The sequence below is a fragment of the Shewanella septentrionalis genome (assembly GCF_025370265.1).
Classification (GTDB): Bacteria; Pseudomonadota; Gammaproteobacteria; order Enterobacterales; family Shewanellaceae; genus Shewanella; species Shewanella hafniensis.
Genome location: NZ_JAMTCC010000015.1, coordinates 1 through 57,671, shown reverse-complemented (window position 1 = coordinate 57,671; position 57,671 = coordinate 1). Strand labels below are relative to the sequence as shown.

50 protein-coding genes and 4 tRNA genes (1 of these 54 running past the window's edge) are annotated in these 57,671 nt (G+C 45.7%); 39 read left to right on the top strand and 15 right to left on the bottom strand.

What is annotated here, in order from left to right; genetic code table 11:
* Together NE536_RS10505 and NE536_RS10500 are read right to left on the bottom strand one after the other, a co-directional pair.
* A protein-coding gene (locus NE536_RS10505; RefSeq protein WP_261272655.1) for a DUF748 domain-containing protein crosses the window boundary here: on the bottom strand, window positions 1-2,353 show its 5' portion. Its footprint begins 944 nt before the window's first position; only the first 2,353 of its 3,297 coding nucleotides appear in the window; the start codon lies at window positions 2,351-2,353; its stop codon lies off the left edge, out of view.
* Between the two features lie 253 nt (window positions 2,354-2,606).
* On the bottom strand, window positions 2,607-2,987 hold the full coding sequence (locus tag NE536_RS10500) for a VOC family protein (RefSeq protein ID WP_006087440.1): 381 nt from the start codon (window positions 2,985-2,987) through the stop codon (window positions 2,607-2,609).
* Window positions 2,988-3,456: 469 nt separating this feature from the next.
* Between NE536_RS10500 and NE536_RS10495 the strand changes: the two genes are divergently transcribed.
* The 3 genes from NE536_RS10495 (at window position 3,457) to NE536_RS10485 (ending at window position 4,802) form a co-directional block, all read left to right on the top strand.
* Window positions 3,457-4,161 carry a DUF445 domain-containing protein gene (locus NE536_RS10495; RefSeq protein WP_037391578.1) on the top strand — a complete coding sequence of 235 codons (705 nt, stop codon included), beginning with the start codon at window positions 3,457-3,459 and terminating at the stop codon, window positions 4,159-4,161.
* A gap of 103 nt (window positions 4,162-4,264) precedes the next feature.
* Window positions 4,265-4,615, top strand: coding sequence for a VOC family protein (locus NE536_RS10490; RefSeq protein WP_011846518.1), 351 nt, complete (start codon window positions 4,265-4,267; stop codon window positions 4,613-4,615).
* The gene (locus NE536_RS10485; protein WP_261272654.1) at window positions 4,590-4,802 is read left to right on the top strand and encodes a DUF1289 domain-containing protein; all 213 of its coding nucleotides are present in this window, start codon (window positions 4,590-4,592) and stop codon (window positions 4,800-4,802) included. Before NE536_RS10490 ends, NE536_RS10485 begins: the two co-directional genes overlap by 26 nt.
* A 104-nt stretch (window positions 4,803-4,906) precedes the next feature.
* On the opposite strand, the gene cdd is transcribed toward NE536_RS10485, so the two are convergent.
* Together cdd and sbcB are read right to left on the bottom strand one after the other, a co-directional pair.
* Entirely contained in the window at window positions 4,907-5,797 is an 891-nt protein-coding gene (gene cdd / locus NE536_RS10480) for a cytidine deaminase (protein ID WP_006087443.1), read from the bottom strand.
* Between the two features lie 210 nt (window positions 5,798-6,007).
* Window positions 6,008-7,420: an exodeoxyribonuclease I gene (sbcB, locus tag NE536_RS10475; RefSeq protein WP_259566653.1), complete on the bottom strand. Its 1,413-nt coding sequence runs from the start codon at window positions 7,418-7,420 to the stop codon at window positions 6,008-6,010.
* A 177-nt stretch (window positions 7,421-7,597) separates the two neighbouring features.
* On the opposite strand from sbcB, the gene NE536_RS10470 reads away from it, so the two are divergent.
* From NE536_RS10470 to NE536_RS10460, 3 genes are all read left to right on the top strand, one after another.
* The gene (locus NE536_RS10470) at window positions 7,598-8,425 is read left to right on the top strand and encodes a hypothetical protein (RefSeq protein WP_259581559.1); all 828 of its coding nucleotides are present in this window, start codon (window positions 7,598-7,600) and stop codon (window positions 8,423-8,425) included.
* 41 nt (window positions 8,426-8,466) lie between these two features.
* Window positions 8,467-9,282, top strand: coding sequence for a 23S rRNA (guanine(745)-N(1))-methyltransferase (gene rlmA / locus NE536_RS10465; RefSeq protein ID WP_261272653.1), 816 nt, complete (start codon window positions 8,467-8,469; stop codon window positions 9,280-9,282).
* A gap of 306 nt (window positions 9,283-9,588) precedes the next feature.
* The gene (locus tag NE536_RS10460; protein ID WP_011789734.1) at window positions 9,589-9,798 is read left to right on the top strand and encodes a cold-shock protein; all 210 of its coding nucleotides are present in this window, start codon (window positions 9,589-9,591) and stop codon (window positions 9,796-9,798) included.
* A 712-nt stretch (window positions 9,799-10,510) separates the two neighbouring features.
* On the opposite strand, the gene NE536_RS10455 is transcribed toward NE536_RS10460, so the two are convergent.
* Both NE536_RS10455 and rne read right to left on the bottom strand, forming a co-directional pair.
* Window positions 10,511-12,070: a SulP family inorganic anion transporter gene (locus tag NE536_RS10455; protein ID WP_261272652.1), complete on the bottom strand. Its 1,560-nt coding sequence runs from the start codon at window positions 12,068-12,070 to the stop codon at window positions 10,511-10,513.
* Window positions 12,071-12,223: 153 nt separating this feature from the next.
* Entirely contained in the window at window positions 12,224-15,670 is a 3,447-nt protein-coding gene (gene rne / locus NE536_RS10450; RefSeq protein WP_261272651.1) for a ribonuclease E, read from the bottom strand.
* Between the two features lie 542 nt (window positions 15,671-16,212).
* Between rne and rluC the strand changes: the two genes are divergently transcribed.
* Both rluC and NE536_RS10440 read left to right on the top strand, forming a co-directional pair.
* Window positions 16,213-17,172 carry a 23S rRNA pseudouridine(955/2504/2580) synthase RluC gene (gene rluC / locus NE536_RS10445; RefSeq protein WP_261272650.1) on the top strand — a complete coding sequence of 320 codons (960 nt, stop codon included), beginning with the start codon at window positions 16,213-16,215 and terminating at the stop codon, window positions 17,170-17,172.
* 22 nt (window positions 17,173-17,194) lie between these two features.
* Window positions 17,195-17,914 carry an HAD family hydrolase gene (locus NE536_RS10440; RefSeq protein ID WP_259482463.1) on the top strand — a complete coding sequence of 240 codons (720 nt, stop codon included), beginning with the start codon at window positions 17,195-17,197 and terminating at the stop codon, window positions 17,912-17,914.
* 196 nt (window positions 17,915-18,110) lie between these two features.
* Here the strand turns inward: NE536_RS10440 and NE536_RS10435 are convergent, their stop codons facing one another.
* Window positions 18,111-18,695 carry a Maf family protein gene (locus NE536_RS10435; RefSeq protein WP_261272649.1) on the bottom strand — a complete coding sequence of 195 codons (585 nt, stop codon included), beginning with the start codon at window positions 18,693-18,695 and terminating at the stop codon, window positions 18,111-18,113.
* A 262-nt stretch (window positions 18,696-18,957) separates the two neighbouring features.
* Between NE536_RS10435 and yceD the strand changes: the two genes are divergently transcribed.
* From yceD to NE536_RS10380, 11 genes are all read left to right on the top strand, one after another.
* Window positions 18,958-19,482, top strand: coding sequence for a 23S rRNA accumulation protein YceD (gene yceD, locus NE536_RS10430; RefSeq protein WP_261272648.1), 525 nt, complete (start codon window positions 18,958-18,960; stop codon window positions 19,480-19,482).
* A gap of 16 nt (window positions 19,483-19,498) precedes the next feature.
* The gene (gene rpmF, locus NE536_RS10425) at window positions 19,499-19,669 is read left to right on the top strand and encodes a 50S ribosomal protein L32 (protein WP_006081226.1); all 171 of its coding nucleotides are present in this window, start codon (window positions 19,499-19,501) and stop codon (window positions 19,667-19,669) included.
* Between the two features lie 15 nt (window positions 19,670-19,684).
* Window positions 19,685-20,713, top strand: coding sequence for a phosphate acyltransferase PlsX (gene plsX / locus NE536_RS10420; protein ID WP_261272647.1), 1,029 nt, complete (start codon window positions 19,685-19,687; stop codon window positions 20,711-20,713).
* Window positions 20,714-20,722: 9 nt separating this feature from the next.
* Window positions 20,723-21,682, top strand: a complete 960-nt coding sequence (locus tag NE536_RS10415) for a beta-ketoacyl-ACP synthase III (protein WP_261272646.1) — start codon at window positions 20,723-20,725, stop codon at window positions 21,680-21,682.
* A 60-nt stretch (window positions 21,683-21,742) separates the two neighbouring features.
* Window positions 21,743-22,669: an ACP S-malonyltransferase gene (gene fabD / locus NE536_RS10410; RefSeq protein WP_261272645.1), complete on the top strand. Its 927-nt coding sequence runs from the start codon at window positions 21,743-21,745 to the stop codon at window positions 22,667-22,669.
* A 9-nt stretch (window positions 22,670-22,678) separates the two neighbouring features.
* On the top strand, window positions 22,679-23,425 hold the full coding sequence (fabG, locus tag NE536_RS10405; protein WP_006081230.1) for a 3-oxoacyl-ACP reductase FabG: 747 nt from the start codon (window positions 22,679-22,681) through the stop codon (window positions 23,423-23,425).
* Window positions 23,426-23,589: 164 nt separating this feature from the next.
* Complete coding sequence (acpP, locus tag NE536_RS10400; protein WP_006081231.1) at window positions 23,590-23,823, top strand: acyl carrier protein; 234 nt, start codon at window positions 23,590-23,592, stop codon at window positions 23,821-23,823.
* 237 nt (window positions 23,824-24,060) lie between these two features.
* A complete protein-coding gene (fabF, locus tag NE536_RS10395; RefSeq protein ID WP_261272644.1) occupies window positions 24,061-25,299 on the top strand; it encodes a beta-ketoacyl-ACP synthase II in 1,239 nt (412 codons plus the stop codon).
* A 234-nt stretch (window positions 25,300-25,533) separates the two neighbouring features.
* The gene (locus NE536_RS10390; RefSeq protein ID WP_259521461.1) at window positions 25,534-25,902 is read left to right on the top strand and encodes a hypothetical protein; all 369 of its coding nucleotides are present in this window, start codon (window positions 25,534-25,536) and stop codon (window positions 25,900-25,902) included.
* Between the two features lie 118 nt (window positions 25,903-26,020).
* Entirely contained in the window at window positions 26,021-26,500 is a 480-nt protein-coding gene (locus NE536_RS10385) for an acyl-CoA thioesterase (RefSeq protein WP_106650221.1), read from the top strand.
* 307 nt (window positions 26,501-26,807) lie between these two features.
* Complete coding sequence (locus tag NE536_RS10380; protein ID WP_012088891.1) at window positions 26,808-27,683, top strand: NAD(P)-dependent oxidoreductase; 876 nt, start codon at window positions 26,808-26,810, stop codon at window positions 27,681-27,683.
* Window positions 27,684-27,847: 164 nt separating this feature from the next.
* Here NE536_RS10380 and NE536_RS10375 read toward each other — a convergent pair whose 3' ends face one another.
* Window positions 27,848-28,696, bottom strand: coding sequence for a D-hexose-6-phosphate mutarotase (locus tag NE536_RS10375; protein ID WP_261272643.1), 849 nt, complete (start codon window positions 28,694-28,696; stop codon window positions 27,848-27,850).
* 246 nt (window positions 28,697-28,942) lie between these two features.
* On the opposite strand from NE536_RS10375, the gene NE536_RS10370 reads away from it, so the two are divergent.
* The 3 genes from NE536_RS10370 (at window position 28,943) to NE536_RS10360 (ending at window position 34,739) form a co-directional block, all read left to right on the top strand.
* Entirely contained in the window at window positions 28,943-30,733 is a 1,791-nt protein-coding gene (locus NE536_RS10370; RefSeq protein WP_261272642.1) for an acyl-CoA dehydrogenase C-terminal domain-containing protein, read from the top strand.
* A 393-nt stretch (window positions 30,734-31,126) separates the two neighbouring features.
* Window positions 31,127-33,373, top strand: a complete 2,247-nt coding sequence (locus NE536_RS10365) for a TonB-dependent siderophore receptor (RefSeq protein ID WP_261272682.1) — start codon at window positions 31,127-31,129, stop codon at window positions 33,371-33,373.
* 235 nt (window positions 33,374-33,608) lie between these two features.
* Entirely contained in the window at window positions 33,609-34,739 is a 1,131-nt protein-coding gene (locus NE536_RS10360) for a patatin-like phospholipase family protein (RefSeq protein WP_261272641.1), read from the top strand.
* A gap of 169 nt (window positions 34,740-34,908) precedes the next feature.
* Here the strand turns inward: NE536_RS10360 and asnB are convergent, their stop codons facing one another.
* Window positions 34,909-36,573: an asparagine synthase B gene (asnB, locus tag NE536_RS10355; RefSeq protein WP_261272640.1), complete on the bottom strand. Its 1,665-nt coding sequence runs from the start codon at window positions 36,571-36,573 to the stop codon at window positions 34,909-34,911.
* A gap of 237 nt (window positions 36,574-36,810) precedes the next feature.
* On the opposite strand from asnB, the gene NE536_RS10350 reads away from it, so the two are divergent.
* Complete coding sequence (locus tag NE536_RS10350) at window positions 36,811-37,023, top strand: hypothetical protein (protein WP_259482556.1); 213 nt, start codon at window positions 36,811-36,813, stop codon at window positions 37,021-37,023.
* Between the two features lie 138 nt (window positions 37,024-37,161).
* Here the strand turns inward: NE536_RS10350 and NE536_RS10345 are convergent, their stop codons facing one another.
* From NE536_RS10345 to purM, 4 genes are all read right to left on the bottom strand, one after another.
* Window positions 37,162-38,838, bottom strand: coding sequence for a M28 family metallopeptidase (locus tag NE536_RS10345; RefSeq protein WP_261272639.1), 1,677 nt, complete (start codon window positions 38,836-38,838; stop codon window positions 37,162-37,164).
* Window positions 38,839-39,084: 246 nt separating this feature from the next.
* On the bottom strand, window positions 39,085-39,831 hold the full coding sequence (locus NE536_RS10340) for an HAD-IIA family hydrolase (protein WP_006081242.1): 747 nt from the start codon (window positions 39,829-39,831) through the stop codon (window positions 39,085-39,087).
* 157 nt (window positions 39,832-39,988) lie between these two features.
* Window positions 39,989-40,633, bottom strand: a complete 645-nt coding sequence (gene purN / locus NE536_RS10335) for a phosphoribosylglycinamide formyltransferase (protein WP_012088897.1) — start codon at window positions 40,631-40,633, stop codon at window positions 39,989-39,991.
* The gene (gene purM / locus NE536_RS10330) at window positions 40,633-41,670 is read right to left on the bottom strand and encodes a phosphoribosylformylglycinamidine cyclo-ligase (RefSeq protein ID WP_261272638.1); all 1,038 of its coding nucleotides are present in this window, start codon (window positions 41,668-41,670) and stop codon (window positions 40,633-40,635) included. The genes purN and purM overlap by 1 nt, the downstream gene beginning before the upstream one ends.
* Window positions 41,671-42,001: 331 nt before the next feature.
* Between purM and upp the strand changes: the two genes are divergently transcribed.
* Window positions 42,002-42,628, top strand: coding sequence for a uracil phosphoribosyltransferase (gene upp, locus NE536_RS10325; RefSeq protein ID WP_006081245.1), 627 nt, complete (start codon window positions 42,002-42,004; stop codon window positions 42,626-42,628).
* A 270-nt stretch (window positions 42,629-42,898) separates the two neighbouring features.
* On the top strand, window positions 42,899-44,305 hold the full coding sequence (locus NE536_RS10320) for a GGDEF domain-containing protein (protein WP_261272637.1): 1,407 nt from the start codon (window positions 42,899-42,901) through the stop codon (window positions 44,303-44,305).
* 189 nt (window positions 44,306-44,494) lie between these two features.
* On the opposite strand, the gene NE536_RS10315 is transcribed toward NE536_RS10320, so the two are convergent.
* Window positions 44,495-45,814 (bottom strand): Na+/H+ antiporter family protein, encoded by a 1,320-nt coding sequence (locus NE536_RS10315; RefSeq protein WP_259543212.1) that lies wholly within the window; start codon window positions 45,812-45,814, stop codon window positions 44,495-44,497.
* Between the two features lie 388 nt (window positions 45,815-46,202).
* Here NE536_RS10315 and NE536_RS10310 point away from each other — a divergent pair, with 388 nt between their 5' ends.
* The gene (locus NE536_RS10310; protein WP_006081247.1) at window positions 46,203-46,808 is read left to right on the top strand and encodes a peroxiredoxin C; all 606 of its coding nucleotides are present in this window, start codon (window positions 46,203-46,205) and stop codon (window positions 46,806-46,808) included.
* Window positions 46,809-46,908: 100 nt separating this feature from the next.
* Here the strand turns inward: NE536_RS10310 and rnt are convergent, their stop codons facing one another.
* A complete protein-coding gene (gene rnt / locus NE536_RS10305) occupies window positions 46,909-47,580 on the bottom strand; it encodes a ribonuclease T (protein WP_261272636.1) in 672 nt (223 codons plus the stop codon).
* A gap of 141 nt (window positions 47,581-47,721) precedes the next feature.
* Here rnt and motY point away from each other — a divergent pair, with 141 nt between their 5' ends.
* The 13 genes from motY (at window position 47,722) to NE536_RS10240 (ending at window position 57,619) form a co-directional block, all read left to right on the top strand.
* A complete protein-coding gene (gene motY / locus NE536_RS10300) occupies window positions 47,722-48,591 on the top strand; it encodes a flagellar protein MotY (protein WP_063883092.1) in 870 nt (289 codons plus the stop codon).
* A gap of 813 nt (window positions 48,592-49,404) precedes the next feature.
* The gene (locus tag NE536_RS10295; protein WP_261272635.1) at window positions 49,405-51,588 is read left to right on the top strand and encodes a prolyl oligopeptidase family serine peptidase; all 2,184 of its coding nucleotides are present in this window, start codon (window positions 49,405-49,407) and stop codon (window positions 51,586-51,588) included.
* Between the two features lie 171 nt (window positions 51,589-51,759).
* Window positions 51,760-52,161, top strand: coding sequence for a tol-pal system-associated acyl-CoA thioesterase (gene ybgC, locus NE536_RS10290; RefSeq protein WP_006081251.1), 402 nt, complete (start codon window positions 51,760-51,762; stop codon window positions 52,159-52,161).
* Window positions 52,151-52,837 (top strand): protein TolQ, encoded by a 687-nt coding sequence (tolQ, locus tag NE536_RS10285; protein WP_006081252.1) that lies wholly within the window; start codon window positions 52,151-52,153, stop codon window positions 52,835-52,837. Before ybgC ends, tolQ begins: the two co-directional genes overlap by 11 nt.
* Window positions 52,837-53,271 carry a protein TolR gene (gene tolR, locus NE536_RS10280; RefSeq protein WP_261272634.1) on the top strand — a complete coding sequence of 145 codons (435 nt, stop codon included), beginning with the start codon at window positions 52,837-52,839 and terminating at the stop codon, window positions 53,269-53,271. Before tolQ ends, tolR begins: the two co-directional genes overlap by 1 nt.
* Window positions 53,272-54,282, top strand: coding sequence for a cell envelope integrity protein TolA (tolA, locus tag NE536_RS10275; protein ID WP_261272633.1), 1,011 nt, complete (start codon window positions 53,272-53,274; stop codon window positions 54,280-54,282).
* Window positions 54,283-54,295: 13 nt separating this feature from the next.
* A complete protein-coding gene (tolB, locus tag NE536_RS10270) occupies window positions 54,296-55,624 on the top strand; it encodes a Tol-Pal system beta propeller repeat protein TolB (protein WP_261272632.1) in 1,329 nt (442 codons plus the stop codon).
* A gap of 46 nt (window positions 55,625-55,670) precedes the next feature.
* On the top strand, window positions 55,671-56,207 hold the full coding sequence (pal, locus tag NE536_RS10265) for a peptidoglycan-associated lipoprotein Pal (protein ID WP_220592695.1): 537 nt from the start codon (window positions 55,671-55,673) through the stop codon (window positions 56,205-56,207).
* 24 nt (window positions 56,208-56,231) lie between these two features.
* Window positions 56,232-56,981: a tol-pal system protein YbgF gene (gene ybgF, locus NE536_RS10260; RefSeq protein WP_106650236.1), complete on the top strand. Its 750-nt coding sequence runs from the start codon at window positions 56,232-56,234 to the stop codon at window positions 56,979-56,981.
* Window positions 56,982-57,123: 142 nt separating this feature from the next.
* Window positions 57,124-57,199 (top strand) — tRNA-Lys (locus NE536_RS10255).
* 58 nt (window positions 57,200-57,257) lie between these two features.
* A tRNA-Lys gene (locus NE536_RS10250) sits at window positions 57,258-57,333 on the top strand.
* A 59-nt stretch (window positions 57,334-57,392) separates the two neighbouring features.
* Window positions 57,393-57,468: transfer RNA gene (locus tag NE536_RS10245), tRNA-Lys, on the top strand.
* A 61-nt stretch (window positions 57,469-57,529) separates the two neighbouring features.
* A tRNA-Lys gene (locus tag NE536_RS10240) sits at window positions 57,530-57,619 on the top strand.
* Window positions 57,620-57,671 lie beyond the last annotated feature (52 nt).

The window sequence follows — 57,671 nt, the reverse complement described above, 5'->3', positions numbered from 1 at the left end:
GATTGACTGAGGTGAGCTCAACACTTTTGAAGATCAAATCGAGATCTAAATATGGCATGTCTAACAAAGGGTTAATATCGCCTTTTAGGGTTACAGGCGCGTACTTGTCAATCTTACCTTTGATATCGACCGAGGCTTTAGTGCCTGGCGTGGATGACAGGTGAGTGATATTGCCTTCAAGCAGCTCAATTCCCGAAGCAAAATTCGGAGTCAGTGAGTTATCGGCAAAGTAAGCCGAGCCTTGGCTAAAGCTAATTTTTTGAATATCGAGGCTCAGCTCAGGCGTTGCTGACTTACTTGCCGTTTGTGACTCAGTTGCGGTTTGCTTAGCAGGGGGCGTGCTGTTTGTAGTCGTACTATTCGTCGCAGTTGCTGCAATAGGCGTTTCGACGATAAGGTCGCTGATATTAGTGCTTCTATCTTTAGCAATCACCACTTTGGCGTAGGGTTGATTAAAGGCTAAGTGATCGATTTTGATTTGATTTTTTTGTTGGTCAAAATCCAGCTGATTGATATTCATCTTTTGCCATTTGACCAGCGGGGCATTACGCAATTTGTCATGAATGGCTAAATCATCGAGCTCAACACTGCCGCCGTAAATGGCTTTGCCCTTGGCATCAGCCGTGAGCTTGCCTGCAGAGCTTAATAAACCACTCTTGAGCTGGATATTCACGTAGGGCGCGATATACGGTTGGAATTGGATTAATGCGAGCTTATCGAGTTGAATATCGGCATCTATCGCTTCGCCTGTCACATCGACCTGGCCTTTAGAGCTTAAAGTACCTTTGTCATTAATGCTGAGTTGCAGCGCATAATCAATCGGCTCGGCCAAGGTGCTGGTGATAGTTTTTGTTGAAAAGTTAAGCGGATACACACGCCATTGCTGCGGTGTCTCAGTTAACTTTTGCTCCGACAGATTAAGATCGTAGTTTTCAATATTGAGCGCATCGAGTTGCACGAACCAAGTGTCAGTTGACTTCGTTACTGGCGTTTGCTTGATTGGCTGTTGAGGCTTTTCTTCCACTTGCGCTACTTGTACGCTCTCAACATTTTTGGCCTCTAGTGGCTTAGCATCTGCCTGCTTAGCTTCTATCGAATTAGCATCTATCGGCTTAGCATCGATGGAATTAGCAACTGGCGGCGCTGCACTTGTAGACGCACTGGCGGATTTAGGCATGAACAAGCTCGCGAGATCGAGCCCGTCTTGACTCAAAATGGCGTTTACAGTGAGGCCATCACTGTGAAGCTTATTGATGTGCACTTGCTGCTGTTTCAGATCCATCGAAATACCGTCGAGGGCAAAGATTGGCAGCTTGACCACTGAGCGCTCTTGGTCGTTAAAGTTCAGTTTTTCAACAATAAACTGGCCATAGTTGCTGGTGATTTGCAACTCGCCATTCTCGGCAAGATCCACTTGATACTGAGTCTTGGCAGTGATCTCGCCATCGGTAAGTGCTGGCTTAAATTGATCGTCGATAAATCGCCACAGTGGTGTCAGTTTCAGTTTGGCGATGTGGACGTCACCCGCAACTTTTAGTGGGAACAGTTGGAATTGCCCCTGCAAACTGATTTCACCAGCATGATCATCACTGAGTTGAATCGCATAGTGATTGTGCTGAATTGGCATAACTTGGGAGCCAGAGCCAGTGTCAGAGGCTGATTGGGCGTTTGGTGTCGGGTTGGCTTCAGTCTTATTTGCTTTTGTGGCTGGTGCTACTGAGGCCGACAATGCCGACATCAAATATTCAGTATCGAGCTGACTGAGTTTTAAATTGATATTGGGATAATTAACTTGAGCATGGGTAATTTTGTCATCGAAGTTAAATTGCCCTGCATCTAATACAAATTGGCTGAGCAGGACACGAACGGGGGCGCTGGCTTCTGCGGGTGTTGTTTCTGTGCTCGCAGAGGAATGCTCGTTCAAGGTCTGCAGAATATCGTCGAAGTTGAATCCAGCTTTGCCTTTTTTCTCCACGCGGATGATGTGTGCGTAGGGCGCTTGTATGTGTATGTTTTCGATAACGGCGGCGCGATTAAAAACAGATTGCCAAAAGTTCACTTCGAATTGGACTTGCGCTAAGCCTGCAAACGTTTTTTCGTCTTTTTCTTTAATGGCTAGTTGGTCGATTTCGACTTTGAAATTAAAGGGATTGATGCGGATATCCCCGAGGGTGACGGGACGGCCGAGTAAAGCAGAGAGTTTTTCGGGTGCCAGCGTGGTTATTGCATAGGGCAGGATTAAACCTAATGTGCAGACATAGCTAAGGTAGACGGCGGTGAGGTAAACAAGCACACGCAGGTACCTTGGGAGAGCAAAAAAAGTGTGTTTGAATTGCGATAGCTGGGTCAGCATTAATATCAAGGCTCCAATGCATAAGACAGGGGAAAACTGCCATAAGTGCGAACATTCTAGCGATTAACGCTAATGTTTCCAGAGATTATTTATATTTTATCAATGAAATCTTGGCATTACCCGACGACAACCTATTCTGAACCCCGTCGTTGCTGAATGACAACCAATCTCCTACATTGATAGCTACATCTGTATCAACCTGTGGCGTATCCTTGAGTCGAAACTCATCATCATGTTCAGGTCAGTTTTTACATCAGCGTTTTAAATAGCTAATGGCCGCAATAATGGCGCCCTGTGGGTCTTTTATCCAACAAAAACGGCCCACTTCGGGAATGTCTTCAGGGCCAAACAGAATATCGCCGCCGAGTTTTTTGGCACTGATAGCCACTTGATCCACATCGTTAACCGTAATATAGCCAGTCCAATGTGAGGGAAGGGTGGGGATTAAACTGTCGGTAATTCCGCCAATGCTGATCCCCTCGTTTTCAATAATGTGATAGTGACCGTGGGGCATTTTGACGGTTTTAAAGTGCCAGCCAAAAATCTCAGCATAGAAGCGCATGGCCTCTTCGGTATTATTGGTTGTGAGTTCATGCCAACTTAACGCCCCTGCAGTATTAAAAGCCGATTCCATAAGCGCATCCCTAATTTATTGTGGTTAACTTTTGTATTTGAGCCGATGTTCAGTGGCTGTGTTTAAGGCCCGTATTTAAGGCTTGTGTGTAAGCTCTTAATTCTGAGTTTGTATTTGGAAACCCTATTTCGGGTTTCTAACCCAAATTGAGTGTAGTTGAGGCCCATTGATAATTCACAGTCGGTAAATTAAAATTTCTGCATTTTTGAGCTCGGTGAGCATTAAATTAACTTAATGTTCTACAAGGAGATTCACTTATTTTGCATAGGACTATCGGCCGTTAGCGGCTCTGTGACGTTGCGGCTTTGGCGATGAGCAGGATGCAGCTTGTCGCGCCAAGACTTAGCACTGAAAACAGATTTGAAAATGGGTTCATTTACTGTGGTTTGAGTGTTAGACCTGACTCCCGTTAACTTGTTAATATAGGCCAGTTTTGCATCTTATCGATGCCACCTTAGGGGATACGAGATTGAATAAGAGTTTAGTAACAAATTTATTGGCGGCTGCTTTGGTGGTTGTGGGTTACCTGATGCATTCGGCAATTGTCCTGAATGTCGGATTGTTTGCCTTATCGGGTGCGATTACCAACTGGGTTGCGGTTTATATGTTGTTTGAGAAAGTTCCCGGACTCTATGGCTCGGGAGTCGTGCCTTCTCGTTTCGAAGAGTTTAAGGCGGGCATTGCTCATCTGATGATGAAGCAGTTTTTTACCACAGAAAATATCGACCGATTTCTGTCTGAAAAAGAAGGGCTGAGTAAAATAGACTTGGCGCCCGTGATTGAAAAGGTCGATTTAGCGCCTTCTTTCGATGCCTTAATTAGCACTGTCGCGCAATCTTCCTTTGGCGGCATGTTGTCTATGTTCGGCGGTACGGATGCATTATTACCGCTAAAAGAGCCGTTTATTGTGAAGATGAAAGCCTCTTTAGTTGAAATGGCGCAAAGTGATGCATTCCACGAGCTGTTGAAACAAGAAATCGAACAGCCAAATGTGATGGCCGATCTGCAAACTAAAATTGCCAACATAGTGGAACAAAGGTTAAACGAGCTGACACCGCAAATGGTGAAACAAATCGTTCAGGACATGATCCAAACGCATTTAGGTTGGTTAGTGATCTGGGGCGGGGTGTTTGGTGGTCTGATTGGACTTGTCGCAGCCTTAATCCAAGGTTAACCTGAGTTAAAGCCGCGAATAGAATGGGAGCTTTGGCTCCCATTTTTTATTCATGCATTTTGTGCCCATCATATTGTCCCCATATTAAATAGCAAGGAAGTCTATGAACCTTCAACACAGCATCAATTATTTGGAAATCCCGAGCCGCGATATTGCGAGTTCTAAGGCCTTTTTTAGCCAGGTATTTGGCTGGACCTATGTCGATTACGGTCCTGAATACAGCTGCTTTATGGATGTCGGGATCACAGGTGGCTTCTATCAAGCCGAGGTGGATTTTACCCTCGCAAAAGGCTGCCCGCTGATTGTGATCTACAGCCAGAACTTAGAATTGACTCTGACGGCTGTCGTGGCCGCTGGCGGCGCGATTACGGCAGAGATCTTTAGTTTCCCAGGTGGCCGCCGATTCCACTTCACTGAACCCTGTGGCAATGAATATGCCGTCTGGTCAGAATGATCCTAATGCCAATCCCTGTATCCGCAATTGTTGTTTAGATCAGCAAGATATTTGCTTAGGTTGCTTTAGGCATCTCGATGAGATTTTAGCCTGGCGCGCTATGTCAGATGTGGAGCGGCAAGCTTGTTTTGCCAGAATGGCACAGCGCAAAGCTGAGTCTCATGCCAGAAGAAATGGCCTAAAATAGATAACTTAAATTTGACGCATTAATCGAGTGTTCCAACGGCGAAATACGCATTAACGTATTTCGCCGTTGGCATTTTGAAGCACCCTTGGCATTTGAAGCAGACGTTACACGGGATCGATGACTATGTGCTCAAGTTCGATGGCGGCTACGGTATGGAGTGCATCCATAGTCGCGCCGACTAAACTGATTTTTCCTTGAGATGATTCAATCAACACCGCGCGGCTGATATCGCTAAATTCACGATTATGGCGAACGAGATTCGACAAGGCCATCTGCATCGGCAGCATAGAAGGATTGAATGCCGCGTTCTCTGCATAGCGACCACAATAGGTTGCGCCATCGCGCGTTTCTAAAACCACGGCAGCAAAACTCTGAGTGTAAGGCGCGTAACTTAAACCGGCATGATCTAAACCTTCGATGATCATAGGATCGGCACTATCTAAAGCAAATTCAGTTTGTTGCTTTGCCATTAAAGGCGAAGTGACATTTAAGTCTTTTGGGCCAAAGGCATAGGGTAAATAATAGGCCAGTGGATGGCTTTCCTGTGCGGGTAGATGAATGCTGATCTTACTTCCTTCAACCAGCTCATTCATAAATTGACGGCAATGGCCGCAAGGGCTGGCATTGACTATGATATCAACAATTTGGCTTTCACCGCTGAGCCATGCATGGCTGATAGCGCTTTGTTCTGCATGGACAGAATGAAACAGCGCTTCACCGGGTAATTCTAAGTTGGCACCCATGTAGATATCGCCACTTTTGCCTTTGGCAATCGCACCGACATAAAACTCGCTAATAGGCGGTTTCGCCAGTGCAGCAGCTATCGGCAGCAGTGCCAGTAACACTTCTGCTTCGGTCATCTTGCTTGCACTTGTGAGCGTGGCAAGTTGCTGCGCATCTAAGTGCCCAGCAAAATTCTGGTGCAACATCGGAATGAGAGCATCGGCTAACGGCGTTGGCAGTTGGGTTATGCTACGAATGAATCTATCTTGCATTTCCCGATTCCTTATTTGTTAAGTTCATGGAAGAACATTCTAGTAATTTTGTTACAGCATAAATGCGAGTTAGCTCGCGTTTATACGCTGCAAATGTGTGTGTTCGATAGTAAACAATTTAAGTTATGCGCCTAATAGAGTGAGTCTATTCACGAATATAAACAAGCTTAAGACTATTAAATAAAAGACTTAAGCTTGAATTGATTAAACTTAAAGTTCACGCAAATAATGACAAAGGGCAGCCAGTAACTTCTGCTTAGTCTCATCCGCTTGCGTATCTTGTAGCAGATTTTCTAATTTAAGTACGTAGTCTTGATCGGCTAAGCGACTTTGACAGAATTCACGCCAGCGCTGTGACTCTTCGTAATCGAGTAGTTCAGGATAATTACGGGCGCGGTAACGAAACAGCATTTCAGGGATACGTGGATCATCAAACTGCAAGTCTAGCGCCGCTAGATTTTGCGGTAGGGTATGACGGATGATTTCCATTTTCGCTTTATCAGCTTGGCTAAAGAAACCACCTGAATACAGCATCAAATCGGGATCTGTGGTCGCTCTGCTGTCATCGTGCTCAAATAAGAGCGCCAGTTTTTCACGTAGTTCTGGGTGAAGTTTAAGGCGTTTATATTGCTCTCTGGCAAATTCTTTATCTATGCCTAAACGAGCGGCATGTTCATCGCTGAGGATTTTAGCCGAAGTGATAAAAGGGCACTTATTTAAATGAATTTGTTTTACCGCGATCGGTAATTCGTCTTCGGCAAGATCGGCTCTTGGCGTATACATACGCGTTTTAATTTGCTCGATATCTAGCTCAAAGAGTGGCGTTAAATCCATGGCTAAATTAACGCAAATAACCGCATTTTTATTGGTTGGATGGTGCGCCACGGGGGAAATCAACGTCGTACAACCATTGCGCGCACTAATCTTAGAGCTCACGTGTACTAACGGCTGCATATTGAGCACATCGATTTGATCGCTCACCGCTTGTTTACGGCGCAGGTCAAAATAGTACTGATATAACTTAGGCTGTTTCTCGCGAATGAGTTTTGCCATAGCGATGGTTGCATACACATCAGACATGGCATCATGGGCTTTCTCATGGCTTAAACCATTCGCTTGGGTCAAATGTTCTAGCTTAAAACTAGGAGATCCATCTTCCTTGGTTGGCCAATTGATCCCTTCGGGTCTAAATGCGTAACACGCGCGTACTAAATCAATGATATCCCAACGAGAGTTGCCATTTTGCCATTCACGGGCATAGGGATCGATAAAGTTTCTATAAAAGCCATAACGAGTCACTTCATCATCAAAACGCAGTGAGTTGTAGCCCGCGACACAGGTGTTTGGCTGGCTAAACAGTGCTTGAATACGCCCCATAAACTCAGTTTCAGGGATGCCTTTTAAATTGGCTAACTGCGGAGTGATCCCTGTGATCAATATCGCTTCTGGTGACGGCAAATAATCAGGGGCTTGCTTGCAATAAAATGTCTCAGGCTCACCGATAATATTGAGATCTAAATCCGTGCGAATACCGGCAAATTGCGAGGGTCTGTCTTTCGCCGGGTTAGCCCCAAAGGTTTCGTAGTCGTGCCAAAATATGCTTGGCTGAGAATGATTAGACATAAATTAAATTCAAATGACAGTTTGTCGAATAATAACATCTTAACACCGAAATTCCCCGAATGAACATTTACACCACTAAGATGATTAAGCCATTATCTTGAAAATATAACGGCTTAATAGGTGATCTTCATTAAGATTCGACGGTACAATCGCGGCTGAACAGAGGAATTATGTCTTATGTATCATCAATTTCTAAATGAGCCTATGGTGCTTGATGCTGAAAAGGCGTCGATACTCACATTGCGATTACCCGACGATATCAGTGATTTTATTGTATTACAGGCGATCAGTGCGCCTTTGCTAGAGGTCGTCGTTATTGCTGAAGCTGGAACCCCGCAAAATATTGCTATCCGCTTTCAACCGTTTATGGGTCTTAAGGTTGAATCATTACCGCAAAGTGCACAGGCCTTTAATACACCGATCACTCGAAGTCTAGGGCAAGGTTTTCGGCTTTATACGCGAATGGGCACTGCCGCAAAATTTTGCGCAGCAGAATTGAGACGGGGCGTATCTTTTACTTTAGATATGGCTAATCGTTTAGGCGCAGAGAATTGCTTAACCTTTGCCTTACAAGCTGATTCAAAGTTTGAGTTAGTGCCTTTAGAAGCCGATTTACGTGTCTTACATGAGCCTAAAGCGTTGATGGTCGCCAAAGCGCTGTTAGCAAGACAATACGACTATGCCGCATCGTCAGAATCCCTTGCTATTTACATGACCGAAATCGAGCAAGTTAGGTTAGAATTACAAGCATTTTTACGCGGGGAGCTTGGCCAATGTCACGCTAGCCTTGCCGACGAGGTATTAAGGCTCGATCCCTTGTTACTTCAGAAACAACAGTGGTTATTTAGAACCTATACCCATATGTTTGAGCGTCCCAATTACAACCGCGCCGCTAATGATGTTGATAACACAGATAAGTTATTAAGAAAATTAGAGTGTTATGAGTTGCTTGCCCCACCTGAACTGATCCAGATGGTTGATCGATTGATGGAAGACGAAACGTAAACTTTTCTTGCCAAAATTTAGTTAAACGATAAGAGTCCACTATGCATTATTTATGTCCCCTGTGTTCCGCGCCGCTGACGTTAACGGATCGAACTTGGGGTTGTCCACAGCAACATAAGTTTGATATGGCCAAAGAGGGCTATGTCAACTTATTGCCCGTACAGAAGAAAAACTCAAAAGATCCTGGCGATAACAAGCAGATGATGTTTGCTCGGCGTGAATTTCTAAACGAAGGCTACTATCAAGATTTGAGTGATAGAGTGAATGCACTCGCGCTCGAATTTGGTGCTGAAGCAAAGCAGATCCTCGATATAGGCTGTGGGGAAGGGTACTACAGCCAGCGTTTATTCAATGTGTTGAGCCAGCACCATGATTGTGATTTACAAGGCATAGATATTTCTAAGTCAGCAATTAAATATGCGGCTAAACGCTACCCCAATTTAGCATTTTGTGTGGCAAGTGCCTATGAGATGCCCATCGCCTCTCAAAGTGTCGATCTTGCCATTCGCATTTATGCACCTTCCAAAGTTGAAGAGTTACAACGCATTATGGCCGATTGTGGTATCTTGATCACAGTCTCTCCCGGACCTTCACATCACTTCGCCTTGAAGCAACAGATTTATGCTGAGCCTAGATTACATCCCGTATCAGCAGCGCATATTCCCGGATTTGAGTGCCTGCATCAGGAACGCTTAATTTCTCAACTTGAACTGACAAAAAGTGAACATATTGCTCATTTTTTAGAAATGACGCCTTACGCTTGGAAGTTTACCGATGAGCAAAAGCAAGCATTTGCTCTGCAAGGACTGAGTTGTGAATTGGATTTCCAAATTGAAGTGCATCGCATTTCAAGATAAGCGATAAGATTAAGCTATTGAAATAAATTATTTAAAATGTTTAACTATACTTGCTAAGCAGCATGAACTGAGTGTTCAGCTAGCCGGTTGCAAAACCGCAAAGTAGATTTAGGCAAAATAAATAATCCAAAGTGTCGCAGTATGTTGACTTATCTTTAGAATGGTTTATAGTCTTATCAGCTTGAAGGTTGGGCTTATATTTATGTGTTCAATACGACCAGTTCGTCCTGTAAACATAAGTAATACCGGCATTTTCCAGCTCCACCGCCGTTAAGGCTTTAATTTTTTATTTACAGGATTTATATCATGTCTCAAGTTACTGGTGTTGTTAAGTGGTTCAACTCTGACAAAGGTTTCGGATTCATTGAGCAAGAATCTGGTCCAGACGTATTCGTACATTTCCGTGCGATCAACTCTGACGGTTTCAAAACTCTTGATGAAGGCCAAAAAGTGTCTTTCACTGTGACTCAAGGTCAAAAAGGTCCACAAGCTGAAAACGTAACTATCATTGGTTAATTTTCAGTGCTGTTAGCCTAGAGCTGATAGCAATGGATTAAAGGGCTATGGTTTATTCCATGGCTCTTTTTGTTTGTGTGAAATTTAACATTCTTTTGTAGGTTAGTTGGTCTTCTGGTCTTCTGGTCTTCTGTATTGTGTAGTATTCTCCGTTAAAAGTTATATAAATAGTCGCTAGATTAATGAGCTTAGGTTGCTCAACTGGCTTCTTAGCCTACCGTAATAGTTGTTAGCACCTACTTTCAGATTTTCTCTTTATCTCCAAGACACATCATTTCTAGAGAGTTAAACTTCAATAAAGCTCTTTCGATTCATCCTCCATGTTTGCATCAGTTGCATTAAACACTATTACACCTCTCGATACTGTATTCTCGATACTGTATTCAGTGTAAGCGTAACCTCAATTCTAGGCCGATAACGCATTTATCCCATCATATTCTCGTTGCATGGATCAGGATAAGCAGACATCGCAGGGGGCATTATTATTGCTTTGGAGTCTGTTGGTGTAGGTCTGCATAGGTGAGTGCATAACTATAAATCTCGTCATGACTAAGTTTAGACGTGTTAGAACTGAGGGGATGAGGAGTTACTTATTGATATAAATCAGCTTTATCGTTAAATGATTAGCGATAATAAAAAAGCCTGAGCATTGCGATTCAGGCTTTGGTATTTCATATTTAATTTAAGCTAGCACTTATTGTTGAAAATTAGATTATGAATCCAGCTTATCATCGCCCACTTTATAGTGAGGATCATCGAGTTGATTCACTTCGACAAGATTTCCCGCTTTATGCAGCAGTGCTTTACAGTCAGCGCTCAAGTGGATCAAGTGTAACTTCTTACCAGCATTGCCATAACGCTCAGCGAGCGTGTCTATTGCTTCTAATGCGGAGTGATCGGCGACTCGAGAGTTCTTAAAGTCGATAACCACATCTTGAGGATCTTTTGCTGGGTCAAATAATTCGAGGAAGTTTGCGATTGAGCCGAAAAACAATGGACCATTGAGTTTGTAGACTTTCCAGCCTTGATTGTTTTGCTCTTCAGTCACATTGATATGCTTGGCATGTTCCCAGGCAAAGACTAAGGCTGAAACAATGACACCGACAAATACCGCAAATGCTAGATCGGTAAATACGGTTACCGTTGTCACTAGCACGATAACGAAGGCATCGTGTTTCGGGACCTTGCCCATAAACTTAAAGCTTGCCCATTCAAAGGTGCCGAGCACAACGATAAACATCACTCCAACCAGCGCCGCAAGGGGAATAATCTCAATAAATGAAGCGCCAAATAAGATAAAGGCAAGCAGTGCAACTGCAGCTGTAATTCCTGATAATCGGCCGCGTCCACCCGAGTTAATGTTAATCATAGATTGACCTATCATGGCACAACCACCCATAGCACCGAAGAAACCGCTGGTGATGTTTCCAAGGCCTTGGCCGACGCATTCTTTGTTGCTGCGGCCACGGGTATTGGTCATCTCATCTATCACAGTCAGCGTTAGCAGAGATTCGATAAGACCGACTGCCGCCAAGATGCAGGAATAGGGCAGGATGATATATAAGGTTTCAAGATTAAAAGGCACAGAGGGAATCGCAAAGCTAGGTAATGAACCTGCTATGGTCGCATTGTCGTTACCACTCATGGTTTTGAGGAAATCGAGTACGTTACGAGTATCCAGATCGAGTCCTACGACCAGTGTCGTCACAGTGAGGATTGCGGCTAATGATGAAGGGACTGCTGTGGTGATCTTAGGCAGAAAATAAATAATGGCCATCGTCAGAGCCACTAAACCTAACATCAACATTAATGGTTCTTGGGGCAGCCAGACTAGATTTCCGCTGGCATCCTTAACTTTAAACTGACCTAACTGGGCGAGGAAAATTACAATCGCTAGACCATTCACAAAGCCAATCATGACGGGATAGGGCACTATGCGAATGAATTTACCTAGTTTACACACGCCAGCAGAGATCTGGATAAGTCCCGCTAAGACCACGGCAGCAAATAAATATTGGACACCGTGCTCAACGACCAAAGACACCATGACAACGGCCATAGCGCCCGTTGCACCCGAAATCATTCCAGGACGGCCACCAATCAGTGCCGTTATTAGCCCCATAATAAAGGCCGCATAAAGTCCAACCATAGGCTCTACATGGGCGACAAAGGCAAATGCGACCGCTTCAGGAATAAGCGCAAGTGCAACTGTTAGCCCTGAAAGCACATCGGCTTTATGGCTAGACGTTTTGTGGCGAATGAGATCAAACATTGAACCTCTGTTATTAAGTTGTTGTGTGGATAAAAATAAGGCGCGAATACTAACAAAAAAATGGCTTGAGCTAAACCTTAAATATAGTGTGAGCTTTACGATAGAAATAAAAAAGCCATGCAATCGCATGGCTTTTCTGACTAACTAAAGTGGTTATGGACGAGCCATATCCGACTCAGCACCGTTAGTGAGTTTAATTTTGGCGGTAGGCTCTTCGGTTGCAGTATTCTCATACTCGCGTCCTTTAGGCACTGCCACTTGCTCTCTCACTTCAACTACAGGCTTGGTCATATCCGAAGACACCATAGAACCGAAACGGCTTGCGGCTTTCGGCTTGTTGACTACAAGGGCGTCAGTGATTTGCGGATTCACTGTCGTTGGGGCCACTTGCACTGTTGCTTGAGGCTTAGCGATAGCAGCAGGTTTTGCCATTGGAGCAGAGGCTGCAGCTTTAATCGCTTCTTTAACTTCAACACTTGGTGCAACGCTTGGCTCTACAGCAGTTTCAGTCTTAGCCACTTCAACTTTAGCCGCTTCAACTTTTGGCGCTGCTGGTGTAACCGCTGGGCTTTCAATTACAGGGGCGTTAACCACTTCGGTTTCTACTGCAACGCTGGCTACTGGAGCTTCAACGACTGGTGCAACGTCAATTTTCACTTCAACCGTTTTTGGCGCATCCGCTTCAGTGGCTTTAGTCTCAATTGGCTTAGTATCAACTTGCTGAGTTTCGACTGATGCAACGTCACTTGCTGGCGTTTCAACTTTCGCTTCAGCTTTAACGACTGCAGGAGCTTCAACAACAGGTGCTTCGCTAGCTTGTGCTATTTCTACTTCAACGGACTTAGCAGTTACTTGAGTTTCAGTCACTGCATCTGTTTTAGTTGCAACAACTGGCGCTTCTACACGGACACTGGCGACTTCGCTTGGATACTCTTGGTCAGCACCCAATTCATCGTTAGGGATGAATTGCGCTGGCGTTGATGTACCTTGGTCATCTTCGTCGCGACGACGGCGTTGACCCGCTGCACGAAGGTGACGCGGGCTACGACGGCTACGACGTTGACCATCTCTTTGCTCGCGTTTTGCTTGATCATCAGCAGTTTCGCTTTCAGTATCAATTGCGTCGTTATCTTGCGATATCGCATCCATAGGTGCTGTAACATCAGCTGTAACCACTTCAGTTTGTTCAGCTGTTTTCACTGGCTCAACTGCTGGGGCTTCAGTTTCTGTAGAAATTATCGCTTTTTCTTCTACTGCAATATTTTCTGCCGATTCTTGAACAGGTGCCGTTTCTTTACGAGGCTGACGACGTGTTCTTGGTGCTTTTGTTTCAGTTGGTGCTTGGGCAACTTCAGTTTTAGTGTCAACACTGATAGTGCTCGCCGCCGCGGCGTTAACGGCAGCAATTTCAGCTAATACTTCAGCGGCATCTTCTGGTGCAATTGGAATAGCATTATCTGGCGTGTTATGGCCATTATCGATACGCACCTTACGGCGCATGTTACGACGTTGACGACGTTCACGGGCGACTTCTTGCTTAGGTGCATCGGCTTCTACGTCAGCAACCACGTCTTTTGGTGCTTGTACACGTGGCTTAGGTTCGGATCGCGCTGGACGTTTAGTTTCTTCTTTCTCACGAACAGGACGTTCTTGAGCGCTTGTATTTACCGCTGCATCGGCCGGTTTTTTCGAATTACGGCTGCGTGGCTCACGCGTACCTTCTTTTGCTTTGTCGGCATCTTGGGCATTACGTGGGCGGCGAGTATCGTTGCGACGGTTACGGCGATTTGCGTTAGCTGCACTGGTATCGGTTGTTTTAGTTTCAACAACTTTTACGGGTTCTGCTTTTTCGCTTGGTGCAAACATGGCACTGATTGCACTCACAAGCTTGCTGAAGAAGCCTGGTTGTGGCGCTTCAACTTTCACCGTTGGTGATGGGGCTTGTTCCACTTTCTGTGGCGCGGCAAACCCTTTTAATGCCGGAATAGGCGCTGCGGTACGTTCCAGTTTACGTGGCTCATACAATTTGGCTTCAGGCTGTTCGATACGCTTATAGCTCGATTCGCTGATTTCATCATCACTACGGTGACGGATCACGCGATAATCTGGCGTCATCATGTGCGCATCAGGTATCACATACACTTCGACATCGTGACGTTGCTCTGTGATGCGAATGGCTTTGCGTTTCTCGTTTAACAAGAATGCCGCCACATCGACAGGCACAATGGCTTCAATTTGCGAGGTATTTTCTTTGATGGCTTCTTCTTCCATCAAACGTAAAATCGACAGTGCTAAAGACTCTGTACTGCGAATCGTCCCTTGACCGTGACAGCGAGGGCAGATGTGCGCAGCGGATTCTTCTAAGGATGGACGCAGACGTTGACGCGACATTTCCATCAAACCGAAACGCGAGATGCGACCTAGCTGCACACGGGCGCGGTCGTGGTGCACAGCATCACGTAAACGGTTTTCAACTTCACGTTGATGGCGCACAGGCGTCATATCGATAAAGTCGATCACCACTAAGCCACCTAAGTCACGTAGACGTAATTGACGGGCAATTTCATCGGCGGCTTCAAGGTTAGTGTTCAGTGCTGTCTCTTCAATATCGCCGCCTTTAGTGGCACGGGCAGAGTTGATATCGATTGAGGTTAAGGCTTCCGTTGGGTCGATAACAATCGAGCCGCCAGATGGCAGACGCACTTCGCGTTGGAAGGCGGATTCGATTTGTGATTCGATTTGGAAGTGAGTGAATAACGGCACTTCGGCTTCGTAAAGTTTGACGCGCTCAACGAAATCTGGGCGAACTAAGGCGATATGTTGCTTAGCTTCTTCGAAAATACGGGGATGATCGATGAGGATCTCGCCCACATCACGGCGTAAATAGTCACGAATAGCGCGCACGATCACATTGCTTTCTTGGTGAATTAAGAAAGGAGCGCCTTTAACTTGTGAAGCTTCGGTGATTGCCGCCCAGTGGTGTTGCAGAACTTTTAAGTCCCACTTTAACTCGGCAGATTCTTTGCCTACACCGGCAGTACGAACGATAAGCCCCATGCCCGCTGGCACTTCTAAATCGGCCATTGCTTCTTTTAACTCAGTACGCTCATCACCTTCGATGCGACGAGAAATCCCGCCTGCACGTGGGTTGTTTGGCATTAATACTAAGTAAGAGCCTGCAAGGCTGATGAAGGTCGTTAAGGCTGCGCCTTTATTGCCGCGTTCTTCTTTGTCAATTTGGACAATAACTTCCTGTCCTTCACTGACCACTTCTTTGATATTTGGGCGACCTTGGAACGAATACCCTTTCGGGAAATATTCTCTGGCGATTTCTTTTAGCGGTAAAAAGCCGTGACGATCAGCACCGTAGTCAACGAAAGCGGCTTCTAAAGACGGTTCTACGCGGGTAATTTTACCTTTGTAAATGTTTGATTTTTTTTGCTCATGACCTGGACTTTCAATATCTAGATCATACAGTTGTTGCCCATCAACAAGGGCAACACGCAACTCTTCTGATTGAGTTGCATTAATTAACATACGTTTCATGATGACGTCATTCTTCTTTAAATAGAGGTCATCAAACATCGCGCTTCGCTGCATTACGGGCCTAGCAGTAGGTCAACTGAGCCTCACGGCTGGTGGCTAGGCAAGAGGTGCGCATTGCTGTTAGACGCAGTCGCTGCGTGTCGCATCCTATTTATGGCTTATTTTTTAATGATTACAAAAACAAGGAATTCGTTGTAAAACATCAACCAACCCCATAAATTCTTTAGTTTCTTTCCGGTAATGCCCAAGTCGAATCGGTTTGTCTGACGACAAGTTAAAATATCCTTCGAAATCGGGGAGGAAAATCTAGGGTAAACCTTATTAAAGTAAGGCGACTTTCTCGATTTAATCGTAAAAAACGCATTTGTGGTATTTTTACTTATTATACGATTTGCAAATCAATGACTTGCTATCAGGAAAGTGTTTTTTTATCCGTTAAATTTTCCGCTTGGGATCAGGGCGTTGTGAACACTTTATTCACGGCTTATCCCTAATCGCTGGTGAAATATAGCAATAATCAAAAAATTCAGCAATGGAAAGGCACAATTCTTCTCAGTTGTTGTACAATGGCGACCGTTATAATTAGATGGCGCATCATGAATATAGAATCCACCACACAACAGGTTCAGTTGATCACGATTGATGAAGATCACTTTGAACAGCGTATCGATAACTACTTAATGACCAAGCTGAAGGGCGTGCCGAAAAGCATGATCTATCGGATTGTCCGCAAGGGCGAGGTTCGAGTGAATAAGAAACGCATCAAACCCGAGTATAAATTGCAGATTGGTGACATAGTACGTATTCCGCCTGTCCGAGTGGCAGAGCCAGATAATCGTACCGCGCCATCGGCGAACTTAAGCAAAGTTTCGCAACTCGAAGACCGTATTCTGCACGAAGACAATCATTTGATCGTGTTGAATAAACCTGCAGGTATTGCTGTGCATGGCGGTAGTGGTGTCGATTACGGTGTGATTGAAGCCCTGCGTTCGCTGCGCCCTCAACAGAAGTTTTTAGAGTTAGTACATCGTCTCGATAAAGATACTTCGGGTGTGTTGTTGGTGGCAAAAAAACGTAGTGCGCTTAAACATCTGCATGATCAGCTTCGATATAAAAAGATGCAGAAAGACTATTTGGCTTTAGTGAAAGGTGAATGGTCTGCACAAGATAAAGCCGTTAAACAGCCTTTATTAAAAATCACCCTTAAATCCGGTGAACGCATTGTACGTGTTAATGCGGAAGGGAAACCTTCAGAAACGCGCTTTAAAATTATGCAGCGTTACCAAGGTTGTACGCTTGTGAAGGCAAGCCCTGTCACTGGGCGGACTCACCAAATTCGGGTGCATTGCCAATTTGCGGGTCATCCTATCGCCTGTGATGATAAATACAGCGAGCAAGGGTTTGACGACAGCATGCGTGCATTAGGCTTAACTCGACTCTTTTTACATGCGGCTGAGTTGATGTTCATTCATCCAGAAAATGATGAAGTGATGCGGGTTTCTGCGCCTTTAGATGAAAATTTGTCGCAATTATTAGATAAGTTAAAGCGTGTGTAATCGACGGGGATAGGTTTCAAGGATGAAGATAAAGCAATACGATTTAGTGATTTTCGATTGGGATGGCACCCTGATGGACTCCATCGGTAAAATTATCACCTGTATTGAAAATATGGCTAAGGCATTGCAGTTACCTATCCCAACCGAAAGCGATATTCGCGATATCATCGGTCTTTCTATGACTGAAGCGCTGCGAGTCCTGTTTCCTCATGGGCTCAATCTCAGCGCTTCTTCTGCCAATTCTCAGCATCAGCAGCATCCTAAAAATGCACTTAGCCAAGGCGAAGATGATCCATATCAGCAGATGCGCGTTGAGTTTAAAGCACAATATTTGCATTTAGACACCACGCCAACGCCACTCTTTGCACAAGCACCTATTTTAATCGATGAGTTACATACTCAAGGTTATCAATTAGCTGTTGCAACCGGTAAGGCCCGTGCAGGGCTTGACCGCGTTTTTGCGCAAACGGGCTTAGGTCGATACTTTGTTGCATCACGCTGCGCCGATGAAGTGCACAGCAAACCCCATCCTGAAATGATCTCAAGTTTGCTGAAAGAATTGAATATTGCTCCGAACCGAGCCTTGATGGTGGGTGATTCTCTGCTGGATTTGACCATGGCGGCCAATGCCGGGATTGATAGTATTGGCGTGACCTATGGCGCCCACAGTGCCGAAAAGTTACTGCAAGCAGGACCTATCGCCTTGATTGACTCTCCTGCGCAATTGCTGCAATACCTCTAACACTGCTATTTAATGCTGAAGCGGCAATACATGCCGCTACGCATGAGTACTTCTTTGTTACCTTTATTTACGTCCCATCTTCCCGTCAATAAAACGAATCTGCTGCTCGGCATTTTTTGGGTGCGCTTAATCGATTTAATAAACAGAGCACGCAGAGCAAAACCTCAGTAAACGAATAAGCTAACGTGTAAGCCGGTTAAGCGAGAACGTCTACCCCTTGGGCTAACAACATTTCCGTCAGTAATATCAGTGGCAAGCCAACTAAGGTATTCGGATCGCGACCTTCAAGCTCGGTAAATAACGCTATGCCTAAGCCTTCACTCTTAAAACTGCCCGCGCAGTAGTAGGGCTCTTCTTTTTCTATGTAGGCGACAATCTGCGCATGGCTAAGATGCCTGAAATGAACCGTAAAGAGTTCAACCTCGGCGGCCATGGCGCCCGTTTCGGCATTATAGAGTGCAAGACCAGTATAAAAGGTGATGGCCTTGCCAGAGGCTTGGGTGAGCTGCGCGACGGCATTGTCAAAATCATGGGGCTTACCGATAATCTTGCCATCAATGACGGCAACTTGATCGGAGCCAATAATCAGCCCATCGGGGAATTGTTCTGCACCTGCGACGGCTTTTGCTTTGGCTAATCGCAGCACTAAGGCATGGGCCGATTCATCGATATGCGCCGTTTCGTCAATATCAGGATTGCAGCATTCGAAGGGAAGACCGAGTTTTTGCAGTAAAGATTGTCGGTATACAGAGGTCGAAGCTAAGATTAATGGGGTTGGCATAATAGGATATCCGCAAAAGAGTGACTCATATTGTGACCAATCTGCGCTAGAGAGTGCAAGAGTTTCGTCTTTTACGGTTTCTTTTCCGTGAATGCGACTATTTTAGTCGGCTTATGCTTGTATGCGACCTCGTGCTTGGGTACTATTTCGCTTCCGTCAATTTCAATGTTGGGGCTGGAGAAAGGCTTAAGTCGCAAACTGGGACTTAAGTTAGAATTTTTTCTTTGACTCTAGCGTTTTCAAACTATAATATGCGCGCCTTATGCAAACAGTAAAGATACCGGTTTCAATTGATCCATTTCGCGCCGCCTCGAGTCGCCTAGTTTATCAGGGCGTTGTTCCTGGTGTGCAATTGAAAAGATTAAATGAGTTATGTTCCGGCGACTGTTCCGATGTGGCAGTGTCGCTTGAATGTGGCGTAGATTTACAGGGGATAGTCTACCTGAAAGGGAAGGCTGTGACGGAGCTCACTCTGATATGTCAACGTTGCATGACGCTATTTACCACTGAGGTTACGGTCGAGTTTTGCTTCGGTCCATGCCGGACTAAGGCAGAAATCGATGAGCTCCCGGATGCGTATGACCCAATTGAGTGCAATGAAATTGGCGAAGTACGTCTACATCAATTGATCGAAGATGAATTGATAGTCGCTATGCCGATAATCCCAATGCATCAAGAAATTGATTGCAGTGCTGGATCTAAAGACATGGTTGTAGGCGAGATCGAACCCGCTCATGAGGAGCGTCCAAATCCGTTTGCAGTGTTAGAAAAACTGAAGAGCAAGTAATCTAGGAGACAGGCCAATGGCTGTACAACAGAACAAAAAATCACGTTCAAAGCGCGGAATGCGCCGTTCACATGACGCACTGAGCACTGCTCAGCTGTCTGTAGACGCTACCAGCGGTGAAATCCATATGCGTCACAATGTGACTGCAGATGGCTTCTATCGCGGTAAAAAGGTAATCAACAAGTAATTTGTTGGTTTCCTAATGACGAATCTGACGCTTGCGTTAGATGCAATGGGTGGTGATCATGGCCCCCACGTCACAGTGCCTGCAGCCTTGCGGGCACTACAATTACATTCTTTTCTTAAAATCATTTTAGTCGGTGACAAGACTGAAATTGATGTCTATCTACGTCAAGCGGAAGCAAATTTACTTTCACGCATAGAAATCATTCATACCGATGAAGTCGTTAGTATGTCCGATCGACCTGTGCATGCTTTGCGTACACGTAAAAACAGTTCCATGCGATTGGCGATTGAGTTAGTGCGTGACGACCGCGCGCAAGCTTGTGTGAGTGCCGGTAACACGGGTGCGCTGATGGCAATGGCGAAAGTGTTGCTGAAGACCTTACCTGGCGTTGACCGTCCTGCATTAGTGAGTTGTTTACCTGCGGTGACCCAAAAACCTGTCTATTTATTGGATTTGGGCGCGAATATTTCCTGTGACTCGGAAACCTTATTTCAATTTGCCGTGATGGGCTCTGTCCTGTGCGAAGCGGTAGATAAGAAATCTCGGCCAAAAGTCGCCTTGCTCAATGTGGGCATTGAAGAAATTAAAGGTAACGATCAAGTTCAGCAAGCGGCGCAGTTGTTGCAACACACAGATCAAATCAATTACACAGGTTTTATCGAAGGCGATGAAATCTACTCCGGTATTGTGGATGTGATTGTTTGTGATGGCTTTGTGGGTAACATCACGCTCAAGACCTCAGAAGGTATTGCCAAGTTATTGGTACATCAGTTAAAACGGGGACTAACCCAAGGTTTATTCGTTCGTTTTCTGGCTAAACTTATCGCCCCACGTATTCAGGCGGTCCTTAGTCAGATGAACCCCGACCACTATAACGGTGCAAGTCTGATAGGATTGCGCGGAATAGTTGTAAAAAGCCATGGAAACGCGGATGAAACTGCCTATTTACAAGCAATTAGTTTGGCAGTAACGGAAGCTCAACGTCGACTCCCTGAAATGATAAAAGATCGTTTGGAGTCGATTCTTTTAGATATAAATAACTGATCCCTCCTTATGCATACAAAAATTCTCGGAACTGGTAGTTATCTGCCAGTGCAGGTGCGTAGCAATCAAGATTTGGAAAAAATGGTGGAAACCACTGACCAATGGATTGTTGAACGTACAGGTATATCAGAACGTCGCATCGCGGCCTTCGATGAAACCGTTTCAACTATGGGCTACCAAGCGGCACTCAAAGCGCTGGAAATGGCTGGCATAGAAGCATCAGATTTAGACATGATCGTTTGCGGTACCACCAGTGCCCCCAATGCTTTTCCAGCAGCGGCCTGTGAAATCCAAGCCATGCTTGGCGTGCATACCATTCCAGCATTTGACATCGCTGCGGCTTGTTCAGGCTTTGTTTATGCTTTATCTGTTGCCGATCAATTTGTAAAAACGGGCGCGGCAAAAAAAGTATTAGTGATTGGTGCCGATGTGCTGTCTCGACTATGTGAGCCAGAAGATCGTTCAACCATTATTTTATTTGGTGATGGTGCGGGCGCTGTTGTGATTGGCGCATCTGAAACGCCAGGGATCATTTCGACCCACATTTATGCCGATGGTCGCCAAGGCGACTTATTGAAATGCGCTTTCCCACCACGCCAAAGCGAAACCTCAGAAGCGGTCGGCTTTATGACCATGAAAGGTAACGATGTCTTTAAAGTGGCTGTGACTCAATTGTCCCATGTTGTGACTGAGACTTTGCGCATCAACAATATCGATAAGTCAGAAATTGACTGGTTAGTGCCACATCAAGCTAACTTCCGTATTATTAATGCCACCGCGAAAAAGCTCGATATGAGTCTTGATAAAGTCGTATTGACCTTAGCTAAACACGGTAATACCTCGGCGGCCTCTGTGCCTATAGCATTAGATGAAGCCGTGCGTGATGGCCGTATTCAGCGTGGGCATCTACTGCTGCTCGAGGCCTTTGGTGCTGGTTTTGCGTGGGGCAGTGCGCTTATCCGCTTCTAAGCTCTACATGTGTTTCCACATGATTTTCAATAAATTAAGTTAGCCATAGGTAATTTGAATATGGAAAATGTTGCTTTTGTATTTCCAGGCCAAGGTTCACAAGCCCTAGGGATGTTAGCCGAGCTTGCCGAATCACACGCCGTTGTTGGGCAAACCTTTGCCGAGGCGAGTGACGTCTTAGGTTATGACCTGTGGGCATTGGTTCAGCAAGGTCCCGTTGAAAGCTTAAATGAAACCGATAAAACCCAGCCAGCTCTATTAGCGGCGAGCGTGGCGATTTGGCGTGCCTATGTGGCTTCAGGCAAAGCTATGCCAGCCATGTTGGCAGGCCACAGCTTAGGCGAGTATTCTGCTTTAGTGTGCGCCGGAGTCATGGATTTTAAAGACGCGATTAAATTGGTGGAGTTACGCGGTCAACTGATGCAGCAAGCGGTTCCTGCTGGCACAGGCGCCATGTATGCCATTATCGGTTTAGATAACGAGGGTATCACGAATGCTTGCGCCGAAGCGACTCAAGGCGACGTGGTGAGCCCAGTTAACTTCAACAGCCCTGGTCAAGTGGTTATCGCGGGTCAAAAAGACGCGGTTGAGCGTGCAGCTGCAGCTTGTAAAGCTGCGGGCGCTAAAATGGCGGTAGCGTTACCTGTAAGCGTGCCATCACACTGCGCATTAATGAAACCTGCGGCGGATAAATTGGCCGTGGCATTAAACGATGTACAGTTTAATGCCCCAACGATTACTGTGATTAACAACGTTGATGTGGCATCACCCACCTCTGCTGATGACATTAAAGATGCATTAGTGCGTCAGTTATATTGTCCTGTACGCTGGAGCGAAACTGTTGAGTTAATGGCCCAAAAAGGCATTACCCAACTGGTGGAATGTGGTCCTGGTAAAGTATTGACAGGATTAGCAAAACGAATTAATAAATCACTATCAGCCCAAGCGGTTAATGATGTCGCTTCATTAGCAGCATTAACTGAGTAAGGAGTTTGTATGAGTTTCAACCTGAATTTAACAGGCAAAGTGGCTTTGGTGACAGGTGCGAGCCGCGGTATTGGCCGTGCTATAGCTGAGACACTGGTCGAAGCCGGTGCCGTTGTTATTGGAACCGCAACCAGTGAGAAGGGCGCTGCGGCGATCCAAGAATATCTGGGTGACAAAGGTTTTGGTTTAGTGCTTAATGTCACAGATAGTGAATCTGTTACACATTTATTCGCCTCGATCAAAGAAAAAGCCGGTGATGTTGATATTCTAGTCAACAACGCGGGTATAACCCGTGATAATCTGCTGATGCGGATGAAAGATGATGAATGGCAGGATATTATCGACACTAACCTGACATCGTTATTTAGACTATCAAAACCTGTGATGCGTACCATGATGAAAAAGCGCTTTGGCCGAATCATCAATATCGGTTCAGTGGTAGGCACCATGGGGAATGCAGGTCAAGTTAACTACTCGGCAGCAAAGGCGGGTTTGATTGGATTTACAAAATCTCTTGCAAGAGAGGTTGCATCTCGTCAAATTACAGTTAATGCTATCGCTCCTGGATTTATCCAGACCGATATGACAGATGAGCTGACCGAAGAGCAGCAAAAAGCTATCATGTCACAGGTTCCGATGGAACGATTAGGGCAAGCGCAAGAAATTGCGAACGCAGTGCTCTTCTTGGCCTCGGACTCAGCCGCTTACATCACAGGCGAAACTTTGCATGTGAATGGCGGCATGTACATGGTTTAAGGGCGAATGGCAGGGATTTCTGTCGCAACTGAGTAGTGATCTGTATCAATTGATAGTGAAATTTCGTGGTTAGACCACGAAAACTAAGCTTGCATTGTCAGCCAAATCTAATAAACTACTCGCAATCTTACGCAAGTGCGTAATTTGAATAGGAAAGAAAACTAATGAGCAACATCGAAGAACGTGTAAAGAAAATCATTGTAGAGCAACTGGGCGTTAAAGAAGAAGACGTTAAGCCAGCGGCATCTTTCGTTGACGATCTGGGTGCAGATTCTCTGGACACTGTTGAGTTGGTTATGGCTCTGGAAGAAGAGTTTGATACCGAGATCCCTGATGAAGAAGCTGAAAAGATCACTACTGTTCAAGCAGCGATCGACTACGTTTCTAAGAATCAGTAATTCTGAATTCTTGAAGACAGGCGGCATTTTTGCCGCCTGTTTTTGTTTTACCCCCGTCAAATTCTGCCCCCGTGCCATTCAATCGTCTCTGGATCGTGTTTTAATTGTTATCCACGAGATGCTCGCCGCAGATTGGCGAATTTTTCTAAATAAACGTTATTTAAGAAATTGTCTAATGATAGAAAACCTTGTTTTATCTATCAGAACTAACAAATTTAGCATTTAAAGGTGACTGCCGTGTCTAAACGTCGTGTAGTGGTAACCGGTTTGGGGTTAGTAACTCCAGTGGGCAATACTGTCGATACTACTTGGAAGGCTTTGCTTTCGGGTAAGAGTGGTATTGCACCGATAACCAAATTTGATGCCAGTGAATTTACCACTCGTTTCAGTGGTTCAGTAAAAGATTTCGATGTTGAGCAATACATAACGAAAAAGGACGCCCGTAAGATGGACCTCTTTATTCAATACGGTATGGCGGCTGGCATCCAAGCTATCCAAGACTCAGGTCTGGACATGAGTAAAGAAAATCCAGGTCGTGTCGGTACTGCTATTGGTGCAGGTATGGGCGGTATGTGGTTGATTGAACAAGGTCACAGCGCCTTGATGAATGGTGGTCCGCGTAAGGTTTCTCCTTTCTTCGTACCTAGTACCATTATCAATATGATTTCGGGCCACTTGTCGATCATGTTTGGCATGAAAGGGCCAAATTTCGCCGTGACGACCGCTTGTACTACGGGTGTGCATAATATCGGTTTTGCGGCGCGTACCATTGCCTATGGCGATGCCGACGTGATGGTTGCCGGCGGTGCTGAGGATGTCACTTCTCCTTTAGGCGTGGCAGGTTTTGGTGCAGCAAAAGCATTATCGACACGCAATGACGATCCGACTGCGGCAAGTCGTCCATGGGATAAAGACCGTGATGGTTTTGTGATCGGTGATGGCGCAGGTGTGATGGTGATGGAAGAGTACGAACACGCTAAAGCGCGCGGTGCGACCATTTACGGCGAGTTAGTCGGTTTTGGTATGAGCGGTGATGCTTTCCACATGACATCGCCTCCAAGCGACGGCGCTGGCGCTGCTGCGGCTATGGTCAATGCTATTAATGATGCTAAGTTATCACTGGAGCAAATTGGTTATATCAATGCCCATGGTACGTCGACGCCAGCAGGTGATAAAGCGGAAGCGGCAGCGGTTAAGTCTGTATTTGGCGACCACGCTTATAAAGTACTGGTTAGCTCGACTAAATCGATGACGGGTCACCTATTAGGTGCTGCTGGTGCAGTTGAAGCGATTTTCACTTTATTAGCACTGCGCGACCAAGCTGTACCGCCAACCATTAACTTGGATAATCCGGATGAAGGTTGTGATTTAGACTTTGTCGCTCATACTGCCCGTGACGTGAAGATGGATTACGCTCTGTGTAACTCCTTCGGTTTTGGTGGGACTAACGGTTCATTACTGTTTAAGAAAGTGTAAAACTTGCATTGTTAGTGAAAAAAAGACAGTGAAAAAATGCGCCTGATGGCGCATTTTTTATGGATAAAATCCATTGAGATTGTGAATTGAGTAGCATTATTTCACGCCTTTATTGTGATAAGAATCACTTTCTAACTAACTGATATCCATGACGTTAACCTTTGTTCATCAAGCTTGTTTAATTCTATTGGCCACAGATAATGACAGATATATTTAAACTTGATGGAGTGTGTCATGTTAAACCCTGCGGTGATCCCGCTTGTCCCCCTCATCGGCGCATTAACGGCTAATCTGACCGAGTTGATCCGCGGTGAATTTAAAGTTTGGCATCCTAACATAGACATAGGGATCAAGACTTTTACCTTAGCAATCGCCGCTTACGTGGTCGTCTGGTTTGCCTTATTGGTGACAGCGATTAATGTCGGTGGCGGCAGTAATATGTCCTCGGGTCTTGAAGTGCTGGGTTTCTTTATGCTTGGCTTAGGTGTGTACACTTTTGCAAAGGGCACTCGCTTTGTCAGCAGCGAGCTACAGCTATGGCTTTACCGCTTAGCCCTACCGAGTTTACTGCTTTGCTGCGTGCTTATTAGTCACTTTGGTTAAATCGAATTTTTTGGCGAGGCCAATCGTAATTATCTTTACGCTATTGGGGATTTCTATCGTAAACTCAGCTTATTACGCGAAGACATTGAGCCACAGTGGCTGAATAAGTTGAGGTTATATGGCTGGTATCGATAGACAAAGCACCCTGAGATTTTTGTCAGAGCCTGCGGATGTAAATTTTGGTGGTAAAGTTCACGGCGGTGCTGTGATGAAGTGGATCGATCTCGCGGCCTATGCCTGTGCAGCGGGTTGGAGCGGTAAATATTGTATTACTGCCTATGCGGGCGGGATCCGTTTTGTGCAACCCATTTTAGTGGGCAACATAGTCGAAGTCAGCGCTAAGGTGATTTATACGGGTAAAACTTCTATGCATATCGGTATTGATGTGCGCGCAGGCGATCCTAAGGTTTCCGAGCGTCATTTGACTACCCACTGTATTGTGATCATGGTGGCTGTTGACGAAAACGGCCAGCCAACGCCAGTGCCTGAGTGGGTACCACAGACGGAACATGATATTCATTTGCGGGATTCTGCACTGCGCTTGATGGAAATGCGTAAAAAGATTGGCGCCGAAATGGAAGCCCATGTGGTGAAATAGCCCCATAAATTACATCAACAAAGGCGCTTATGGCGCCTTTGTTGTCTCTGTCGAAAAGTGCGTTTGCCTGTAGGGCCGATTTCAACCTGACGCTATGCGGGATGAATGCTACACTGCCGCCATTATTTTTACTGCCCATTCCCCTAAATAAGCATCCGTAATTGACTCTATAGATTGAAACACTCAGTGGCATTTTTTTAGTATTTGTTGTTGAGGTTTTAGCGGTAACATATTGGACAGATGAAATAAAACTCGATTCAGCTATTTCTAATTGATTCACCTTGTTTACTTATTTGAGGAGCACTTCATGGCGAAAGTCGCATTTATTGGTTTGGGCGTAATGGGATATCCCATGGCGAGACATTTACTGAACAAAGGCCATGAGGTCACTGTTTATAATCGCACTTTTGCCAAGGCGCAAACTTGGGTCGACACCTATGGCGGACGCTGCTGCCCAACGCCAAAGGAAGCGGCAGAGGGTCAAGATATTGTGTTTACTTGCGTGGGCAATGATAACGATCTGCGTGAAGTGGTATTAGGCAGTGATGGCGTTATTCATGGGATGAAAAAGGGCGCAGTGCTGGTTGACCATACTACGGCTTCGGCCGATGTCGCTCGTGAGCTTCATCAAGTGTTAGCGGAAAAGGGCATTGATTTCCTCGATGCGCCTGTGTCGGGCGGTCAAGCGGGCGCCGAAAATGGCGCCTTGACTGTGATGGTTGGCGGCGATGAAGCTGTGTTTGCCCGTGTTAAACCTGTGATTGAAGCCTTTGCCCGCTGCGCCGAGCGTTTAGGTGAGGTTGGTGCAGGTCAGTTAACTAAGATGGTGAACCAAATCTGTATCGCGGGCGTGGTGCAAGGTTTAGCTGAAGCATTACAGTTTGCGCGCAAGGCAGGACTCGATGGCGAGAAAGTCATTGAAGTGATTAGCAAAGGCGCGGCGCAAAGCTGGCAAATGGAAAATCGCTACAAGACGATGTGGGGCCAAAGCTATGATTTTGGTTTTGCCGTCGATTGGATGCGTAAAGATTTAGGCATCGCCTTAGAAGAAGCTCGCCGCAATGGTTCACACTTGCCATTAACCGCGTTAGTCGATCAATTCTATTCAGAAGTACAGGGCATGGGCGGTAACCGTTGGGATACGTCTAGCCTGTTAGCGCGCCTCGAGAAATCGGCGAAATAAGCTTATAAAACTTAGATTTTGCACTGATAAAAATGCCCAGTCCCGATTGCGTTGGCAAATCGGACTGGGCATTTTTGTGTGTATCGTTTGTGGCTAGGATTTAGAACTAGAAATTAAGCTCTCGATTTTAAGCTCTAGATTTTAAGAACGAGGATATTAAATCGTTAATCTTTCCAGCGAATATGCGTCACTAAACTGTGGGTTTCACTTGGGGCAAGCACGACTTTATCTTCTAAAACATTGGCCGCTTCTAGGCAGACCATGGTCTGATAATCTTCTGGATTAAACCGGCCAAGGCGTTGTGACTTTTCAATCCATGGATTCCATAATACCGCTGACTGGCTGTTTTCACGGCTGACTTCAATTATCCCCTGCGGCGTATGCAATAATTGCACAGGGCCGAGATCGGTATAGACACGATCTGTCTCGCGATCAAAGCGCACTTCATCCGTGGTTTGTGGATAAGGGCCCTCGGCAAATTCGATGTATTTTGAGCCACTAAAACCGCTGGCTGTGAGTTGGTGGATATCCTCAATCGGGAAATAGCTGTGCAACGCTTGGGTAAGCGTCACGGTTTCATCGCCTAAGTTGGTATTCACAAGACTAATGCTTAGAGTGTCACCTAGGGTGAATAACACGCTGACCTCAGTGTTATGCGGCCAATAGATTTTATCATGCTCACTGATTTTTAAGCTAAAACGTAAATCCACTAACTGATTACGCATTTCTACCGATTCCAGCGCCCAAATGCGGGTGCGGGCGAAACCGTGTTGGGGGAAGTTTGCTTCACTACTCATGCCAAACCAAGGCCAGCATACAGGCACTCCGCCACGGATCCCATTACCGGGTTGATAATCGTCAGCCGATGAAACCCACAGTAAAGGTGGTTTTCCTACGGGTTGAAAATAGTCTATTTGCGCGCCCTGCAAAAAAATTCTTGCCTGACATAACGCCGTATTCACTTCGACATAATCGAGCCCGTTGGCGTGCTTTTTAGTAGTGACAGAACCCATAGTAGCAATATCCTTAACTCTGCTGGCATATCAGAAAAACAGGCAGTTAGCTTACAAAGTTTTCCGCGATAACATAAGGCTTTGTTGCGATCAATTTACGGTTTCGCTGTTCGTTTGTGTAAACAAAAGTCTTTGCTGGCTGGTGGGGTGCTTTCTTTTTCGGCAAATTTAGCTAAAGTGGTCAGAGCACCAAAGTGGTCAGATCACTTAGTTGAGTTGCAGTCTAACAAGAAAAGGGAAGCGATTATGCCAGTCTATCAAGCGCCGCTGCGCGACTATCAATTTATCCTCAATGAAATGTTACATATTTATCAGCAAGATGCTCTTAAGGGGTTTGATGAAATCGATCCAGATCTTGTCGATGCGATCCTGCAAGGTATGGCCGACTTTACTACTGAAGTCATGCTGCCGCTCAATAGTGTCGGCGATCTGCAAGGCTGTAAGTTGGTCGATGGTAAGGTGATTACCCCGGAAGGATTTGATAATGCCTATCAGCAGTTTGTTGATAATGGCTGGCCAACGCTGACCTGCGATCCTGAATATGGCGGCCAAGGCCTGCCAGAAGTGGTGGGGATTTTTGCCACTGAGATACAAACGGCAACTAATATGGCCTTTGCCATGTATCCCGGTTTGACCCATGGCGCCTATGCCGCCATCCATGCCCACGGCAGTGATGCGCTTAAGCAAAAATATTTGAGTAAATTGGTCAGCGGTAAATGGACTGGGACAATGAATTTGACCGAGTCCCACGCCGGTACTGACTTAGCCTTATTACGCACCAAAGCCGTGCCAGTATCCGAAGGTGTTTTTGCTATCACTGGCGAGAAGATTTTTATCTCCTCAGGCGATCACCAGCTCACCGACAACATAGTGCATTTAGTATTAGCCCGCTTGCCGGATGCACCTGAAGGCGTGAAGGGAATATCTCTATTCGCTGTGCCGAAAGTGCTAGTGAATAGCGACTATAGCTTAGGCGCACCGAACACTTTATATGCCAGCAGCCTTGAACATAAGATGGGCATTCACGGTAACTCCACCTGTGTGATGGTGTTTGAAGGTGCATTGGGCGAGCTTGTTGGCGAGCCACACCAAGGACTGCGCGCCATGTTTACTATGATGAACCAAGCGCGTTTAGGCGTGGGCGTACAAGGGCTGGGTGTGTCTGAGATTGCCTATCAAAATGCGTTAGCCTATGCCAAAGACAGATTACAGAGCCGCGCTTTAAGCGGTGCCAAAGCCCCAGAAAAAGCCGCCGATCCGATTTTGGTTCACGGCGATGTGCGCCGCATGTTGCTGTCGCAAAAAGCCTTTAATGAAGGCGCAAGAGCCTTAGTTGGACAACAAGCTTTGTGGCTCGATGAAGCCGAGCGTCATACCGATCCCGCCAAGGCCAAAGTTGCCTCCCAGTTAGCGGCCCTGTTTACGCCTGTTGTGAAAGGTTTTATCACTAATCGCGGCTTTAATGCCTGTGTCGATGCGCAGCAAGTGTTTGGTGGACATGGTTATATCCATGAGTGGGGCATGGAGCAATTTGTGCGTGATAGCCGTATTGCACTGATTTATGAAGGCACTAACGGCATTCAGGCGTTGGATTTAGTGGGGCGTAAGTTACTTAGCGACCGCGGCGCGGCGATGCAGCAATGGTCGGCATTAGTGACTGAGTTCATTCAGTCACATAGCACCAATGCGGCGATGCAACCTTACGTGAGTGGTTTAATGGATTGTGCGGGTGATTTGCAAAAGGCCAGTGGTTATTTAGCGACCCATGCGGCGACCAATCCTGACATTATCGGCGCAGCCTCAATGGCTTATCTGGAGTTATTTGGGGTGACTGCGCTGGCGTGGATGTGGGCCAGAAGTGCCGCGGTGGCCTTAGCAGCGCTGGAGCAGGGCACTGAAGAAACGGCATTTTATCAGGCCAAATTGAAAACCGCCGATTTCTATATGGCTTACTGGGCGGTGCAAGGTCGCAGTCTGCGTAAGCAAATTGAGCAGGCGAGTGAAATGCTAACGCAATTAGATGAAGCTATCTTTTAAGCATTCACCTTATAGGCTGAGTTAAATCAGCTTAAGAACTGCTCAAGAGCAGCCAAAACCAGCGCACTGTCGCTGGTTTTTATTTTTGTATGGTTTAAATCTTTAACTTGTTTTCATTCTTCGGTTCCACGCCAATATTGAGCTCGATACTGTGAGTCTTTTGCTTATCCCACATTAAAACCTCTATCAAAGGTCCGTGCGACTGACGCTCTTTTCGTTTTAGTCATAACCAAACACAACAAGGGTTATGTGAGCTGACGCTAGCTATTTACCTAACAGATTTCACATTCATGTAAATTCAAATGATAATCGTTGTTATTCGTAAATCATTCTTTATAATGACGGCCAATTCGTTTGAATACATTTGTAAACCCTTTGGTTTATGCCATTTTTATGCGCTCGCGCTGGGGACATTCTGTGAAGACTCGTTTCGCCTACTCATTAATCGCACTTGCACTCGCTCAACATCAGTCGGCATTTGCCGCTGAAACCGTACTCGATAAAGAGGCTCCACAGCAGACCTTGTCTACGAGCTCACCAGTCCCCAGTTCTGCATCGACTCAATCCGCAGCCAATGAGGAGATAAAACTCGCAGCACCTGAGCGTATTGCCGTCCATGGCCGTGCAATGCAAATGTACGTCGATAAAGAAACGACAGTTGGCACTAAGACGGCGATCAATGTGATGGAATTGCCGCAGTCGGTGCAAGTGCTGACCGAGCAGTTAATTGTTGACCAAGCGGCGCGCAATATTACTGATTTATACCGCTCAATCGCTGGCGTGAGTGAGTTCAGTTATTCGGGCGTGACCTTTCGCGGTTTCCGTGACGATGCCAACGTCTTTTATGATGGGGTAAGGGGCGATCCCTATTCGGGATTTTCTGTGCCGCAACTGTTTAATGTGCAGCGGGTTGAAGTGTTAAAAGGCCCTGCATCGGCACTTTATGGAGGTGGTGAACCCGGCGGTATGATCAACTATGTCACTAAAAAACCAACTTTTGTTGAGAGTAAAGAGCTGACATTGAGCACCGGCAGCGAGGACATGATGGGTGGCTCGCTGGATTTGACCGGCGGCTTAACCAACAATCTCGCCTATCGCTTTGGCGCCTATTATCAGCAGGAAGATAGCTTTCGAAATAATGCCGATAGCCAAAATGCTGAAGTGGCGGGTGGGTTACTCTACGAAATCAGTGATGCTACTAAGCTCACCACGACCTTCGATATCATTAAGCAGGATTTAGGCGGCAATCGACTGCGCGGCGTGCCTGTCGATAATGACGGTAATTTCCTTGTTGCGCCATCCTATAATGCCAATGAGAAGAGTGACTTCCAGAAGATGGATGCACTGGTGCTGCAATCGATTCTCGATCATCAATTCACCGATAACTTCTCTGTCAAGACTCAGATCCGTTATCTGAATAATGATTCCACGCAGCAATATCATGAATCGAGAGGTTGGGCGACCTTAGATGCCAATAAAAAGCCCATTATGGGTGATGGCACCATTAAGCGTGAATACCGAGTGCAAGCTCGTGCCAACGATGAAATCAGTTTAACCAATGATTTTGTTTATGCATTCGATGCCTTAGGTTTTGAACATGAGTTCCTGTTTGGTGGCGATTATCACTATGTTGAAACCGAATATAGCTACATGTTGGCGACGGATAAAACAGGTGTTGGTAACCTGAATATTTTTGACCTTAATTATGGTGAAACTGACCCAAGTACTTACACGCTGCAAGACAAAAATACCGATGGCACTCGCGCTAACCGCTATGGCGTGTATGTGCAGGAACATCTGCACTTTAATGAACAGTGGTCATTGATTGCTGGTCTGCGTTTCAGCCAGTTTGATGACTATGATAAAAAGACTGGTTTCTCCTTCAGCGATAACGCGATAACGCCAAGAGCTGGGCTTAATTATCGTCCAATCGATTCAATGTCCTTTTATTTGAATTACTCAGAAAGTTTCAATCCAGCATCTTTAACCAATCAAGCGGAAGATATTGGTGACGGTTTCCTCGATCCAGAAACGGGCAATCAAATTGAGCTTGGGATGAAAAATGAATGGCTTGATGGCCAGTTCATGACCACGCTCGCGGTATATCGCATTGAAAAACAAAATGTTGCTCAAGCTAACCCTTTAAATACTGGCGATGACGATGGCATTCCTGCTTTACTTAATTTGGGTGAAGTACACAGTCAAGGCCTTGAATGGACGCTGGTGGGGGATTTAACCGATAACCTGACTGTTACGGCAAACTATGCCTATAACGAGACTGAAGTGGTTAAAGGAGTCACTAACGACAGTTTAACCAATACCTTTGACAGTAAGCACTTTGCCAATGCGCCGCGTCATCAAGCGGGAATATGGACCCGTTACGATATCAATGCACTCGATTCGGCGATTGCCTTTGGTATGGACTATGTGGGCGAGCAGTTCAGCCTCGATGGTCAAATAGTGAAGCCCCATACGATTTTTGACATGAGCTGGACGACTCAGTGGGATCAAACTCAAGTTCGCTTAAATCTTAAAAATATCTTCGACAAAGAATATGCCGTCAGTGGGTTTAGCGAACGTAATGGCCATTTCCCCGGTGAGCCGCGCAATATCACGTTAGAACTGAGTCATAAGTTTTAATGCCTTGATGTGAAAATAGCTTGTTCGTTAAGGATGACGAACAAGCTAACCTGCCTAACCTTGCTTATCACTGCCGTTATTTCTGCCAGTATTTGCTGTCGTTATCATCACCGGCTAATGCTTGTACACTATCTTAATAGTATTTTCCTATTAAGATGATAGTTTCTATCCGTTATCTTTTCTCATTCAGCTTGTTTAGACTCACCTTATATGAATTATTCGATAAGGTTTTACTATGCACGCCGTCAGCCATTTAGCCTCCCAAGACGCTCAATCTAATGCTAGCCCACAGGTGGCCTTGATTGCAGAAGGAGGTGGTCAGCGCGGTATTTTCACAGCTGGCGTACTCGATGCTTGGCTTGATGACGGCTTCGATCCCTTTGATTTATTTATTGGTACTTCTGCTGGCTCACAGAATCTCAGCAGTTTTTTGGCCCGTCAAAAAGGTTATGCCAAACGCTTGATCCGCGGTTTATCGCGGCATAAACGTTTCTATCGACTCGGTAGGGGGTTAGTCGGCGGCAATGTGGTCGATTTAGATTGGTATTTTGAGCAGACTAGACAAGGGATGTTCAAATTAGATCTTAATGCGGCAACAGCCTCACTCGGTGATCGGCAGCTACTGATCACCACCACCAATGCCAGTGATCGCAAGGGATATTTTTTAAGTCCAAGCAGTAAAAGCCAGTGGCGCGAATTGCTTAAAGCCTCCAGCGCATTACCATTTTTGTATAAACAAGGGGTGAAACTCACGCCTTGGCTAAATGACAAGGCCTGTAATAGTGACAAGGCCTGTAGTAACGGCGCGGCTAATCATGGCGTGTCTCATCATAGCGCAGCATTGAGCGGAGCTATCGACAATGATTTTTATCTCGACGGCGGCTTAGCCGCGCCTTTACCTGTGCGTGAGGCCTATCGTCGTGGTGCCCGCAAAATTGTGGTGATCCGCACTGTGAGCGAGGATTTTCAGGCGCAATCGGCTTGGGTTCACAAGCTAAAATCGTGGATTTGTGTTTCTGGTTTTTGCCCGAAAACCATAGATTATCTAGTGCAGCACGAGCAAGCCTATCAGGATGAATTGGATTTTATCGCTAATCCGCCAGAGGATGTGGAGATAGTGCAGATTTTTGCCGCTGAAAATTTGCAGAGTAAGTTACTGGGTAGCACCGATGCGGATTTGCGCCATGATTACCATGCGGGCATGAATGCCGGAAAGCAGTTTTTAAGCTTAGATCCGATGGCGTTGACGCAGAGTAATGCTTATTTTCAAACTCAAGTGCAAACCAATGCTCACACTCAAACCCACATTCAAGCTCACTCTCAAGCTAACTCTCAAATCCAGCCATTTAGTGCGCTGTCGGCCTAGCTTGGTTTCGAGTTAAGCCACAATGTAGTGCGTGAGTAAGCAATAAAAGTAAACTGCATTGAAATACAAAAGCCACCCTAGGGTGGCTTTTGTGGTTGGCTATCTTAACCTGTGCATCAATCTAGTTAATTAACTTATATGATTAATCAAGCTCATCAAGGTTAGACCATTAATAACTTGAGGTGTGCACTGAGCGTACTGCTCGGCCCGATGGGTCGATAATGCCGCGTAAGCTTTCGTCCCAAGCCAGCGCTTCTGGCGTTGAACAGGCGACGGATTTACCACCTGGAACCGTTTCAGCGGCGCCGCTCAATGGATAATGTTCTTCAAAGAAGCAGCGATAGAAATAGGCTTCTTTGGTTTCTGGCGTGTTGTATGGGAAACGGAATTTCGCGTTTGCCAGTTGTAAATCATCCACCCGCGCTGCAGCTTGTTCTTTCAAACCGTCAATCCAAGAGTAGCCTACGCCGTCACTGAATTGTTCCTTTTGACGCCATGCCACTTCTTTTGGCAACTTGTGCTCAAAGGCTTGGCGCAGAATGTGTTTCTCGATACGACCATCCTTAGACATTTTCGCTTCAGGGTTGATGCGCATCGCCACATCCATAAACTCTTTATCGAGAAAGGGCACACGGGCTTCTAATCCCCAAGCGGCCATGGCTTTGTTGGCACGCAGACAATCGAACAGATGCAGCTTATCGAGTTTGCGGACTAATTCCTCGTGGAATGCCTGTGCGTTTGGCGCTTTATGGAAGTATAAATAGCCGCCAAATAGCTCGTCAGCACCTTCACCCGATAACACCATCTTAATGCCCATGGCTTTGATTTTACGCGCCATTAAATACATAGGTGTCGCGGCACGTATGGTGGTGACATCGTAGGTTTCTAAGTGATAGATCACTTCTTTAATCGCATCTAAGCCTTCTTGGAAGGTGAAATGGATCTCATGGTGAATCGTACCAATGGCATCTGCGACTTTTTTGGCGGCGATTAAATCTGGCGCACCTTCAAGGCCGACGGCAAAAGAATGCAACTGTGGCCACCAAGCGTTGGTTTCGCCATCGTCTTCAATGCGGCGTTTAGCAAAGGTTTGCGTCACGGCGGAAATGATCGATGAATCTAAGCCGCCTGATAGCAACACACCGTAGGGCACGTCTGACATTAATTGGCGCTTGACCGCCGCTTCTAATGCGTCACGCAATTCTTCTTGGCTGGCTGGGTTATCTTTAACCGCCTCATAGCTTTGCCAATCACGAGTGTAGTATTTCACCGCGGCTGCATCGCTTGAGTACAAATATTGGCCCGGTAAGAATTCCTCTACCGTTTTACACACTGGCATCAAGGCTTTCATTTCGGAGGCAACATAGAAGTTACCCGCAGCGTCACGGCCCGTGTATAGCGGGATGATACCCATGTGATCGCGGCCGATAAGATATCTGTCTTGGGCTTTGTCATATAACACAAAGGCGAAGATACCGTTTAATTTATCAAGAAATTCAGTGCCATATTCTTGATACAGCGCCAAGATCACTTCGCAGTCAGAGTTGGTTTGATAGCTGTACTTATCGCCTAACTGGGCTTTCAATTCTTTGTGGTTATAGATTTCGCCGTTGACAGCAAGGATCAAACTGCCATCTTCGGTTAGCAGTGGCTGAGCACCGTGTTCAATGTCAACAATGGCTAAACGTTCGTGGGCAAGAATTGCCTTATCACTGGCATAAATACCTGACCAGTCAGGGCCACGGTGGCGCATGAGCTTAGACATTTCTAGCGCGACTTGGCGCAGTTCTTTGGCATCAGATTGGATATCTAAAATCGAAAAGATTGAACACATAGTACAACTCCCACACTGTCTGTCATTTGAGGATGTCTCAATTGAGGTTTAATGTGCCAGCAATTTAGGCATTTGCCAAACACTATTTTTGATGTTTTATCTGTTTATTGGTGTTTTTGTTGATTTAGATGTTTATGTTTAATGCTTTTGTTTGAGAATAATTCATTTAATTTGCGTTATTTTTGATGATTTGTTTTTATTATCTGTTTTGGCGTGAGGGGTTTTGGGGAATTCACAATGTATTTTGAAAAAGTGTCGATGATAGAAAAACCGCTAAAAAAGACCTTAAATAATGAGTTGGCTCGTTTAAGTGTTTTATTTTTAATCAATTTATGCGCCGAGTTTGACATCAACCAATGGCATAAGCCTATGCAGAATAGTGTGGCAGGATGGATATTTCGCGATAACTGCATTGTTTGTGAGCTGAAAACAAAAAAAGCACGTGAATGATTCACGTGCTTTTCAATCTTGTCTTGCGCTTTGGCTTACAGGCAGAGATGGCGCTTTATTTCGCAGGTGCGACTAGCGGGCGTCAATAAGAGACGACTAACCTAGTCGCCTCTCACAAGCTGTCACTGATACAAGCTGCTATTTTGTATCTGTCACCAGCGTCGTTTTAGCTGGGCGCAGGCTATTGAACTCTGTGCCTTGATAGTATCCCGGCCAATCTTTGCTGTTGCCCAATGTGCGCGTGACTTGGTAGTAGATTTGCAAATCTTGCAGCGCGCCGCTCAAATCCCAGTTTTCATGGTATTCATCGCAGACATTGTGATAACAGCCTTTCATTGTGGCTTGCATCTGGGTTTTATAAGCCGCCGTGGCCTCATCAACGGGGTCGCTACCGCCGCCGGCAAAGACCGCTGGGACGCCCAGTTTGGCAAAGCTGAAATGATCTGAACGGAAGAAACCGCCCGAAGCGGGATTTTTTTCACCCATGGCGATGCGGTTTTGTTGTTTTGCCGCATCGATAAGGTAAGTTTCTAACTCAGACTTGCCTTTGCCGACAATCGTAAAGTCATTGGTTTTGCCGTAGATATTGGTGCTGTCGAGGTTTAACACTGCCACGGTTTTGTCGATAGGGTAAAGTGGACTAGCAGCGTAATAGCGCGAACCGAGTAAACCCTGTTCTTCACCTGTGGTGGCAATAAAGGTGACCGAGCGCGCTAAACCGTGGCCTTGTTTCGCATTATCGGCTAATTGTCTGGCGATTTCGAGAATACCGGCAGTGCCTGAGGCGTTGTCCATGGCACCGTTGTAAATCTGATCGCCTGCTTTCGTCTCGTCTTTACCTATGTGATCCCAATGGGCGGTGTAGAGGATTTGCTCGTCGGCTTGTGTGCTGCCGGGGAGTGTGGCGACCACGTTGTAGCTATTTGCGTATTCGGCTTTATTTTTAAAGGCGATACTGGCCGTTTGCTCAAGGGGGACATTGATTGGGCTGTCGGCGGCGCGAGCCATCAAGCTCGGCAGTGATAAACCAGATTTATCAAACAGTTGGGTTGCTGCATCCAATGTAAGCCAGCCTTCGACTTGAATACGGCTATCTTGTTCGGCTTTACTCAGTACTAGATCTTGCTGTGGCCCAGTCCAGCTATTTTCTACCACAGACCAAGGATAAGAGGCGGGTTCAGTATCATGGATGATCAGTGCACCAAGGGCGCCTTGACGGCTGGCTTCTTCAAACTTATAGCTCCAGCGGCCGTAATAGGTCATGGCTTTGCCGTTGAATTTACCCGAGTCAGGGCGAGCAAAGCCGGGATCGTTCACTAAGATCACCGCGATTTTGCCTTTCATGTCGAGATCTTGGTAATCATTCCAACCATATTCGGGTGCGTTCACCCCATAGCCAACGAAGACTAATGGCGCATTTTCAATGTTAATGCCACCGTTATCGTGGCGACTGCTGAGCACCAGATCTTTTCGGTATTTAAAGGGTAATCCTGCCAGCGTAACTTGCTGCGCTTCATCTGCGGTATAGCTCACCATAGGCACAGGTTGCAAAAAGCTACCTTGGTACGCGCCCTTGAGCCCCATTTCTGTAAAGGCTTTAGTCAAATAGTCCAAGGTGAGTTTTTCACCGTGAGTGGTCGGCGCCCGACCTTCAAATTCATCGGATGACAGGGCTTTAATATCATTTCTAAAGCGTGCTTCATTAAACTGCACTGGTTTGAGTTCAGCTAAGGTGCTGTTGCCATCGGATTGGGATGAATTCGGACTACAGGCACTGAGCATGGCCAGCGCACAGAGGGGATACAGACGACGCATAGGTTAATCCTACTGTTGTTTTAATTAAGGAATTTTAGATTTCTGTTAATCAATCAGAAGTGAGGCTTATCATGAAGCAAGCCGCAGCGAGCCACAAGGCTGAGCGGCAGGTGAATGTGTTACTTAATGTTGCTTTACCCTATGCAATACGCCTTTGGGCTAGGCGTGTTGCATGGGTAATGTTGGAATGGCTAGCTAGCAAGAAGGAGTGGCTATGCAGGGTTAGACAAAGGTTTAGATAATTGTTTAAACAACATCGATGTCGCCCGCGCAGGCAAACACATGGTTCGGGCGGAACGGTTCTTTGTCGATATCTTCAAGTTTACTCACGCCACTGGTGACCAGAATGGTTTCAAGCCCCGCTTGGAAGCCCGCTAAAATATCGGTACGCATATTGTCGCCGATGATGACAGTGTCTTCCGAGTGCCCATCAATATGATTTAGCGCTGAGCGAATGATCCAAGCACTCGGTTTACCCACGTAGAAAGGTTTTTTACCGGTAATACGCTCGATTGGCGAACATAGCGCGCCACAGGCAGGGCTGTAAGCTGGGCCGTGAGTGTCAGGGTTAGTGGCAATAAAGCGGGCGCCACCTGCCACAAAGGCTGCAGCTTTATGGATCATTTCCCAATTGTAGGAGCGGGTTTCACCGACAATCACAAAATCGGGGTTGATGTCGGTAATGGTAAAGCCTGCTTTATAGAGTTCGTGGGTTAGGGCGCCTTCGCCAATGACATAGGCTTTACTGCCTTCTTGGTGCTGTAAAAAGTCAGCGGTTGCCATGGCGGAGGTGTAAAAGCATTCTTCAGGAATATCAATACCGGCAGCGCTTAAACGGTTTTGCAGATCCTTTCCCGTTTGTACGGGATAGTTAGTCAGGACGACTAACGGATTGCCTTGTTCTAAAATACGCTGGATAAATTTGTCGCTGCCGGGGATCAGTTTATTGTCGTGCAGTAGTACACCATCGATATCGCAGATAATATTTTTCATCTAATAGTCTCTTGTCATGCCGAGCAAAAATCACTTTTCGTTAAGTTATCTAATGCCACATTGCCCCAGAAAACAATGCTTTTGTGGAAAATAGTTAAAAAAATAGAGACCCTAAGGTCTCCATTTGTGATCTCGCTACCATTGCTTTTAAGCGGAACTAATCAGGCGCGTAACCGCTTGGGCCGATGAGATTGCCATCAAGATAGGCTTGGCCGTTTTGCATGTTAAGACGGTGCTGACTAAACCATTTCACCACGAGAGGGTAAATGGCATGTTCTTGCTCATGCACGCGGGCGGCGAGCATGTCAGCGGTATCTTCTTCATAAACAGGCACTTTTGCCTGTAAAATCACAGGACCTGCATCAAGCTCTGGCGTGACAAAATGCACGCTGGCACCATGTTCGCTGTCGTTAGCGTCAATGGCACGTTGATGGGTGTTTAAGCCTGTGTATTTCGGTAACAGTGAAGGATGGATATTGATCATGCGACCTAGGTAATGATTCACGAAATCATCGGTTAAGATCCGCATAAATCCTGCCAACACGATTAAATCGGGTTGGTACTGTTCGATGACTGTCATTAAACGCGCATCGTATTCAGAGCGAGATTCACCTTGGTGAGCTATCACGCAGCTGGTATCAATTTCGCCATGATGGGCGCGCACTAGGCCATAGGCATCGGGTTTATTACTGATGACTCCGACAACTTCGGCCTGCAGATTATCGTCGCAACCGTCGATAATCGCTTGCAGGTTACTGCCATTTCCGGAAATTAATACAACTACACGACAGCTCTGGGGCATTACAGGATCTCCACTTGCTCTTCATTGCCTTCACGATCTGCGATAGCACCGATCAGCCAAGCTTGTTCGCCTTCTGCAGCCAGTAATGCAAGTGCTGCATCCACTTTCTCGGCTGGCAGCGCGACTAACATGCCGACGCCACAGTTGAAGGTGCGATACATTTCATATTCTGCAATGTTGCCATTTTCCATTAACCAACTGAAAACAGCAGGCCATTGCCATGAATCACCTTGGATAACCGCTTTTAAATTATCTGGCAGTACGCGTGGGATGTTTTCCCAGAAGCCGCCGCCAGTAATGTGTGCCATTGCATGTACGTCTGATGCTGCGATCAGTTTCAGCAATGATTTCACGTAAATTTTAGTTGGCTCAAGTAGATGTTCAATTAGCGGTTTGCCATTGAGATCTTGTTGAGGGTCTGCTTGGCTCACTTCTAATACTTTACGTACTAAAGAGTAACCATTTGAATGAGGGCCGCTCGAGGCTAATGCGATAAGCGCATCACCCGCTGCCACTTTGCTACCGTCAATGATGTCGGCTTTTTCAACTACGCCTACGCAGAAACCTGCTAGGTCGTAATCTTCACCTTCGTACATGCCTGGCATTTCAGCGGTTTCACCGCCGATTAACGCACAACCAGATTGGAAACAACCTTCGCCGATACCGTTGACGACAGACGTCGCGGTTTCAACATCCAGTTTGCCCGTTGCATAGTAATCGAGGAAAAACAGTGGCTCAGCACCTTGAACGATTAAATCGTTCACACACATAGCAACTAAGTCTATGCCGACTGTGTCATGTTTTTTATAGTCGATAGCTAAACGTAATTTAGTCCCAACACCGTCGGTGCCGGACACTAAAACTGGTTGCTTGTATTTAGTGGGGATTTCACACAGGGCGCCAAAACCACCTAAGTTGCCCATAACTTCTGGACGACGGGTACGTTTAACGGCTGCTTTAATGTTACTTACCAGTGCATTACCTGCATCAATATCAACGCCGGCATCTTTATAGCTCAGTGGGGTAGGTGTGCTCACGGAGGGATCCTCTCGGGTACATCGTTATTGGATTTTATGCGGCGGTATTCTACCAGCTTGTGCTAGGGGTCGAAAGTCATGATTTGGATTTATGCCCCTCGGCGGAGTATTTTTGGCCGAGTAAAACTGTATTTCAGTTTCTGAGGTCTTGAGATTGGTCACAAAATAGTAAATTAAGGTACGTATCTTAGTCGATTGGGAATTATTCTTGGGAGATAGCTCACGATTAGGCCTAATGGCAAAACTTTATGTTTTACCTAGTAAACAAATCAACTAGAATCTGAAAAATTTGCCTAAAATAATACGCCGAAAAATAAAGTAGGAGAGAAAAATGAAAGTTGTCGAGGTTAAACATCCTTTAGTGCGTCACAAAATCGGTTTAATGCGCGAAGGTGACATTAGCACTAAACGTTTCCGTGAGCTAGCCGCCGAAGTGGGCAGTTTATTAACCTATGAAGCTACCGCAGATTTCGAAACTGAAACGGTGACGATTGAAGGCTGGAACGGTCCTGTTGAAGTCGACCAAATCAAAGGTAAAAAAGTCACTGTTGTGCCGATTTTACGTGCGGGTTTGGGCATGATGGACGGTGTGCTTGAGCATATCCCAAGTGCGCGTATTTCAGTTGTCGGCATTTACCGTGACGAAGAAACCCTTGAGCCTGTGCCTTACTTTGAAAAGCTCGCCAGCGACATGAACGAGCGTATCGCCTTAGTTGTCGACCCAATGCTCGCGACTGGGGGTTCTATGATTGCGACCGTAGACTTATTGAAGAAACGCGGTTGTACTTCAATCAAAGCCTTAGTGTTAGTGGCTGCACCTGAAGGGATCAAAGCGTTAGAAGCGGCGCATCCTGATATCGAGTTATATACCGCTGCTATCGATAAGTGCCTCAATGAGAAGGGCTATATCCTGCCAGGTCTTGGTGATGCGGGCGATAAAATCTTTGGTACTAAATAACCAAAGCTGTTAAAAAGCAAGTTGCTAAATAATTAGCGTAGCTGATGCTCAGTTGAGCGGATGTACTCAGTAAGGGAGCCTAGGCTCCCTTTTTGTTTTTTGTTCGCCAGAGTTATAACAACTTTGTTTTAAGCTGCTAAAGTTTAGCATTAAGACAAATAGTTATTCGCAATTGCAGTTGTTTTTATTGGTTTATTTTGTGGTTTAATGGGACATTACTTAAGTTTTGGGCAAGGCATATTGTCGGTATAACAAGGATTAAGAGGGATTATGGGACATTCGGCACTCAACTGGTTGTTATTACGTCGGTCACTTGCACTTGCGGCCCTCTTGTTTGTCATATTCTTGTTGATCCTATTGCCGTTTAAAATTGATAGAGAACACCAATCCTTTGTGGCTTTTGTAAAAACCAAGCAAATCACACCGAGCTATATTGAACTGCTCGGTAAAAGCTTATCCCTGCACGACATCATTGATTTCAATAAATCTTCTTTAGCGCCTTTTCAGCTCGATCCCACCCGATTAATGCTGCCCCAAGGGGTGGAGCTTTCTGCTGAAGAAGCGCAAGTCTTACGCTACTTTGATTATCTCTACTCCAGTAAAAAGACCAACGCAGAAGATATTTTCCTGTATGTGGGGCTTTATCGTAGTGATGCTGTGTATTTTGCTACCCCAATCCCTGAGGACGTAAAAGCGCGGCTGATTAATGACCGTACTTCGACAAATGAGTTTTGTCAGAGCCTGCACTATTGTGCGAAAGACGCGACGCCAGAGTCCTTGGCCGATGGCATAGTGTTATCCATTCCTTATCAAGATGAAGTGACTGGTAAAGTCATTTTATCTATGGCCTCGCCGATTACATCATCTAGCGATCCTAATCATTTTATTGGTGATGTGATTGCCGACACGGCCTTTATGACGTCGGGTTTTATGCGTAATAAACATGTTGAATGGCGCAATACCGATTATGGCACTGAGTTGGTGATCACGACAGATAGCCTTTGGGCTGAACTGACGCCGGAGTTCTTGTTTTATTCGATGACAAATCATTTAGATAACATGACTTCACTGACATACAAAATCAGTATATTTCGTTTTATTGTGTGGAATTTACCCCTGTGGTTTTTGTTAGCTATTGTGATCTTCTTCGTTCAAATTAATATCAATCGTCTTAGGAAACTGCGTACTGAGCGCCAACGGTTTAGTGAAGCGATGTTATTGGATGCTTTTACTCGCACCTACAATAAGAAAGTCTATGAGACCACGCTGTTTGATGTCGCAACTAAGGGGCATTACGCAGTGGTCTGTGTGGATGGCGATAAAATCAAAACCATTAATGATACCTACGGGCATAAACTCGGTGACATGGCGATCATGCAAATTGTCGATGCAATGCGCGGCGTATTTCGAGAAAACGATCTGTTAATCAGAACCGGCGGTGATGAGTTTGTCGTCATCTTAGCTAATTGTACTTTCGATCGGGCTTTGGTATTGGCTGAACATTTACGTCAAGCTGTGGCAGAGCGACAATTTTTAAATGTGTTGACCGTTTCCTGTGGTGTCGCTGATTCGCAAGACTATGCAAACTTTGAGGCCGTACTGCAAGCGGCGGATAAAGCGTTGTATGAGGATAAAAAGAATAAGCAGGGTAGCCGCAAGCTCGAAGCGACACGGTAACTATGATCAGTTATCAGGCTAATTATTACGTTAACTATTGATATTGAGTTAGCTATTGAGTTAATCATCGAGTGAATTAACGCGTCACGTGACCGCTATAAAGTTGCAGCCGGCAATAAAAAAACAGCGCGGAGAATGTCCGCGCTGTCGTTACTTTCTATTACTGCTATTCAATCTATTCAATCGTGTTTACAACACCATAGCCGCAATCCAGCCAAACACTAACAGTGGGATATTGTAGTGGATGAAAGTGGGGATCACGCTGTCACGAATGTGGTCGTGTTGGCCATCGGCATTCAAACCCGCAGTAGGCCCTAAGGTGGAATCCGATGCTGGCGAGCCCGCATCACCCAGCGCTGCCGCGGTGCCGACTAACGCGATCGTCGCCGCCACTGAAAAACCAAAACTTAACGCCAATGGCACATAAATCGTCGCGATAATCGGAATAGTGGAGAAAGACGAGCCAATTCCCATAGTGATCAGTAGACCTACTAGCAGCATCAAGAAGGCGGCGAGGGCTTTATTATCCCCAATGATGTCGCTAAGCGAAGCCACAAGCGTGCCCACTTCACCGGTTTCTTTCACTACGGCGGCAAAGCCAGCGGCTGAAATCATGATAAAGCCGATGTTGGCCATCATGCGCACGCCTTGATTGAAAATATCTTGGTCGGCGACATGCTTTAAGGCGCCCGAGAAACTGAAAATCATGAAGCCGACTAGGGCGCCAAAAATCATCGAATCGGTTTCAAGTTGCACCACTAAGGTGGCTAATATCGCCACTGCGGCAATGATAATATTGCGTTTGTTGAGGGTTTCTTCAGGCTCTGCAACCAGCACTTTGTCCTCATCGTAGATCCGAGGTTTACGGTAACTGATAAACACAGCTGTCAGTAAACCAACTATCATGCCCGCCGCTGGAATTAACATGGCTGGTGGAATTTGCTCACGTACAGCCGCTAAGCCATTGCTGGTTAAGTTGGAAAGCAGAATGTCATTTAAGAAGATGCCACCAAATCCAATCGGTAAAATCATATAGGTTGTGACCAGACCGAAGGTCAAAACACAAGCGACTAAACGACGGTCGATGTTCAGCTTGGTCATTACATGTAACAGGGGTGGCACTAAAATCGGAATGAAGGCGATATGAATAGGTAAAATATTCTGCGAGGCCATCGACATGACAAGTAGCGATAACAGCAGTAACCAGCGAACCCAGTTAGTGTTGGTGGGATTAGGATCTTGCCCAAGACTACTGATGATGCTTCTTGAGATCAGCGTGGTTAAGCCTGAGTGCGAGAGTGCGACAGCGAAGGCACCCAATAATGCATAACTGAGCGCAATTTGCGCGCCGCCACCTAAGCCCGTATTAAAGGCATCGATGGTTTGGTGCAGATCCATTCCGCCCACAAGTCCCGCCACTAGGGCGCTCACGGTGAGGGCGATAACCACATTCACCCTAGCTAAACTGAGTGCCAACATTAAGCACACTGCAATAACGACTGCATTCATAGTCAATTTTCTTAATTCTTTAAGCCAAAGATGCTATTTTTGACTGCAAAGGCTGTGGATGTCCAGTTTGCCGATAGCTTATCTGAAAAATATCTGAAAATGTGATCATGCTGGGTTTTGTCTGTTAGCCGAATGTGGATTGCTGCGCACACAGGATACGCAGATTGCTCTATCCTTAGTCAGGCAAAACGGAAATGCCCTTGAAAAATGTGATATTGGTCTTAAATAGGTTGTAAGGCACAGCACACGACTTATAATGCCTAAAGATTTGATTGGTAAGAACACCTTTTAATCAGTAAGGATTTAACTCGACCTAGGTTGAGGAGAGCATACTGGCGAAAGGGCATCTTGCCTTACACTTAGTTCAACTCATAGATGGAGATATAAAATGAGCGTATTAGTAGGCCGTCAGGCTCCTGATTTTACTGCTGCAGCTGTATTAGGTTCTGGCGAAATCGTTGATAGCTTCAACTTAACTGCTGCCATCAAAGGCAAACCAGCAGTCGTATTCTTCTATCCACTTGACTTCACTTTCGTTTGTCCATCAGAGTTGATCGCATTTGATCACCGCATGGAAGAGTTCACTAAGCGTGGCGTGGAAGTGATCGGTGTGTCTATCGATTCTCAGTTCACTCACAACGCATGGCGCAACACCCCAGTTGAAAAAGGCGGTATTGGCCAAGTTAAGTACACGTTAGTGGCTGACGTTAAACATGAAATCTGTAAAGCATACGATGTTGAGCATCCAGAAGCGGGTGTAGCTTTCCGTGGTTCATTCCTGATCGACAAAGAAGGCATGGTTCGTCACCAAGTTGTTAACGATCTGCCATTAGGCCGTAACGTTGATGAAATGCTACGTATGATCGACGCACTGCAATTCCATGAAGAGCACGGCGATGTATGTCCTGCTGGCTGGGAAAAAGGCGATAAAGGTATGAATGCAAGCACTGAAGGTGTTGCTGCTTACCTGTCTGAAAACGCAAGCTCACTGTAATTAGTATTTGTTAATCACAGTTGCTCGTTAAATGAAAAAAGCTGCCAATGGCAGCTTTTTTGTTTTTAAATGGCTTAAGATCTAGTGTGAACCGCTAAATTTATGCCTCAGTATCGCTTGGTGTATCCTGCTCATCCACGGCCAGTAACGGCCAGCCGCCTAATGATTTCCAACGATTCACTATGTGGCAAAAAAGCTCTGCGGTACGTTCGGTATCATATAGCGCAGAATGGGCTTCTTTATTATCGAAGGGAATGCCCGCCATGATGCATGCTTTGGCCAGTACGGTATGACCAATGGCAAGTCCGGCGAGTGTAGCAGTATCGAAAGTAGCAAAAGGATGAAACGGCGAGCGTTTTAAGTCGCAACGTTCAATCGCCTTACTCACAAAACCATGATCAAAGGCGGCATTATGCGCCACTATGATACTGCGATGGCAGTCAGAGGCTTTTTGGGCTTTTTTCACCGCTTTAAAGATTTCTAAAAAGGCTTCTTTCTCGCTCACAGCTCCGCGTAACGGATTAGTGGGATCAATGCCGTTGAATGCTAACGCTTCGGGTTCTAAATTTGCGCCTTCAAAGGGCTCAATGTGGAAGTGTAGGGTTTTGTCGATTCCTATCACGCCTTCATTGTCCATTTTCAGTAGGGTGACGGCAATTTCTAGCAACGCATCGGTTTGAGAGTTGAAGCCCGCAGTTTCGACATCAATGACTACGGGAAAGTAGCCTCGAAATCGGTATTTCAATTTGTTCGCGTCGCAAATGTCACTCATAAAGTACTCTAGAAAATTCACAGGGCGCTATTATGCTAAATGTGTTGGGGTGTGTCATGCTTGATTGGTGGTTTTATGAGCTAAAGGAACTAAATAGTTTGCCGATAAAGCCATGTAACCGATTAAACATGAGTAAAGGCTATGTGGCGAAAACTGATATTAGTATCAATTTTATGCGTTCCAGCAACTGCAACGGCAGAGTTGCGCCATTATGTCGCCTCTTTAAGTGATTCCCAATGGCGAGTGAGCGAGAATTCTCCCATCGTTTGTCGCCTCGAGCACGATATCCCTTCCTACGGTAAAGCGATTTTTACCAGCGAAGCGGGTAAGCAGCAGAATATGAATTTTACCTTAGACATGTGGGTAAAACCGGATCAAGTCACGCAAGCTAAGTTAATTAGTCGCGCGCCACAGTGGCGTCCGGGAGTGGTCTCAAAAGAGATCACTTCATTACATTATCAAAAGTACTTTAATGGTGAGGTGCCTAAACGTGCTGCTTGGTCTATGTTGGCTGAGTTGAGTCGCGGTATGGAGCCGACGTTTTACTATGCCGATTGGTATAACGAGTCAAATAAGATCGCTGTGGGTTTGTCATCGGTTAATTTTGGCCGTAAATATAGCGAGTTCAAAGCTTGTCTAGCGCACCTGTTGCCCTATAGTTTTGAAGATATCGCATTTACTGTGCTGAACTATGATGAAGGCGGAACCGATTTAACTCGTTTCTCCCAGCAGCAACTGTCACGGGTTCAAGAATACTTAGCCTATGATCCTTTGGTGGAGCTAGTGCTGGTGGATGCGTATACCGATAGTTACGGTGGCCGTTCAGTTAACCAAAAAGTCTCAGATAAACGGGCTGAGTCGGTAAAAGATTTCTTTGTTGCCAGTGGTATTCCGCAAGATCGTATCGTTACTGTAGGGCACGGTGAGCGCCGTCATGTGGCTTCGAACGATGATATGGACGAAAGGGCACGTAACCGCCGCGTTGTGATACGGATAAGTAAGCCTTTGTAGTGCATTTGCGCAGTGTTTAACCTGTGCTACATCAATATAGTTAAACCTAATCCAATGCCAAGTCACTGACTTGGCATTGTCATTTCTGGATGCGGAGATGGTTATTTTTGGATAGCTTGGCAGTATTTCGCTCAACCTCAACCTCAACCTCAACCTCAACCTTTGCAGCATCAGCGAGCTTTGAATAGGATTATGAGTTTTTCTTATTTGTGATATTCGCGAGCAGGTAACCGTTAAGCACCTTAGACAACTTAACTGGGGTGAGGGCATGAATAGTGATAGCGGCATAAAGCCTGATATCGTCGTAAGTAGGATGGTGTTTGAAATGGATAAAAAAAAGCCCGCTTAAACTAAGCGGGCCGCAAAAATAATGCATTTGCAATCAACAAATTGAAGGAAGGAAGTCAAGCATAAGAACCAGGGAAGAAACTGAAGTGTTGGGAACACACCAGTTTAAAAGTTCTTTGTTTTCGATATCTGCAAGCAGGTATCTCCTGAAAACAAGCACATTCTATGGTGAACTCGGCGGTAAAACAAACGAGAAAAATTGCCCATAAACATTAGTAATTCTAATGATTGCAAAGGTGATTTATATCACTTAAGTCACTATTTACCTTGATTAATAACTTATAAATCACTATTAGTGCATAATAATACACTTCAATAAGCTTATCCTTGCTGCCATTTTGTTAAATCTGCGATACAACCTAAAAATCTTCTTATTAAGTTACGGCATTGCCATGATTTTTTTTGCTTGTATAGTACTTGCTGAAAAGGCCTTAAGCCCGAAACCACAAGAAGGACGATAACAAGATGGCATTACGATTTCGCCTTGCAAAGCAAGGTTTGTTAGTGGCCACATTGGGAATGGCACTCGGTGCCTGCCAAAGTGGCAATGCACCTGAACAAAATTCGACTGAGCAGGCAAGCGCAAATAAATTGGTTTACCCTGTGACTCAAAAAGATGATCTCGTCGAAACCATTCACGGTGTTACCGTGGCGGATCCTTACCGCCATTTAGAGGCCAATACGCCAGAAACGGAAGCTTGGGTTAAAGAACAACAAGCCTTCGGTCAAGCCTATTTAGCCAAGATCCCCAATAAACAAGCAGTGGTCGATCGCATCACTGAGTTGTGGAATTACGAAAAAGTCTCCGCCCCATTTGAGAATGGCGACAATCAATTTTACTACCGTAATGATGGCCTGCAGGCGCAATCTGTTTTGTATGTCAAAGGGTTAGATGGCGTTGAAAAGCCAGTTCTCGATCCAAACAAACTGTCAGCGGATGGCACTGTGGCGCTATCAGGTGTTGCAGTGAGTAACGACGGTAAAATTTTAGCCTATGGTGTGTCAAATTCGGGCTCAGATTGGCAGCAATGGCAGTTTGTTGATATCGCAACCGGTAAGAAACTTGCCGATGAATTGAAATGGATTAAATTTTCTAGCGCAGTGTGGGATAAAGAAAACCAAGGTGTGTTTTATGCTCGCTATGATGCCCCTGCGGGTGGAGATGTCTTAGCCGACGTCAATTTCAACCAAAAAGTGTATTACCATAAATTAGGCACAGATCAGCGCCAAGATTTATTGATTTACGAGCGCCCACAGAATAAAGATTGGGGCTTTGGTATTGAGGTATCCGAGAAAGGCGAATACTTATTACTGTCGATTTCTCAAGGTACGGATAAGCGTAATCGTTTCTTCTATAAATCCTTATTTGAGCCTAAATCACAAGTGGTGGAATTGATCCTCAACTTAGAAGCTGAATATGAGTTTCTCGGTAATGATGGTTCAGTATTTTATTTTAAAACCGACTTAGATGCGCCTAACGGTAAAGTGATTGCGATTGATACCCGCAATAGCGATAAATCCCAATGGCAAACCATTATTCCTGAGTCTACAGATCCCATTAATAACGTCGCCATAATTAATGACCATTTAGTGGTGAGTTATTTACACGATGTATTAGGTCAATTATCGATTTACAGCATGGGTGGGCAGAAACGCCAAGACGTGGCATTACCTGGTCAAGGCAATGTGGCGGGGCCTTTTGGTAAAGCAAGCAAAGACTATTTCTATTATGTGTTTAATAGCTATATTCAACCTGAAACCACCTATAAGTTTGACTTTAAAACCGCTGAATCAAGCGTAATTGCCAAACCTAAAGTATCGTTTAATCCCGATGACTATGTTTCTGAGCAAGTGTTTTATCACAGCAAAGACGGCACGCGTGTGCCTATGATGCTGTCCTATAAAAAAGGCTTAGTGAAGAACGGTCAAAACCCAACATTACTGTATGCCTATGGTGGCTTTGCCATTTCGATGACACCACGCTTTAGTCCGGCCAACATTGCTTGGTTAGATATGGGCGGTATTTACGCTGTGCCGAGTTTACGTGGCGGCGCTGAATACGGCGAAAGCTGGCATCAAGCGGGTATGTTCGATAAAAAGCAAAATGTGTTTGATGACTATTTTGCCGCCGCGGAATATCTAGTGAGTGAAAAATACACTAATAGCACTAAGTTAGGTGCCTATGGCCGCAGTAACGGTGGTCTGTTGATGGGCGCAGCGGTGACTCAGCGCCCTGAACTTTTCGCCGCGGTATTACCTGCGGTGGGTGTACTGGATATGCTGCGCTTCCACAAGTTCACAATCGGTTGGGCTTGGACGAGTGAATATGGCAGTGCCGATAAAGCAGATCAATTCCCTGCGCTATTAGCATATTCGCCTTATCACAATGTAAAAGCGCAAGCTTACCCAGCGACTATGGTGATGACGGCCGATCATGATGATCGCGTTGTGCCATTGCACAGTTTCAAGTTTGCGGCCATGTTGCAGGATAAGCAACAAGGCGCTGAACCTGTGATTATGCGTATCGAGTCCAATGCGGGTCACGGAGCCGGTAAACCGACGGCGATGAAGATTGATGAATTTGCCGATATCTACAGTTTCTTGTGGCAAAGTTTTGGCTTAACCCTGCCACAAACTATCGCAAAATAACTAACTATGTTAATAAAATGGGGTCCTTTGACCCCATTGTCTTTTACAATTGCTCCTATTCATCTGAAACCCGTGCTATTCCTATCTATATCTTCGTCGGGTCATTCACAAGTCTTGTTTCCCTAGGTATAGTAAGCGTCAATTTTTCAACCAAAATTTGCTTATTTTCAAATGATGTTTCATTGGCCTATTTCAGTCTATTACGAAGACACCGATGCTGGCGGCGTTGTCTATCATTCGAACTATCTCAACTTTTTTGAGCGGGCGAGAACCGAGTGGCTAAAAGCCCTTGGCGTGAGTCAGACTGCGCTTTTAGCCGACGATACCGCCTTTGTGGTAAAGCGTGCGGAATTAGATTTTCGCAAAGCGGCACGTTTTGAACAGAACCTTATTGTTGAAACTAAGGTCATAGAGTTGAAAAAGGCCTCGTTGATCTTTCATCAACGCTTGGTCGATAAACAGGGAGACTGTTATTGTGAAGGCACAGTGCTGGTTGTTTGTGTTGCGCTGTCACGAATGCGTCCCCGAGCTATTCCCTTAAATATTGTGCAGGAGTTTGACAGTGCAAGCTGATATGTCGATTGTTGGGTTATTTTTACAAGCCAGTTTATTAGTGAAATTTGTTATGTTCACCTTACTTTGCTTGTCAGTGATGTCTTGGACGGTGATTTTACAACGCCGTAGCTTACTGACATCCGCAAAAAGTAAATCGGCTAAGTTTGAAGATAAATTTTGGTCTGGCGTTGATTTAAACCGTTTATATAAAGAATTATCGACTCGTCCAGATAATAGCGGTTTAGAGTCATTATTTGTGACTGGCTTTAAAGAATATTCACGTCTGAATAAATTAAATAGCAAAGTGCCTGATGCTGTGATGGACGGTACATCACGTGCGATGCGTGTGACACTTTCTCGCGAAATGGAAAAGTTAGAAGCAAACTTACCCTTATTAGCGACCATTGGTTCGACTAGCCCTTATATCGGTTTATTTGGTACGGTATGGGGGATTATGAATTCATTTATCGCCATTGGTTCGATGGAAAACGCGACCTTAGCTATGGTGGCCCCAGGTATTGCTGAAGCCTTGATTGCAACGGCTATGGGTCTATTTGCAGCGATCCCAGCGGTTATTGCGTACAACCGTTTTTCGACTCAAGTTGATAAATTAGAAATGGCCTACGCAAACTTTATGGAAGAGTTCTCCAGCATTTTGCATCGCCAAGCATACAGTGAGAAGGAAGGGGCATAATGCAACCAGCTTATCAGCGCAAACGTCGTCGCCCCGTTGCCGAAATCAACGTGGTGCCCTATATCGACGTGATGCTCGTGCTGTTAATTATTTTTATGGTAACAGCGCCCATAGTCACTCAAGGGGTAAAAGTGGAGCTGCCTCAAGGGGCTGCGGAAGTTTTACCCGCTGATAGTAAGCCGCCAGTGGTGGCTTCGATTGACGGTGACGGTGATTATTATTTGAATAAAGGTGGTTCAACCAACGTTCCTATGGACTTGGAAGAGCTCGCGACGGAAGTTGCTGCGCTTATGGTGACAGAGCCTGAGCGTCCCGTGGTGGTTAAGGCCGATAGAGATATTCCTTACGATAAAGTGATTCAGTTGATGGTGACACTGCAGCAAGCTGGCGTGCCATCAGTCGGTTTGATGACGGATTCACCCAAGGAGAAATAGGTGGCAGATAAGTCAGATGTAACATTACCTCTGTCAATTTCAGCGGGTATTCATATTGGCGTGATAATTATTCTGGCGTTGGGGATAGATTTTTCTCATAAACCTGAGCCTATGCAACAAGTTAGTGCGCCAGCGGTTAAAGCTGTGATGGTTGATCAGCAAAAAGTCGCTAATCAAGTTGAGAAACTTAAGCAAGAAAAGCGTGATGCTGAACGCCGTGAACAAGAACGCCAAGCCGAGCTTGAGCGCAAAGCGCAAGAAGCGAAGCAAGCGCGCGAACGTGAACAGGCTCAAATTAAAAAGCTAGAGCAAGAACGTAAGCAGCAGGAAATTGAAACCCAAAAGGCCAACGAAGCGGCCAAGCTCGCTCAAGTAAAACAGCAGCAGGAAAAGGAAAAAGCAGTTAAAGCCGAAGCCGACCGTAAGCTGAAAGAGCAGGAGCGTAAAGTCGCTGAAGATGCCGCGCAGAAAGCTGCGGAAAAACGCAAAGTGGAAGAAGCTGCAGCAGCAAAAGCCGAGACCGATCGTAAGCAGAAGGAGGCGGAAGCTAAGGCCAAAGCTGAAAAAGCCAAGGCTGATGCAGAAGCGAAAGCCAAGGCCGAAGCTAAAGCGAAAGCAGATGCTAAGGCCAAAGCGGATGCTGAAGCCAAAGCCCGCGCCCAGCAGGAGCAGGAAATGGCCGATGCATTAGCGGCGGAGCAGGCGGCATTGTCGCAAACCATGAATAAGCAGATGCAGAGTGAAGTGGGTAAGTATCAGGCAATGATTAAATCGACTATCCAACGAAATTTGGTGGTGGATGAATCTATGCGTGGCAAGACTTGTACTGTCTCTGTACGATTAGCAAATGATGGTTTTGTGATCAGCAGTCAAACTAAAGGCGGTGATCCAAATGTTTGTCGTGCAGCAAAAGCAGCGATTTTGAAGGCGGGTAAATTGCCAGTGTCTCCGGACCCTGCGGTTTATAACTTGATGAAAGAAATTAACTTAATCGTTGAACCAACGTTTTAATTAAAGGAGTCCCATGAAAATATTGGCAAAATGGTTAGCATTGGCGGTTCTGCTTTGCACCACCCCCGCAAAAGCGGCATTGGATATTGTGATCACAGAAGGTGTTGACGCTGCGCGTCCAATTGCTGTGATGCCTTTTGTATGGCAAGGTCCTGGCGCACCGCCACAAGCGATTGCTGATGTAGTGATGTCAGACTTAGTGCGTAGCGGTACGTTTAAACCTTTAGACGAACTTGGACTGCCTCAGCGTAATATTGGCACTGTGGCACAGTTTCAAGCTAATTCTTGGTCAAGTGTTGGCGCCGAAGCGTTAGTGCTAGGCACCGTTAAACCTTATGGTACCGATCAATATTTGGTGAGCTTTGATTTAATTGATTTAGTCAAAGCCCAAAACCAAGCGTTGAAAGGCCCAGTTAGTGCAACAGAATTTTTGATGGACAGCCGTCAAACTGTGATTTCAGCGGCGCAATTTCGCCAATATGGACACAGGATCAGCGATATCGTCTATGAAAAGTTAACCGGTATTCGCGGCGCATTCTTAACGCGGATCTCCTATGTTGTGGTCAATCATACTCAAAAAGCCCCATATCAATTGATGGTTGCTGATTATGATGGCGTCAATGAGCAAATGTTACTGCGCTCGCCAGAGCCGTTGATGTCACCGACTTGGTCACCCGATGGTCGTCGTCTAGCGTATGTAAGCTTTGAAAACAAAAAAGCGGAGATCTTCGTGCAAGACCTTTATACCCAAGTGCGCACTAAAGTGAGCTCTTTCCCTGGTATTAACGGTGCGCCGGCGTTCTCACCCGATGGTAAATCTTTGGCTGTGACTTTATCTAAAGACGGTCAGCCTGAAATTTACATCATAGATATTGCAACTAAAGCGATTAAGCGTATTACCAATCACTATGCTATCGATACTGAGCCATCATGGTATCCTGATGGAAAGTCGCTGATTTTTACATCAGAGCGCGGTGGTAGACCACAGATTTATCGCGTAGAGTTGAGCTCAGGTAAAGTCAGTCGCGAGACCTTTGAAGGTGAATGGAACCTCGGTGGTTCAATTACCCCTGATGGTCGCAGTATGATTTTTGTTAATCGCACGAACGGTAAATTTAATATTGCGCGTATGGATTTAAGTACGCGTTTTATGCAGGTGCTGACATCGACACGTTTGGATGAATCTCCAAGTGTGGCCCCTAATGGTACTATGGTGATCTATGGCACTACATACCAAGGCAAGCAAGTATTAGCAGCTGTTTCTACGGATGGACGTTTTAAAGCAAGATTACCGGCAGGTCAAGGTGAGGTGAAATCACCTTCTTGGTCACCGTTTCTCTAATGTTATACCTTGATTTAATCACATTTAATTTTATAAGGAACACGTAATGGATCTGAATAAGTTGTTAAAAGCTATGTTGGTAGCACTTCCAATTATGGCTCTTAGTGCATGTAGCTCAACTTCAGAATCAGAAACTGATGCAATGGGCTCAACAAACGGTTCAGGTAGTGAGCTGAATGGTGGTGGCATTCAAACTGGTGGTGTAGGCGCAATGTTGTCTGCTGAAGAGCAACAACGTCAGCAGTTAGAAGACTTGAGAAAGCAACACATCATTTACTTCGACTTTGACCGCAGTGAAGTTCAAACAGATTTCGCCGCAATATTAGAAGCCCATGGCACTTACTTAGTTGAGCACCCAAGTGTGCGCGTACTGATTGAAGGTCATGCGGATGAGCGTGGCACGCCTGAGTACAACATTGCTCTGGGCGAGCGTCGTGCTAAAGCCGTTGCTAAATACCTACAAGGTATGGGCGTACAGCCAAGCCAAATGAGCATAGTCAGCTATGGCGAAGAAAAACCACTTGATTTTTCTCGCACTGATGAAGGTTTTGGCAAAAACCGTCGTGCAGTTTTAGTTTACTAAGATTGAATCTCGGAGAGTAACACAATGAAACGTGCCGTCTTAATTACGGCAATGTTCCTTGGTGCAGGTGCTGCTGTTGCAGCACCTGCTCCTGTGGAAGATATTGCTGGTGGTTCGGGTGATGACAGACTTGCTCGCATAGAACGTATTGTAAAATCAAGACAACAAAGCGAGCTCGAAATGCAGCGCCGTCTTGATACACTGCAGCAGGAAGTACTCGATTTACGTGGTTTAACCGAACAACAGAATTATCAGATTGAGCAGATGCAACAGCGTCAGCGTCAGTTATATGATGAACTTGCTAATTTATCCTCAAAGGCATCTGCCGCTCCAGCAGCCGCAGCCGCGACATCCACACCCTCAGTCGCCGCGACGAATGCTGCTTCAAGCAGTTTAAGTGAAACAGCAAGCTATGAGAGTGCGGTTAACTTAGTCTTGAAAGAGCGTAAGTATGATGATGCGATTCCTGCCTTCCGTGCTTTTATCAAACAATATCCAGATTCTGTGTATGCCGCGAATGCTAACTATTGGTTAGGACAGCTGTTATTTAATAAGAGCGAGTTTGCAGAAGCCAAACAAGCCTTCAAAACTGTGGTTGACCGTTTTAGTGATTCTAATAAACGCGGTGACAGTTTAGTGAAGCTTGGCATGATCGCCGAGAAAACCGGTGACAAGGCTGGGGCGACGCAATACTACCAACAAGTCGTCAAAGATTACGCAAACAGCGCAGCAGCACGCATTGCACAGCAGCAACTGGCTGCAATTAAAGCGTAATTAACCAAAAAACATACTCTTAGTCTGTTTTTCATGCAAACGACAAAAAATTGGGAATTTGCGCTTGCATGAGAAGATGAAAAAGGTATTATAGGCGCCCTCAGAGCGGCGAGGTCGTTCGGGGCGTAAAATACCAGTAAATGGGTCGTTAGCTCAGTCGGTAGAGCAGTTGGCTTTTAACCAATTGGTCGAAGGTTCGAATCCTTCACGACCCACCACTTACTCTAATAAATAGAATAAGTTAGTGGTATTTAGCGAGATAGGCAGTAGTTCAATGGGTCGTTAGCTCAGTCGGTAGAGCAGTTGGCTTTTAACCAATTGGTCGAAGGTTCGAATCCTTCACGACCCACCACTTATCACTCGCATCGTTAATGCCAGGATAAGTGAACAGTTTTATCGCAGTACCTAGATGGGTCGTTAGCTCAGTCGGTAGAGCAGTTGGCTTTTAACCAATTGGTCGAAGGTTCGAATCCTTCACGACCCACCACTTATCACTCGCATCGTTAATGCCAGAATAAGTGAACAGTTTTATCGCAATACCTAGATAGGTGGTTGGCTCAGTCGCTTTTTTTTATAAAGCTAGGGCAGTTGGCTTTTAACCAATCAGTCGAATGGTTCTAATCCTTCACGGCACTCCACTTTACTGAAAGTGCATAAATCAGCGCAACACCAGATGGGTCGTTAGCTCAG

Bases quoted from the DNA above. Each gene is read 5' to 3' on its own strand.
- NE536_RS10315 (WP_259543212.1), bottom strand. From the start codon at position 45,814: ATGAATGCAGTCGTTATTGCAGTGTGCTTAATGTTGGCACTCAGTTTA.
- motY (WP_063883092.1), top strand. From the start codon at position 47,722: ATGTGGCGAAAACTGATATTAGTATCAATTTTATGCGTTCCAGCAACT.
- rluC (WP_261272650.1), top strand. From the start codon at position 16,213: ATGAATATAGAATCCACCACACAACAGGTTCAGTTGATCACGATTGAT.
- NE536_RS10385 (WP_106650221.1), top strand. From the start codon at position 26,021: ATGGCTGGTATCGATAGACAAAGCACCCTGAGATTTTTGTCAGAGCCT.
- rnt (WP_261272636.1), bottom strand. From the start codon at position 47,580: ATGAGTGACATTTGCGACGCGAACAAATTGAAATACCGATTTCGAGGC.
- NE536_RS10310 (WP_006081247.1), top strand. From the start codon at position 46,203: ATGAGCGTATTAGTAGGCCGTCAGGCTCCTGATTTTACTGCTGCAGCT.
- yceD (WP_261272648.1), top strand. From the start codon at position 18,958: ATGCAAACAGTAAAGATACCGGTTTCAATTGATCCATTTCGCGCCGCC.
- ybgF (WP_106650236.1), top strand. From the start codon at position 56,232: ATGAAACGTGCCGTCTTAATTACGGCAATGTTCCTTGGTGCAGGTGCT.
- plsX (WP_261272647.1), top strand. From the start codon at position 19,685: ATGACGAATCTGACGCTTGCGTTAGATGCAATGGGTGGTGATCATGGC.
- NE536_RS10490 (WP_011846518.1), top strand. From the start codon at position 4,265: ATGAACCTTCAACACAGCATCAATTATTTGGAAATCCCGAGCCGCGAT.
- NE536_RS10390 (WP_259521461.1), top strand. From the start codon at position 25,534: ATGTTAAACCCTGCGGTGATCCCGCTTGTCCCCCTCATCGGCGCATTA.
- NE536_RS10435 (WP_261272649.1), bottom strand. From the start codon at position 18,695: ATGCCAACCCCATTAATCTTAGCTTCGACCTCTGTATACCGACAATCT.
- NE536_RS10345 (WP_261272639.1), bottom strand. From the start codon at position 38,838: ATGCGTCGTCTGTATCCCCTCTGTGCGCTGGCCATGCTCAGTGCCTGT.
- NE536_RS10380 (WP_012088891.1), top strand. From the start codon at position 26,808: ATGGCGAAAGTCGCATTTATTGGTTTGGGCGTAATGGGATATCCCATG.
- ybgC (WP_006081251.1), top strand. From the start codon at position 51,760: ATGATGTTTCATTGGCCTATTTCAGTCTATTACGAAGACACCGATGCT.
- pal (WP_220592695.1), top strand. From the start codon at position 55,671: ATGGATCTGAATAAGTTGTTAAAAGCTATGTTGGTAGCACTTCCAATT.
- NE536_RS10500 (WP_006087440.1), bottom strand. From the start codon at position 2,987: ATGGAATCGGCTTTTAATACTGCAGGGGCGTTAAGTTGGCATGAACTC.
- NE536_RS10340 (WP_006081242.1), bottom strand. From the start codon at position 39,831: ATGAAAAATATTATCTGCGATATCGATGGTGTACTACTGCACGACAAT.
- tolB (WP_261272632.1), top strand. From the start codon at position 54,296: ATGAAAATATTGGCAAAATGGTTAGCATTGGCGGTTCTGCTTTGCACC.
- fabG (WP_006081230.1), top strand. From the start codon at position 22,679: ATGAGTTTCAACCTGAATTTAACAGGCAAAGTGGCTTTGGTGACAGGT.
- tolR (WP_261272634.1), top strand. From the start codon at position 52,837: ATGCAACCAGCTTATCAGCGCAAACGTCGTCGCCCCGTTGCCGAAATC.
- NE536_RS10455 (WP_261272652.1), bottom strand. From the start codon at position 12,070: ATGTTTGATCTCATTCGCCACAAAACGTCTAGCCATAAAGCCGATGTG.
- NE536_RS10485 (WP_261272654.1), top strand. From the start codon at position 4,590: ATGAATATGCCGTCTGGTCAGAATGATCCTAATGCCAATCCCTGTATC.
- NE536_RS10460 (WP_011789734.1), top strand. From the start codon at position 9,589: ATGTCTCAAGTTACTGGTGTTGTTAAGTGGTTCAACTCTGACAAAGGT.
- NE536_RS10295 (WP_261272635.1), top strand. From the start codon at position 49,405: ATGGCATTACGATTTCGCCTTGCAAAGCAAGGTTTGTTAGTGGCCACA.
- NE536_RS10360 (WP_261272641.1), top strand. From the start codon at position 33,609: ATGCACGCCGTCAGCCATTTAGCCTCCCAAGACGCTCAATCTAATGCT.
- acpP (WP_006081231.1), top strand. From the start codon at position 23,590: ATGAGCAACATCGAAGAACGTGTAAAGAAAATCATTGTAGAGCAACTG.
- NE536_RS10470 (WP_259581559.1), top strand. From the start codon at position 7,598: ATGTATCATCAATTTCTAAATGAGCCTATGGTGCTTGATGCTGAAAAG.
- rpmF (WP_006081226.1), top strand. From the start codon at position 19,499: ATGGCTGTACAACAGAACAAAAAATCACGTTCAAAGCGCGGAATGCGC.
- purN (WP_012088897.1), bottom strand. From the start codon at position 40,633: ATGCCCCAGAGCTGTCGTGTAGTTGTATTAATTTCCGGAAATGGCAGT.
- rlmA (WP_261272653.1), top strand. From the start codon at position 8,467: ATGCATTATTTATGTCCCCTGTGTTCCGCGCCGCTGACGTTAACGGAT.
- fabD (WP_261272645.1), top strand. From the start codon at position 21,743: ATGGAAAATGTTGCTTTTGTATTTCCAGGCCAAGGTTCACAAGCCCTA.
- rne (WP_261272651.1), bottom strand. From the start codon at position 15,670: ATGCAGCGAAGCGCGATGTTTGATGACCTCTATTTAAAGAAGAATGAC.
- NE536_RS10415 (WP_261272646.1), top strand. From the start codon at position 20,723: ATGCATACAAAAATTCTCGGAACTGGTAGTTATCTGCCAGTGCAGGTG.
- cdd (WP_006087443.1), bottom strand. From the start codon at position 5,797: ATGCAAGATAGATTCATTCGTAGCATAACCCAACTGCCAACGCCGTTA.
- upp (WP_006081245.1), top strand. From the start codon at position 42,002: ATGAAAGTTGTCGAGGTTAAACATCCTTTAGTGCGTCACAAAATCGGT.
- sbcB (WP_259566653.1), bottom strand. From the start codon at position 7,420: ATGTCTAATCATTCTCAGCCAAGCATATTTTGGCACGACTACGAAACC.
- NE536_RS10320 (WP_261272637.1), top strand. From the start codon at position 42,899: ATGGGACATTCGGCACTCAACTGGTTGTTATTACGTCGGTCACTTGCA.
- asnB (WP_261272640.1), bottom strand. From the start codon at position 36,573: ATGTGTTCAATCTTTTCGATTTTAGATATCCAATCTGATGCCAAAGAA.
- NE536_RS10440 (WP_259482463.1), top strand. From the start codon at position 17,195: ATGAAGATAAAGCAATACGATTTAGTGATTTTCGATTGGGATGGCACC.
- NE536_RS10365 (WP_261272682.1), top strand. From the start codon at position 31,127: ATGCGCTCGCGCTGGGGACATTCTGTGAAGACTCGTTTCGCCTACTCA.
- NE536_RS10350 (WP_259482556.1), top strand. From the start codon at position 36,811: ATGTATTTTGAAAAAGTGTCGATGATAGAAAAACCGCTAAAAAAGACC.
- NE536_RS10375 (WP_261272643.1), bottom strand. From the start codon at position 28,696: ATGGGTTCTGTCACTACTAAAAAGCACGCCAACGGGCTCGATTATGTC.
- NE536_RS10370 (WP_261272642.1), top strand. From the start codon at position 28,943: ATGCCAGTCTATCAAGCGCCGCTGCGCGACTATCAATTTATCCTCAAT.